Annotated in this window: 57 protein-coding genes and 1 pseudogene (1 of these 58 only partly in view); 35 read left to right on the top strand and 23 right to left on the bottom strand. The window is 71.3% G+C overall.

Annotated elements, in window-relative coordinates:
- Positions 1-316, top strand: partial view of a PaaX family transcriptional regulator C-terminal domain-containing protein gene (locus ACFYWX_RS19345; RefSeq protein ID WP_389425435.1) — the 3' portion only. The gene continues 428 nt to the left of window position 1, outside the view; the window shows 316 of its 744 coding nt (coding positions 429-744); its start codon lies off the left edge, out of view; its stop codon occupies positions 314-316.
- Positions 317-415: 99 nt separating this feature from the next.
- Here ACFYWX_RS19345 and ACFYWX_RS19340 read toward each other — a convergent pair whose 3' ends face one another.
- Both ACFYWX_RS19340 and ACFYWX_RS19335 read right to left on the bottom strand, forming a co-directional pair.
- Positions 416-1,225, bottom strand: a complete 810-nt coding sequence (locus ACFYWX_RS19340; protein ID WP_389425258.1) for a pectate lyase — start codon at positions 1,223-1,225, stop codon at positions 416-418.
- A 37-nt stretch (positions 1,226-1,262) separates the two neighbouring features.
- Positions 1,263-2,240, bottom strand: a complete 978-nt coding sequence (locus ACFYWX_RS19335; protein WP_389425257.1) for a polysaccharide lyase family 1 protein — start codon at positions 2,238-2,240, stop codon at positions 1,263-1,265.
- A gap of 351 nt (positions 2,241-2,591) precedes the next feature.
- On the opposite strand from ACFYWX_RS19335, the gene ACFYWX_RS19330 reads away from it, so the two are divergent.
- The 3 genes from ACFYWX_RS19330 (at position 2,592) to ACFYWX_RS19320 (ending at position 5,768) form a co-directional block, all read left to right on the top strand.
- Positions 2,592-3,689, top strand: coding sequence for a non-reducing end alpha-L-arabinofuranosidase family hydrolase (locus tag ACFYWX_RS19330; RefSeq protein WP_389425256.1), 1,098 nt, complete (start codon positions 2,592-2,594; stop codon positions 3,687-3,689).
- Positions 3,690-3,792: 103 nt separating this feature from the next.
- Positions 3,793-5,061 carry a PHB depolymerase family esterase gene (locus tag ACFYWX_RS19325; protein ID WP_389425434.1) on the top strand — a complete coding sequence of 423 codons (1,269 nt, stop codon included), beginning with the start codon at positions 3,793-3,795 and terminating at the stop codon, positions 5,059-5,061.
- 149 nt (positions 5,062-5,210) lie between these two features.
- Positions 5,211-5,768 carry a DUF2087 domain-containing protein gene (locus ACFYWX_RS19320; protein WP_389425255.1) on the top strand — a complete coding sequence of 186 codons (558 nt, stop codon included), beginning with the start codon at positions 5,211-5,213 and terminating at the stop codon, positions 5,766-5,768.
- Between the two features lie 113 nt (positions 5,769-5,881).
- Here the strand turns inward: ACFYWX_RS19320 and ACFYWX_RS19315 are convergent.
- Positions 5,882-6,266: pseudogene (locus ACFYWX_RS19315) on the bottom strand (tRNA-dihydrouridine synthase); the annotation flags it as partial.
- 147 nt (positions 6,267-6,413) lie between these two features.
- A complete protein-coding gene (locus tag ACFYWX_RS19310; RefSeq protein ID WP_389425254.1) occupies positions 6,414-7,757 on the bottom strand; it encodes an FAD-dependent oxidoreductase in 1,344 nt (447 codons plus the stop codon).
- A gap of 219 nt (positions 7,758-7,976) precedes the next feature.
- Here ACFYWX_RS19310 and ACFYWX_RS19305 point away from each other — a divergent pair, with 219 nt between their 5' ends.
- Positions 7,977-8,459, top strand: a complete 483-nt coding sequence (locus ACFYWX_RS19305; protein WP_389425253.1) for a DUF6214 family protein — start codon at positions 7,977-7,979, stop codon at positions 8,457-8,459.
- A 14-nt stretch (positions 8,460-8,473) separates the two neighbouring features.
- Here the strand turns inward: ACFYWX_RS19305 and ACFYWX_RS19300 are convergent, their stop codons facing one another.
- On the bottom strand, positions 8,474-9,133 hold the full coding sequence (locus ACFYWX_RS19300; protein WP_389425252.1) for a DUF305 domain-containing protein: 660 nt from the start codon (positions 9,131-9,133) through the stop codon (positions 8,474-8,476).
- 151 nt (positions 9,134-9,284) lie between these two features.
- Here ACFYWX_RS19300 and ACFYWX_RS19295 point away from each other — a divergent pair, with 151 nt between their 5' ends.
- The gene (locus ACFYWX_RS19295; RefSeq protein ID WP_389425251.1) at positions 9,285-10,712 is read left to right on the top strand and encodes an LVIVD repeat-containing protein; all 1,428 of its coding nucleotides are present in this window, start codon (positions 9,285-9,287) and stop codon (positions 10,710-10,712) included.
- Here ACFYWX_RS19295 and ACFYWX_RS19290 read toward each other — a convergent pair.
- From ACFYWX_RS19290 to ACFYWX_RS19270, 5 genes are all read right to left on the bottom strand, one after another.
- Positions 10,700-11,377 carry a TetR/AcrR family transcriptional regulator gene (locus tag ACFYWX_RS19290; RefSeq protein WP_389425250.1) on the bottom strand — a complete coding sequence of 226 codons (678 nt, stop codon included), beginning with the start codon at positions 11,375-11,377 and terminating at the stop codon, positions 10,700-10,702. The two genes, ACFYWX_RS19295 and ACFYWX_RS19290, sit on opposite strands and share 13 nt — an antisense overlap.
- 124 nt (positions 11,378-11,501) lie before the next feature.
- Complete coding sequence (locus tag ACFYWX_RS19285; RefSeq protein WP_389425249.1) at positions 11,502-12,212, bottom strand: HAD family hydrolase; 711 nt, start codon at positions 12,210-12,212, stop codon at positions 11,502-11,504.
- Between the two features lie 74 nt (positions 12,213-12,286).
- Positions 12,287-13,015 carry a phosphatase PAP2 family protein gene (locus ACFYWX_RS19280; protein WP_389425248.1) on the bottom strand — a complete coding sequence of 243 codons (729 nt, stop codon included), beginning with the start codon at positions 13,013-13,015 and terminating at the stop codon, positions 12,287-12,289.
- Between the two features lie 55 nt (positions 13,016-13,070).
- On the bottom strand, positions 13,071-14,006 hold the full coding sequence (locus ACFYWX_RS19275) for a M56 family metallopeptidase (RefSeq protein WP_389425247.1): 936 nt from the start codon (positions 14,004-14,006) through the stop codon (positions 13,071-13,073).
- Between the two features lie 97 nt (positions 14,007-14,103).
- Positions 14,104-14,658, bottom strand: a complete 555-nt coding sequence (locus ACFYWX_RS19270; protein ID WP_389425246.1) for a DUF5134 domain-containing protein — start codon at positions 14,656-14,658, stop codon at positions 14,104-14,106.
- 155 nt (positions 14,659-14,813) lie between these two features.
- Between ACFYWX_RS19270 and ACFYWX_RS19265 the strand changes: the two genes are divergently transcribed.
- Positions 14,814-16,646 carry an FUSC family protein gene (locus ACFYWX_RS19265; RefSeq protein WP_389425245.1) on the top strand — a complete coding sequence of 611 codons (1,833 nt, stop codon included), beginning with the start codon at positions 14,814-14,816 and terminating at the stop codon, positions 16,644-16,646.
- Positions 16,643-17,176 carry a MarR family winged helix-turn-helix transcriptional regulator gene (locus ACFYWX_RS19260; protein WP_389425244.1) on the top strand — a complete coding sequence of 178 codons (534 nt, stop codon included), beginning with the start codon at positions 16,643-16,645 and terminating at the stop codon, positions 17,174-17,176. Before ACFYWX_RS19265 ends, ACFYWX_RS19260 begins: the two co-directional genes overlap by 4 nt.
- A gap of 23 nt (positions 17,177-17,199) precedes the next feature.
- Here ACFYWX_RS19260 and ACFYWX_RS19255 read toward each other — a convergent pair whose 3' ends face one another.
- Complete coding sequence (locus tag ACFYWX_RS19255; RefSeq protein WP_389425243.1) at positions 17,200-17,964, bottom strand: VOC family protein; 765 nt, start codon at positions 17,962-17,964, stop codon at positions 17,200-17,202.
- Between the two features lie 176 nt (positions 17,965-18,140).
- Here ACFYWX_RS19255 and ACFYWX_RS19250 point away from each other — a divergent pair, with 176 nt between their 5' ends.
- On the top strand, positions 18,141-19,049 hold the full coding sequence (locus tag ACFYWX_RS19250) for a GNAT family N-acetyltransferase (RefSeq protein ID WP_389425242.1): 909 nt from the start codon (positions 18,141-18,143) through the stop codon (positions 19,047-19,049).
- A gap of 11 nt (positions 19,050-19,060) precedes the next feature.
- On the opposite strand, the gene ACFYWX_RS19245 is transcribed toward ACFYWX_RS19250, so the two are convergent.
- Positions 19,061-19,453: a VOC family protein gene (locus ACFYWX_RS19245; protein ID WP_389425241.1), complete on the bottom strand. Its 393-nt coding sequence runs from the start codon at positions 19,451-19,453 to the stop codon at positions 19,061-19,063.
- 71 nt (positions 19,454-19,524) lie between these two features.
- On the opposite strand from ACFYWX_RS19245, the gene ACFYWX_RS19240 reads away from it, so the two are divergent.
- A complete protein-coding gene (locus ACFYWX_RS19240) occupies positions 19,525-20,085 on the top strand; it encodes a GNAT family N-acetyltransferase (protein ID WP_389425240.1) in 561 nt (186 codons plus the stop codon).
- A gap of 3 nt (positions 20,086-20,088) precedes the next feature.
- Here the strand turns inward: ACFYWX_RS19240 and ACFYWX_RS19235 are convergent, their stop codons facing one another.
- Positions 20,089-20,772, bottom strand: a complete 684-nt coding sequence (locus ACFYWX_RS19235) for a glycerophosphodiester phosphodiesterase (RefSeq protein ID WP_389425239.1) — start codon at positions 20,770-20,772, stop codon at positions 20,089-20,091.
- 369 nt (positions 20,773-21,141) lie between these two features.
- Between ACFYWX_RS19235 and ACFYWX_RS19230 the strand changes: the two genes are divergently transcribed.
- The 7 genes from ACFYWX_RS19230 to ACFYWX_RS19200 all read left to right on the top strand — a co-directional run bounded on the left by ACFYWX_RS19230 (position 21,142) and on the right by ACFYWX_RS19200 (position 27,106).
- On the top strand, positions 21,142-22,539 hold the full coding sequence (locus tag ACFYWX_RS19230; protein ID WP_389425238.1) for a DUF6421 family protein: 1,398 nt from the start codon (positions 21,142-21,144) through the stop codon (positions 22,537-22,539).
- A 38-nt stretch (positions 22,540-22,577) separates the two neighbouring features.
- Positions 22,578-23,327: an SDR family NAD(P)-dependent oxidoreductase gene (locus ACFYWX_RS19225; RefSeq protein WP_389425237.1), complete on the top strand. Its 750-nt coding sequence runs from the start codon at positions 22,578-22,580 to the stop codon at positions 23,325-23,327.
- Entirely contained in the window at positions 23,324-24,394 is a 1,071-nt protein-coding gene (locus tag ACFYWX_RS19220) for a threonine aldolase family protein (RefSeq protein WP_389425236.1), read from the top strand. The genes ACFYWX_RS19225 and ACFYWX_RS19220 overlap by 4 nt, the downstream gene beginning before the upstream one ends.
- A 75-nt stretch (positions 24,395-24,469) precedes the next feature.
- Positions 24,470-25,042, top strand: a complete 573-nt coding sequence (locus ACFYWX_RS19215) for a transglutaminase domain-containing protein (RefSeq protein WP_389425235.1) — start codon at positions 24,470-24,472, stop codon at positions 25,040-25,042.
- A gap of 8 nt (positions 25,043-25,050) precedes the next feature.
- Complete coding sequence (locus ACFYWX_RS19210) at positions 25,051-25,746, top strand: B3/4 domain-containing protein (RefSeq protein ID WP_389425234.1); 696 nt, start codon at positions 25,051-25,053, stop codon at positions 25,744-25,746.
- 128 nt (positions 25,747-25,874) lie between these two features.
- Positions 25,875-26,147 carry a hypothetical protein gene (locus ACFYWX_RS19205; protein ID WP_389425233.1) on the top strand — a complete coding sequence of 91 codons (273 nt, stop codon included), beginning with the start codon at positions 25,875-25,877 and terminating at the stop codon, positions 26,145-26,147.
- A complete protein-coding gene (locus ACFYWX_RS19200) occupies positions 26,147-27,106 on the top strand; it encodes a RimK family alpha-L-glutamate ligase (RefSeq protein WP_389425232.1) in 960 nt (319 codons plus the stop codon). The genes ACFYWX_RS19205 and ACFYWX_RS19200 overlap by 1 nt, the downstream gene beginning before the upstream one ends.
- Positions 27,107-27,111: 5 nt before the next feature.
- On the opposite strand, the gene ACFYWX_RS19195 is transcribed toward ACFYWX_RS19200, so the two are convergent.
- Both ACFYWX_RS19195 and ACFYWX_RS19190 read right to left on the bottom strand, forming a co-directional pair.
- The gene (locus ACFYWX_RS19195; RefSeq protein WP_389425231.1) at positions 27,112-27,840 is read right to left on the bottom strand and encodes a lysophospholipid acyltransferase family protein; all 729 of its coding nucleotides are present in this window, start codon (positions 27,838-27,840) and stop codon (positions 27,112-27,114) included.
- Positions 27,841-28,031: 191 nt separating this feature from the next.
- Positions 28,032-28,448 carry a DUF4395 domain-containing protein gene (locus ACFYWX_RS19190; RefSeq protein ID WP_389425230.1) on the bottom strand — a complete coding sequence of 139 codons (417 nt, stop codon included), beginning with the start codon at positions 28,446-28,448 and terminating at the stop codon, positions 28,032-28,034.
- 74 nt (positions 28,449-28,522) lie between these two features.
- Between ACFYWX_RS19190 and ACFYWX_RS19185 the strand changes: the two genes are divergently transcribed.
- The 4 genes from ACFYWX_RS19185 to ACFYWX_RS19170 all read left to right on the top strand — a co-directional run bounded on the left by ACFYWX_RS19185 (position 28,523) and on the right by ACFYWX_RS19170 (position 31,683).
- A complete protein-coding gene (locus ACFYWX_RS19185; protein ID WP_389425433.1) occupies positions 28,523-28,936 on the top strand; it encodes a TlpA family protein disulfide reductase in 414 nt (137 codons plus the stop codon).
- A 217-nt stretch (positions 28,937-29,153) separates the two neighbouring features.
- Positions 29,154-29,663 carry a flavin reductase family protein gene (locus ACFYWX_RS19180; RefSeq protein ID WP_389425229.1) on the top strand — a complete coding sequence of 170 codons (510 nt, stop codon included), beginning with the start codon at positions 29,154-29,156 and terminating at the stop codon, positions 29,661-29,663.
- Between the two features lie 219 nt (positions 29,664-29,882).
- On the top strand, positions 29,883-30,671 hold the full coding sequence (locus tag ACFYWX_RS19175) for an electron transfer flavoprotein subunit beta/FixA family protein (protein WP_389425228.1): 789 nt from the start codon (positions 29,883-29,885) through the stop codon (positions 30,669-30,671).
- Between the two features lie 49 nt (positions 30,672-30,720).
- Positions 30,721-31,683, top strand: coding sequence for an electron transfer flavoprotein subunit alpha/FixB family protein (locus ACFYWX_RS19170; protein WP_389425227.1), 963 nt, complete (start codon positions 30,721-30,723; stop codon positions 31,681-31,683).
- Positions 31,684-31,738: 55 nt separating this feature from the next.
- Here ACFYWX_RS19170 and ACFYWX_RS19165 read toward each other — a convergent pair whose 3' ends face one another.
- Positions 31,739-32,632: an endonuclease/exonuclease/phosphatase family protein gene (locus ACFYWX_RS19165; protein ID WP_389425432.1), complete on the bottom strand. Its 894-nt coding sequence runs from the start codon at positions 32,630-32,632 to the stop codon at positions 31,739-31,741.
- A 196-nt stretch (positions 32,633-32,828) separates the two neighbouring features.
- On the opposite strand from ACFYWX_RS19165, the gene ACFYWX_RS19160 reads away from it, so the two are divergent.
- The gene (locus ACFYWX_RS19160; RefSeq protein WP_389425226.1) at positions 32,829-34,139 is read left to right on the top strand and encodes a DUF6986 family protein; all 1,311 of its coding nucleotides are present in this window, start codon (positions 32,829-32,831) and stop codon (positions 34,137-34,139) included.
- Between the two features lie 41 nt (positions 34,140-34,180).
- Here the strand turns inward: ACFYWX_RS19160 and ACFYWX_RS19155 are convergent, their stop codons facing one another.
- Together ACFYWX_RS19155 and ACFYWX_RS19150 are read right to left on the bottom strand one after the other, a co-directional pair.
- Positions 34,181-34,951, bottom strand: coding sequence for a hypothetical protein (locus tag ACFYWX_RS19155; RefSeq protein ID WP_389425225.1), 771 nt, complete (start codon positions 34,949-34,951; stop codon positions 34,181-34,183).
- Between the two features lie 7 nt (positions 34,952-34,958).
- The gene (locus tag ACFYWX_RS19150) at positions 34,959-36,059 is read right to left on the bottom strand and encodes a LacI family DNA-binding transcriptional regulator (protein WP_389425224.1); all 1,101 of its coding nucleotides are present in this window, start codon (positions 36,057-36,059) and stop codon (positions 34,959-34,961) included.
- A 172-nt stretch (positions 36,060-36,231) separates the two neighbouring features.
- On the opposite strand from ACFYWX_RS19150, the gene ACFYWX_RS19145 reads away from it, so the two are divergent.
- The 9 genes from ACFYWX_RS19145 (at position 36,232) to ACFYWX_RS19105 (ending at position 46,076) form a co-directional block, all read left to right on the top strand.
- On the top strand, positions 36,232-37,188 hold the full coding sequence (locus tag ACFYWX_RS19145) for an ROK family protein (protein WP_389425223.1): 957 nt from the start codon (positions 36,232-36,234) through the stop codon (positions 37,186-37,188).
- A gap of 159 nt (positions 37,189-37,347) precedes the next feature.
- Positions 37,348-38,328, top strand: a complete 981-nt coding sequence (locus tag ACFYWX_RS19140) for a DUF1731 domain-containing protein (RefSeq protein ID WP_389425222.1) — start codon at positions 37,348-37,350, stop codon at positions 38,326-38,328.
- Positions 38,325-38,522: a hypothetical protein gene (locus ACFYWX_RS19135; protein WP_389425221.1), complete on the top strand. Its 198-nt coding sequence runs from the start codon at positions 38,325-38,327 to the stop codon at positions 38,520-38,522. The genes ACFYWX_RS19140 and ACFYWX_RS19135 overlap by 4 nt, the downstream gene beginning before the upstream one ends.
- A 140-nt stretch (positions 38,523-38,662) precedes the next feature.
- Positions 38,663-39,706, top strand: coding sequence for an NUDIX domain-containing protein (locus ACFYWX_RS19130; RefSeq protein WP_389425220.1), 1,044 nt, complete (start codon positions 38,663-38,665; stop codon positions 39,704-39,706).
- Positions 39,707-40,110: 404 nt separating this feature from the next.
- Complete coding sequence (locus tag ACFYWX_RS19125; protein WP_389425219.1) at positions 40,111-41,100, top strand: ABC transporter permease; 990 nt, start codon at positions 40,111-40,113, stop codon at positions 41,098-41,100.
- Positions 41,101-41,170: 70 nt separating this feature from the next.
- Positions 41,171-42,847, top strand: coding sequence for an ABC transporter substrate-binding protein (locus ACFYWX_RS19120; RefSeq protein WP_389425218.1), 1,677 nt, complete (start codon positions 41,171-41,173; stop codon positions 42,845-42,847).
- 84 nt (positions 42,848-42,931) lie between these two features.
- Positions 42,932-43,924 carry an ABC transporter permease gene (locus tag ACFYWX_RS19115; protein WP_389425217.1) on the top strand — a complete coding sequence of 331 codons (993 nt, stop codon included), beginning with the start codon at positions 42,932-42,934 and terminating at the stop codon, positions 43,922-43,924.
- A gap of 11 nt (positions 43,925-43,935) precedes the next feature.
- Positions 43,936-45,018 (top strand): ABC transporter ATP-binding protein, encoded by a 1,083-nt coding sequence (locus ACFYWX_RS19110; protein ID WP_389425216.1) that lies wholly within the window; start codon positions 43,936-43,938, stop codon positions 45,016-45,018.
- The gene (locus tag ACFYWX_RS19105; protein WP_389425215.1) at positions 45,015-46,076 is read left to right on the top strand and encodes an ABC transporter ATP-binding protein; all 1,062 of its coding nucleotides are present in this window, start codon (positions 45,015-45,017) and stop codon (positions 46,074-46,076) included. Before ACFYWX_RS19110 ends, ACFYWX_RS19105 begins: the two co-directional genes overlap by 4 nt.
- Here the strand turns inward: ACFYWX_RS19105 and ACFYWX_RS19100 are convergent.
- The 3 genes from ACFYWX_RS19100 to ACFYWX_RS19090 are packed head-to-tail and all read right to left on the bottom strand — an operon-like array spanning position 46,049 to position 49,244.
- Entirely contained in the window at positions 46,049-47,101 is a 1,053-nt protein-coding gene (locus ACFYWX_RS19100; protein ID WP_389425214.1) for a protein kinase family protein, read from the bottom strand. The two genes, ACFYWX_RS19105 and ACFYWX_RS19100, sit on opposite strands and share 28 nt — an antisense overlap.
- A 10-nt stretch (positions 47,102-47,111) precedes the next feature.
- The gene (locus ACFYWX_RS19095) at positions 47,112-47,828 is read right to left on the bottom strand and encodes an MBL fold metallo-hydrolase (RefSeq protein ID WP_389425213.1); all 717 of its coding nucleotides are present in this window, start codon (positions 47,826-47,828) and stop codon (positions 47,112-47,114) included.
- A 60-nt stretch (positions 47,829-47,888) separates the two neighbouring features.
- On the bottom strand, positions 47,889-49,244 hold the full coding sequence (locus ACFYWX_RS19090; protein WP_389425212.1) for a dipeptidase: 1,356 nt from the start codon (positions 49,242-49,244) through the stop codon (positions 47,889-47,891).
- A gap of 189 nt (positions 49,245-49,433) precedes the next feature.
- Between ACFYWX_RS19090 and ACFYWX_RS19085 the strand changes: the two genes are divergently transcribed.
- Positions 49,434-50,675, top strand: coding sequence for a geranylgeranyl reductase family protein (locus ACFYWX_RS19085; protein WP_389425211.1), 1,242 nt, complete (start codon positions 49,434-49,436; stop codon positions 50,673-50,675).
- Here ACFYWX_RS19085 and ACFYWX_RS19080 read toward each other — a convergent pair.
- Entirely contained in the window at positions 50,665-51,117 is a 453-nt protein-coding gene (locus tag ACFYWX_RS19080; RefSeq protein WP_389425210.1) for a nitroreductase family deazaflavin-dependent oxidoreductase, read from the bottom strand. The genes ACFYWX_RS19085 and ACFYWX_RS19080 overlap by 11 nt on opposite strands.
- Positions 51,118-51,246: 129 nt before the next feature.
- On the opposite strand from ACFYWX_RS19080, the gene ACFYWX_RS19075 reads away from it, so the two are divergent.
- The 3 genes from ACFYWX_RS19075 to ACFYWX_RS19065 all read left to right on the top strand — a co-directional run bounded on the left by ACFYWX_RS19075 (position 51,247) and on the right by ACFYWX_RS19065 (position 53,925).
- Positions 51,247-51,942 carry a TetR/AcrR family transcriptional regulator gene (locus ACFYWX_RS19075; protein ID WP_389425209.1) on the top strand — a complete coding sequence of 232 codons (696 nt, stop codon included), beginning with the start codon at positions 51,247-51,249 and terminating at the stop codon, positions 51,940-51,942.
- A 94-nt stretch (positions 51,943-52,036) separates the two neighbouring features.
- Entirely contained in the window at positions 52,037-53,263 is a 1,227-nt protein-coding gene (locus ACFYWX_RS19070; RefSeq protein ID WP_389425208.1) for a sensor histidine kinase, read from the top strand.
- Entirely contained in the window at positions 53,260-53,925 is a 666-nt protein-coding gene (locus ACFYWX_RS19065) for a response regulator (RefSeq protein ID WP_389425207.1), read from the top strand. Before ACFYWX_RS19070 ends, ACFYWX_RS19065 begins: the two co-directional genes overlap by 4 nt.
- Here the strand turns inward: ACFYWX_RS19065 and ACFYWX_RS19060 are convergent.
- Complete coding sequence (locus ACFYWX_RS19060; protein WP_389425206.1) at positions 53,886-54,170, bottom strand: DUF6332 family protein; 285 nt, start codon at positions 54,168-54,170, stop codon at positions 53,886-53,888. The two genes, ACFYWX_RS19065 and ACFYWX_RS19060, sit on opposite strands and share 40 nt — an antisense overlap.
- Between the last annotated feature and the right edge of the window lie 136 nt (positions 54,171-54,306).

Genomic DNA, 54,306 nt, shown 5'->3' with positions numbered 1-54,306 from the left:
CAGCCGGGTCCTGCCGGAGAACCTCAACGAGGTGGCCCAGCACTACACCGCCCGCCCCGGCCTGCCCGAGCGTGAACTGGCGGCCGCACTGTGGCCGTTGGACGCCTGGGTGGCGACGTCCCGTGCCCTGCTCGCACACATCGGCCGGGCCCACGGCCCCGCCGACCGCTTCACCGCCTACGCGGCCGTCGTACGCCACCTGCTCGCCGACCCCGTGCTCCCTCCCCGGCTCCTCCCCGAGGGCTGGCCGGGCGCCGACCTGAGGGCCGCCTACGCGGACTATCAGCGGGAAGTGATCGAGGCGGTGCGGGCGTGATGCGGCGGCCATGACGCGCCGCCGTGGCGCGGGACGGGCAGCGGCCGTACGGAGCGCCGTGCGGGGACGCTCCGTACGGCCGCCTTCACCGTGGGGGGTCTACCTGTAGGTGATGTCGGACGCCGTGTAGTTGCAGTACGTGCCGTCGGCGCTGGTGCCGTCCTTGGGCGGCTCCGCACCCGTGTTGTTCCCGATGTACTTCTGGCAGGGGATGATCTTCTTGCTGCTGTCACCGACGACGGTGATGGCGCGCAGCGCCACGCTGTCGCCGTAGTTGGTGTTGATGCCGGCGATCCGGCCGCCCGGGGCGGTCACCTCGATGGTGTTCAGGATGATCGTCCGCTTGTGCTGTGTCTTGCAGTTGCCGCAGGACCGGACGAAGGTGCCGAAGTTCTGCACGGCGAACTTGGAGACGACCAGCTTGCCCGCGCCGTTGAACTGGAACACCTTGTCGCTGGCGGCCTTCGCGCCCCCGCCGTAGACGGTGTAGACGCTCGACGAGGAGGAGCCCTTGAAGGTGGCGGCGTCCTCGCCGACGTCCTCCCACCACACGTTCTGCAGCGTGCAGCTGCCCTTGCAGTGGACGCCGTCCGCGGCCGGGGCGCCGATGATGACGTTCTTCAGGGTGGCGCCGTCGGCCAGTTCCAGGATCGGGCCCTGGTCCTCGTCCTGGCTGCCGCTGCCCAGGTCGCCGGTGCCGTACAGGCGCTTCATCCCGTAGTCCTTGGTGCCGGAGACGGGGATGGTGGAGGAGACCCCCTGGCTGCCGTTGGCGGATGGCCAGGTGGCGGCGTTCGCCTGGGTGGACAGACCACTGTCTGTCATGATCATGCCAACCGACAGGCCGAGAGCGGCCAGCACGCCGGTCAGTGCGCGCACGCGGGTGCGCGAACGTAACGAAGAAGTCATGTCCCGATTCCTTCTTCCTGCTGGGGGACGGGGATGGTCAGAGCTTCCCGGCGCCCGCACCGGACGTCACCGAGGCGACGACGGAGGAGGCCGGCTCGGCGGTGTAGCTGTACGGAGGACTGGTGAACGTGCCGGTCCGGGAGATCTCGGTCGCGGCTCCACCGAGATCGTTGCCGCGGAGGTTGGCGTATCCGTCGACGTCGCTGCTGCGGTTCGTGGTGACCGCGACCTTCGTCGAGCGGAAGACGTTGTTCTCGACCAGCATCTGCGCGCCCATGCGGGAGTGGACCGCGGTCTCGGCGCCGACGACGTAGTTGTCGTAGAAGTGCCCGGTGCCGAAGCGCAGGCTGGGGATGCGCGAGTAGACGTTGCTGAAGTAGTTGTGGTGGTACGTCACCTTCAGGTGCCCGGTGTCCTGGCTCGCGTTGTTGTCGCTGTGGCCGACGAGCGAGCCCTTGAAGTGGTCCTTGAAGGTGTTCCAGGACACGGTGACGTTGTCGGAGCCGTGGTTGATGTCCAGCAGCCCGTCGTAGTGGTCCTTGTCGTGGTCGCGGTCGGCCGAGAAGGAGTTGTGGTCGATCCACACCTTCGTGGACGACTCGACGGTGACGCCGTCGGACGGCGCGAGCGGCTTGCTGATGTTCAGGTTGCGGATGACGACGTTGGTGACCTTCTTCAGCCGCAGACCGCCGCCGGTGAACCCGGACGACGAACCCACGCCCAGTACCGTCGTGTTGGACCCGACGTCGACCTGACCGCTCAGCGTGATCAGACCGTTGACCTTCACGACCTTCGCCGAGTTGCCCGTCACCGCGGTCTTGAAGGCGGAGAGCGTCGAGACGGTGACCGACGAGGCGCTCCCGCCGCCGGTCGTCCCGGCGCCGAACCCGACCGGCGAGCTCTCGGCCGCCCCGGCCGACTGGGGGACGGCGAGAACGGTCACCGTGGCGAGAGCGGCGACGGCGGCGCCGAGAGCGGATCTTTGCGCGTGTGTACGTGGGGGGCATGTACGCATGCGGGTGCGTCCCTTCAGAGGACTTTCTGGCTATGTATGTGAATGTCGTACGCCATTCTGATCACCGCGCGCGGGCAGTGTGACGGTGGCGGATTCTCGCTACGGCCTGAGGAGTGCACTTCCCCGGGCCGCGGGGGCTCTGCTGCGCGACTCGCTGTGTGGGGGTGGGTCACACTGCTGAACGGAACGTAGGGGGCAAGCGCTTTCTAGTCAACGCTTTGCGCAGAACACATTCGGCCGGCCCTGGTGACGGCAAGCGGCTTCCCTCGGTAGCGTGGGAGCGCTTCCATGGCAGTCGTGTCCATGCCACCATGCGGTGCTGACGCTTCCCTTTCCGAGAAGGGCGAGTCGATGCCGACTCCGCGCACGCGCACTTTCGTCAGCGGCCTGGTGCTGCTTCTGCTGGCCGTCGCCGGCCTGGCCCTGTCACCGGGGCCGGCGGCCGCCGGGGACGCGGGCACCGGTCGGTCCGGGCCGCTCCCCGGGGCCTTCACCTGGACCTCGAGCGGCCCGCTGATCAGCCCCAAGCCGGACGCGACCCACCCGGTCGTATCGGTCAAGGACCCGACGATCATCCGGTACAAGAACCGTTGGCACGTCTACTACACGACCGCCGACACCGCCGGGGCGTGGAGCCTGGGACACACCAGCTTCCGAGACTTCTCGCAGGCCGCCGCCGCACCGCAGACCTTCCTCGACGCCAACCCGAACATCGGCAACCGCTACGCCGCGGCCCCGCAGGTGTTCTACTTCGCGCCGCAGAAGAAGTGGTACATGGTCTACCAGACCGGTCCGCCGTCGTACTCCACCACCGACGACCCCTCCAAGCCCGGCAGTTGGAGCGCGCCGAAGTACTTCTTCGACAGTGAGCCGCCCGTGGTCACGCAGAACAAGGGCACCGGCGGATGGCTCGACTTCTGGACCATCTGCGACAAGACCGACTGCTACCTGTTCTTCTCCGACGACAACGGCCACCAGTACCGCTCCCGCACCACGGTCGCCGAGTTCCCGAACGGTTTCCGCGACACCACGATCGTGCTGTCCGAACCCAACCGCTTCGACCTCTTCGAGGCGAGCAACGTCTACCGCCTGGGCAACAGCGGCAAGTACCTGATGCTCGTCGAGGCCCTGGCCACCAAGTCCGACTGGCGACGCTACTTCCGCGCCTGGACGGCCGACAGCCTGGGCGGCACCTGGACCCCCCTGGCGGACACCGAGGCCAACCCGTTCCTGCGCTCCACCAACGTGACCTTCGCGGCGGGCCGGTCCGCCTGGACGACGGACCTCAGCCACGGCGAGCTCATCCGGGACGGCGTCGACCAGACCCTCACGATCAACCCGTGCCGGCTCCGCTTCCTCTACCAGGGGATGGACCCCGGCGCGAGTGGCGACTACTCGCAACTGCCCTGGCGTCTTGGCCTGGTGACCCAGACCAACTCCGCCTGCTGAACCCACGCACGACGTCCCCCGAGCCGCTGACCAGAAGGGACAGAACGTGTCCACCACCCCCCGCATCACCAACTGGGCGAGGCGATCGCCGCGTTCGGTGCTCATGGCGCTCTTCGCCGCCCTGGTGCCGTTACTCGCGGCCACCGTCCTCACCGCACCCGCCGCCTCGGCCCGCACGGAGGCCGCCACCGCGGTCCCCGCCGCGACGCTCACCGAGGTCACCAACTTCGGTACGAACCCCAGCAACCTCCAGATGTACATCTACGTGCCGGCGAACGTCACGGCGCGCCCGGCGGTCGTGGTGGCCGTGCACTACTGCACGGGCTCCGGCCCCGCCATGTACAACGGCACCGAGTACGCCCAACTGGCCGACCGCTACGGGTTCATCGTGGTCTACCCGTCCGTCACCCGCAGCAGCAAGTGCTTCGACGTCGCCTCGCCGCAGGCGCTGAAGCGCGGCGGCGGCAGCGACCCCGTCGGCATCAAGTCGATGATCGACTGGACCACCCGCACCTACTCCGCCGACACCAGCCGGATCTTCGCCGTGGGCATCTCCTCCGGCGCCATGATGACCAACGTCCTGCTCGGCGACTACCCCGACGTGTTCGCGGCCGGCGCCGCCTTCTCGGGCGTCCCCTTCGGCTGTTTCGCCACCACCGACGGCTCCGAGTGGAACAGCACCTGCTCCGGTGGCAGCATCACCCACACCCCCCAGGAGTGGGGCGACATCGCCCGCAACGCCTACCCCGGCTACACCGGCGCCCGGCCGAGGATGCAGCTGTGGCACGGCACCGAGGACGACGTGCTGCGCTTCCACAACTACGGGGAGGAGGTCAAGCAGTGGACGAACGTACAGGGCGTCAGCCAGACCCCGTCCGTGACCGACTCGCCCCAGTCGGGCTGGTCCCGTTCCCGCTACGGCGGCACCGGTGACCGGGCTCCGGTCGAAGCCGTCGCCCTCCAGGGCGTCGGCCACGACCTGTACAAGTGGGGCATGGGAGAACGCGTCCTCACGTTCTTCGGCCTGAATGGTTCCGGCCCGGCGCCCCAGCCCGAGCCGGGCGGCTGCAAGGTGACGGCGTCCACCAACGCCTGGAGCACCGGTCTGACCGGATCCGTGACCCTCACCAACACCGGCACCACCGCGATCAACGGCTGGAAACTGGGCTTCACCCTGCCCTCCGGCCAGAGCATCACCAACGGCTGGGGTGCCACCTACAGCCCGGCCTCCGGCGCGGTGACGGCCGCCAACGTGTCGTACAACGGCACGATCGCGCCGAACGCGAGCGTCACCATCGGCTACCAGGCGAACCACACCGGCAACAGCGCGGCACCCGGCGCCTTCACCCTCAACGGGGCTGCCTGCACATAGAACTGACGGTGCATCAATCCGCGTGCGGCCCGCCTGGCCGCACGCGGAAATTCCCGAGCGGGGGAGCGGTCGGAGGGGTAGCGTCCCGGGGATCGGGTGTGCGGGGCCCTGTCGCCCGCCCCGCTCTGCGAGGACGGAGAGTGTCGAGGATGACGTCCGACGACGTGGTCAGGCTGCTGGCCGACGAGAACCGTGCGCGGGCCTTCGCCGCCGTGGCGCTGGGCGCCACGAGTGCCGAGGAGGTCGCCGAGCGGGCCGGGCTCACCTCCAAGGGCGCCCTCGTCGCGCTGCGCCGGCTCCAGGACGGCCGGATCGTCACGGCGGCCGACGGCGGCCTCACGGTGTCGTACGACCGACTGCGCGAACTCGCACGCGACGCGGCCGAGCCCCGTCCGGCGCAGGACCACGGCACCGGCGACGAGCGAGCCGAGATGGTGCTGCGCACCTTCGTGCGCGACGGGCGCCTGGTGCGGCTGCCGGCCCAGTGGAACCGCAAGACACTCGTGCTGCGCCACCTCGCGGAGCGCACCTTCGAGCCAGGCCGGGCGTACACGGAGCGCGAGGTCAACGACCGGCTCCGGGTCTGGTGCGAGGGCGGGCAGGTCGACCACGTGACCCTGCGCCGCTACCTGGTCGACCTGCACCACCTGCACCGGCACGCCGGCGTCTACCGACGCCCGGCCGAGGACTCGGCGCAGGCCGGCTGAGGTCGTACGGAGCGCGGGTGAGGCGCAGGCCGGCTGAGGTCACGCAGAGCGGTGGTGAGGCGCGAACCCGGTGACGTCACACAGTCCGGTGGTGAGGCGCAAGCCCGGTGAGGTCACACGGAGCGGTGGTACTGCTCCGGCACCCGCACCTCGCCCCCGAGCTCCCGTGCCGCGCCCCGCGCCCAGGACGGATCGCGCAGCAGCTCGCGGCCGAGCAGCACCGCGTCGGCCTCGCCGTTCTCCACGATCTTCGCGGCCTGTTCGACCTCGGTGATCAGACCGACCGCGGCGACAGGCATCGGCGTCATTGCCCTCACCCGGGCGGCGAACGGCTACCTGGTAGCCCGCGCAGGTCGGGATGCGTACGCCCGAGGCGTTGCCGCCGGTGGAGACGTCGAGCAGGTCGACGCCGTGGGCGTGCAGCTCGCCCGCGAAGCGGACCGTGTCGTCCTCCGTCCAGCCGCCCTCCTCCAGCCAGTCGGTCGCGGAGATGCGGAACGGGACCTCGTCGACGGGATGCACGGGTGCGGTCGTGGGCATGGGGCACTCCAGGGCGGGGGGTCGAGTGGGGACAGCTGTGACTGCACGAGACCGTAGGCGACGTGAACAGTTTGTCGATTTCCGTGGAGTTGCCCCCGTGTGTCGCTACGAAACCGCTCCCCGCGCCGCCGCCAGCAGCGACTCCCAGTCCGGCAGCTTGACCACGCCACGCCCGAGCGAGGCCCCGAGTTCCACCTCGGCCCGCTCGATGGCGAGCCACCCCGCCCACTCGACGGGTTCGATCCCCTCGGCGCACAGCACCGCCACCGGATCTCCCGGCAGCTCCCTGCGGACGAGCGCGGGGGCGTCCGCCAGCAGGGACGTCACCGTCTCCTTGGCACACGGCCGGTTGGTGCCGATGACACCCGTCGGGCCCCGCTTGATCCAGCCCGCCACGTACTCGCCCGGCGCCACTCCTCCGTCGCGCAGCACCCGCCCGGCCAGGTTCGGCACGACCCCGCGCCCCGCGTCGAACGGCAGCCCCTCCGGCGCAACCCCGCGATAGCCCACCGAACGCAGCACCAGCTGCGCCGCGACCTCCTCGTACCGCCCCGTGCCCGTCACCCCGCCGTGTCCGTCCGGCGCCGTCCGCTCGAAGCGCACCGCGGCCACCCGGCCCCCGGCGGCGAGGAGTTCGACCGGGCGCAGGAAGAACCGCAGCCGGATCCGGCGCGGGGCGCCCGTCCGCGGTCGCTCCGCCCAGCCGCGCAGCACCTCCACGTTGCGGCGCTGCGGAGCGGGCAGGGCGGAGGGGTCGGCGTACGCGGGGTCGAGGGCCAGCTCCGCCGGGTCCACGATCACGTCGGTGTCCGGGAGGGCGCCCAGCTCGCGCAGCTCCTTGGTGGTGAAGCGGGCCTGGGACGGTCCGCGTCGCCCCGCCATCTGGATCTCGGTCACCCGGCTCGCGGCCAGCGCGGTGAGCGCCTCCTGCGGCATGTCGGTGGGGCTCAGCTCCGTCGCGCCCCGGGCCAGCATGCGGGTGACGTCGACCGCGACGTTGCCCACGCCGACGACCACGGCCGAGCGCGCCTCCAGCACGAAACGGCCGGCCCCGGCGTCCGGGTGCGCGCTGTACCAGGACACGAACTCCGTGGCCGAGAAGCTGCCCGGCAGCTCCTCACCCGGGATCCCGAGGTGCCGGTCCGTCGCGGCGCCGACGCAGTACACGACGGCGTGGTACAGCTCCCGCAGCCGCTCGGCCGGTACTCCGTCGGCGCCGACCCGGACACCGCCGAGGAACCGCACCCGCTCGTGCTCCAGGACCGTGCGCAGGGTGTTCTGCAGCGACTTGATCTTCTCGTGGTCCGGTGCCACGCCGTAGCGCACCAGTCCGTACGGGCACGGCAGCCGGTCCAGGACGTCGACGAGCACCCCGGAGTCCTGCTCCACGAGGCCCTGGGCGGTGTAGACCCCGCTCGGCCCGGAGCCGACGACGGCGACACGCAGCACGGCGTAACTCCTTTTCTCGAGGGGCCCAGGGGCCCCGAGGAATCAGAGGAGATCGCTCACGCGTCCAGCATCGCACCGTGGACGCTCGGCTGACAGGGTGCCGCGCCGCACGCGCGCGTGCGTGTTCTTTCGTATGGAATGTGATCACACGGTTACGTTGCGTGTGTGCTGGAAGCAACTTTTCTTGATCTTTCCGACCGATCTCCGGCGGACGGTGCGGTGTCCGTGTGGCCCGCGTGGGAAGTGCGGGAGGACGCGAAGGCGACGCGGTGGTACGGCGTCCGCCTGGACTTCACCGACGGTGCCCGGGTCGAGGCGCTGGCCGTCGTGGCCGAGGGGCGCGTCTCCGTCGAGGACGTCCGGGCCCAGCCGGCGCTGTCCTTCGCCGACCTGACCGAGCTCGCCGACTGGATCGAGGGGCCGCTGTTCGAGGCGTGCGGGCTCGAGGCCGAGGCGGGGGACCCTGACGGCGCCGACGAGGTGGGCACCGTCGCCGGGCCGAGGCGCGCCCGCCCCGCCTGGCCGCGCGGCATCGAGGGGCGGTGGCTGGTCGCCCAGGAGTACCGGGCGGCCCAGGAGGACGGCGTCGACCCGGTCCTCGCGGTGATGTGCGCGACCGGGCGCAGCAGGCGCGGCTCCCTCAGGCTCATCTCCCGGGCGCGTGACGCCGGTTTTCTGACCCCGCGTCACGCCCGGCACTGAGTGGGGGCCGTTGCTCACTCCATGGCCCGCATCCGGGTGATCTCGCTCGTCTGCTCGGCGACCACGTCGTCGGCCATCTCCTCGATCCGGATGTTGTTGCCGTCCGTCTTGACGTCGACGGCCATGGTGATCGCCCCCTCGTGATGGCTGATCATCAGGGTGAGGAAGAGCTGGTCGAACGCCTTCCCCCGCGCCGCGCGCAACTTCTCCAGCTGTGCCTGGGTCGCCATCCCCGGCATCGCGGCGTGCTCGTGGCCGCCGCTCGTCGCGTCGGCCTTGGCCCCGTTGGTTTTGAGCCAGCTCTTCATGACCTCGATCTCCGGTCCCTGCGCGGCGGCGATCCGCGAGGCGAGCCGGCGGACGCTTTGCGACTCGGCGTGATCCGGAACGAGTTCGGTCATCTCCAGAGCCTGGGTGTGGTGCTCGATCATCCGGCGCGCGTAGGCGAGGTCCGCCGCGTTGGGGGTGTCGTCGTCCACGCGCCGGCCTGCGGCTTCCCGGGCGGACAGGGTGCGGTTCGCCTCGCCGGGTCTGCCGGGCACGAGGACCGAGGGCCCGCTCCGGGTGTCCGGCGCGGCGTGTGAACCGGAGTCGCAGGCCGTGATCCCGACGGCGGTCAGCGCGGCGAGCGAGACCGTGGCGAGGGCGACGCGTAACCCACGGCGAAAGAGCACAACGGCCTCCTGGGAAAGGCGGGTTGAGGGCGTCTCGTGCTTGGTCGAGGCGTATCGGACGCCATGCCCTCTGTTGGTCTGTGCATGACCAAGACGATACTGCGGAGGACCGTGAGCCGCTCCCGTATGAGCGGCAACTAGGGAGGACGCAGTGACCCTGTTGAACCACCCCCGAACGCGGCGCAGATCCTGGGGAGTCCTCGCCACCGCGGCGGGACTCCTGGCCGCCCTGCTCAGCGCGGGCCCGGCGGGGGCGACGCCGGACGACGAGTTACCCGGCCAGGACGAGATCGTCCACTCGGCCAACGTCGAGCACCTCGCCAACATCCCCAAGGACGCCCTCGCCGGCACCAACTCGGACCTGGCCTTCCAGGGCAAGTACGCCTTCGCCGGCAACTACGACGGCTTCCGCATCTTCGACATCAGCAACCCGAAGGCACCGCGGACGGTCGCCCAGGTGCTGTGCCCCGGCTCGCAGAACGACATCTCCGTCTCCGGTGACCTGCTGTTCCTGTCCACCGACTCCTCGCGCAGCGACAGCAGTTGCAACAGCACCTCGCAGCCCGCGACCGAGAAGTCCTCGTGGGAGGGCATGAAGGTCTTCGACATCAGCGACAAGGCGAACCCGAAGTACGTCGCCGCCGTCGAGACCGCCTGCGGCTCGCACACCCACACCCTGGTGCCCGAGCGCAGGAACGTCTACATCTACGTCTCCTCGTACGCCCCCAACGCCGCATACCCCGACTGCCAACCGCCGCACGACGGCATCTCGGTCATCAAGGTGCCGCGCAAGGCCCCCGAGAAGGCGGCGGTCGTCGGCTTCCCGGTGCTGTTCCCGGGCGAGGGTCCCGACGGCGGCGGCAACCCGGGTGGGCCCACCAACCCCGGTGTCTCCAAGACCACCGGCTGCCACGACATCACAGTCCTGCCCTCGAAGGACCTCGCCGCGGGCGCCTGCATGGGCGACGGCATCCTGTTCTCCCTCAAGGACCCCGAGCGTCCGAAGGTCATCGACCGGGTGCAGGACAACGTCAACTTCTCGTTCTGGCACTCGGCGACCTTCAACCAGAAGGCCGACAAGGTGGTGTTCACGGACGAGCTCGGCGGCGGAGGTGCGGCGACCTGCAACGAGGTGACGGGTCCGAACCGGGGCGCCGACGGCATCTACGACATCGTCGGCCGGGGCGACCACCGCAAGCTGGTCTTCCGCAGCTACTACAAGATCCCTCGCCATCAGGCGGACACCGAGAACTGCGTGGCCCACAACGCCTCGCTGATCCCGGTCAAGGGCAGGGACATCGCCGTCCAGGCCTGGTACCAGGGCGGTGTCTCCGTGTGGGACTTCACCGACTCCAGCCACCCGAAGGAGATCGCCTACTTCGAGCGGGGCCCGCTGTCGACCGACCGGCTCACGGGCGGCGGGTCGTGGTCGGCGTACTACTACAACGGGTACGTCTACTCGAACGACATGGTCAAGGGTCTCGACGTGCTGAAGATCCATGACCGCCGGACGGACCCCGCACAGCGGGTCCGGCTCAGGGAGCTCAACGTGCAGACCCAGCCGGACTACTTCGACTGAGCGTCCGGTTCGCGGCCCGTCGCGAAGAACCGCGACAGATCCATCCCGCACGCCTCGCCGGAGACCGCCGTGGTCTCCGGCGGGGCGCCGAGTTCCCGGTCGAGGCGGTAGCGCGCGAACAGCTCGGCGCGCAGCGTCGTGATCGGCATGGGCGCCTTCGGCAGCACCATCGCGAAGACGGCGCCCATGAGCAGGCTGCGCAGCATCGGATAGTCGGTGTCGACGTCCCGCGAGCCGTGCCGGACGACGGTGTCCCGCAGCAGCTCGGCGAGGCGCTGCTGCTCCGGGCACTGCACGAAGCCCTCCGCCTGGAGCAGCCCCGCCATGTGCTGGCGCATCAGCACCGTCTGGTCCCGGGCCAGCCCCAGGACCGCGTCGATGGCCCGCGCCATCCGCTCCCGGCCGTCCTCGGTGCGCGGCTCCCGCTCCAGCGCCTCCTCCAGCGTGCGGTGCATCAGCCGGTGCACCGCCGACTGCACGAGCTGGCGCTTGCCGGGAAAGTAGTACGACACCAGTCCGCGCGCCGAGCCGGCCCGGTCCGCGATGTCACCGAGCGTCGTCGCCTCGTAGCCGCGCTCGCTGACCAGTTCGACGGCGGCCTGGAGCAGCCGCTCGCGGGAACGCCGTCGCAATTCTTCATTGACCGAGGCGCTGCGCGGGGACATCCTGTAACTCCTGCGTTGACTGGCTGCCAGCCAACTATACTCAGCGCGTCCCGGTCCACCCCCCGTGCGGGGTTTGTCCGGGCTGCCGTCCGTCCTGGGCGACGCGGGGGATCGTCCAGGACGGTCAGGCCTGGCCTCCGACGGGGCGGCCGACCAGGTCGAGCACCGGCCGCAGCCCGTCCGGCCGCTGTGCGACCGGCAGATGGTCCACGAAGTGCACCCCGCAGCCGAGCGCCGCCGCACCGCCGTCCGCCCGCCGGTCGTCGCCGACCATGAGCACCTGCCGCGGATCGACGTCGAGCGCCGTGCACGCGGCCGCGAACAGGCGGGCGTCGGGCTTGCGGATGCCGTGCTCGTACGACAGGACGTAGGTGTCGACGTAGGCGTCGAGGCCGTGCTCGCGGAAGACCGGGCGCAGGTCCCAGCCGATGTTGCTGACCACGCCGACACCGATCCCGCGCTCCCGCAGTGTCCGCAGCACCTCCACGGCGTCGGGGTACGGGGACCAGGCGGTCGGCCTCATGTGGCGGTCGTAGAGCGTGTCGTGCAGTCCGGGTTCGGGCAGCGGCACCTGCCGGGAGAGGCCGGTGTACGCGGCGCGGTGCAGCTCCGCGCTCTCGTCCCGGATCTCCCAGACGCGGGCGAGATCCTCGGACAGCCGAACGGGGTTCGGCCCGCCCGGCAGCGCGCCCGCGGCCTCCAGCGCGCGCACCGTCTCGGCCAACTCCCCCTCGGGCAGCACGATCGCGGCCTCGGCCAGACCGGCACGCAGCCAGGACTCGGTGGACTCGACACGGAAGAGGGTTCCGGAGAAATCGAACAATACGGCGGTCATGGTGGTGATCCTAGGGAGTCGCGTTCCACTCCGCAGGAAGATCGCCGCCGCGGAACACGCGGCCGAAGCAGCTCTCACGCACCCTGTTGATCCCGGGTTCCACGCCGGGGAAGGGGTGGCTGCGCATCGACGGCCGGGCGCCAGCGGGCGTGGGCCACCACCGCCGCGGCCACCAGCATCGTCCCGAGCAGCCAGCCGCCGACGACGTCCGAGGGCCAGTGCACGCCCAGCCACACGCGGGTCAGGCCCACGCCGACCACGGAGACGATCGCGACGGCCAGGGCCGTACCCCACAGGGCGCGGGCGGCGCCGTGGCGGTGGAGCAGCCAGACGAGGAGGCCGCACACCACCGTGGCGGTCAGGGCGTGGCCGGAGGGGTAGGCGGCGTAGTGGGCGGAGTCGACGGGGTCGGGCCAGACCGGGCGCGGGCGGTCGACGGCGGCCTTGAGCCCCTGCTGGATCACCGTGCCCAGCGCGGCCGTGACCAGCAGCCACACGCCCGTCCACCAGTCCCGCCGGCGCCAGATCAGCCACACCGCGACGACCGCGACGAGGGCACGCATCGTCACCGGGTCCCAGACCCAGTCGGTGAGGATGCGGAACGCCTGGGTGGTGTCCGGATCGTCGACCGCCCAGCGGTGGGTCGTGCGGGAGATGTCGCCGTCGGTGGAGATCAGAGGGTGCCACTTGGCCGCGACGAGGGTGAGCAGCAGCACCGAGCAGACCGCCAGGACGATCGCCGAGCGGACGGCGGTGCGGGGGACGGGCGGGCGGGGCGGGGTGTCGACGGACGGGGAGTGCATGGTTCGATCCTCGCCGAACCGGGGGCCGGGAGGCCAACTCCGGGCCACGGCGGCCTCAGCCCAGCGCCCGCAGCCCCGGCACGAACGCCACGAGCACCGGGACCACCGGCACCAGCGCAGCGGCCGCGGTCAGCCGCAGCCGCCGCGCCGCGGTGAGCCGGTCCGGGGGAGTGAGCAGCCGGTGCACCCGCTGCGGGACATGGGCGTGCGGGGCGGGTGCGGGGCCGAACACCCCGCGGTCCTCGTTGAGTTCCACCAGCGCCAGCGCGGTCGTCAGCCGGCCGAAGCGGCGGGAGGCCATGTCGTCGGCGGCGAGTTCGACCAGGCGGTGCATCTCGTCACGGAACGCGGCGAACACCGGAACCTGCGGGAAACCCGTGGCCAGGGCGGCCGAGCAGTGCAGCAGCCAGTCGTGCCGGGCCTGCGCGTGCCCCTGCTCGTGGGCGACGACCGCATCCAGCTGACGGCCCTTCAGCCGACGCAACGCGGCCGTGGTGACGACGAGTCGGGGCGCCGCACCCGACAGCCACCAGGCGTCCGGCCGCTCGCCCTCCAGCACGACCAGCCGACCGGTACCGGGCTCCTCGCCCGGCAACAGCGGGGCACGCAGGAGCACTTCGTCCCGCCGCTGCCGATGCCGGGCCCGCGCCCGCACGATCTCGCGGAGCAGCATCGCCGCGCTCCACACCCCGCCGCACGCGAGCGCCACGGCGGTGGCCGCCGCCCAGGGCCCGGTCGTACCGAACGCGTAGGCCTCCACGACCCCTTGCGGTGCCGGGGCGAACACATGGCCGCGCACCGCCTGCCAGGCCGCCGCCGCGCTGAGCGTCATCGACAGCGCGCAGCACAGCAGTACCGCCGCCACCACGCACTGCCAGACCCACAGCGCGACCACCGGTTCACGGTCCGGCCAGTCGGCCCGGGCGAGCAGGCGGGGAGAGACGACGGCGGTCACGGCGCCGAGCAGCAGCAGGAGCGCGGGGACCATCATGGTCAGCACCCTATGAGCGGCGGGCTACCGCCAGGTACGGCTTGGCACGGCAAAGTGACGCAGGCCACGTTTCGTGCCGCAGGGGGCCGGTCCGTCCCTACAGCGTCAACAGCATCGCCAGCATCCCGATCCCCATCGACAGCCGGCACGCCCGCGCCAGCTCAGGCCGATCGCCCCAGCCGGCCGCCCGGCCGCCCCCGGCCACGGCCGCCACGGGCAGCAGCCGGACGCCGGAGAGCAGGACGTACCCGGAGAAGTACAGCAGCAACATCCCATTCAGCAGCGGCACTCCGGCGCCGCCGTGCCCGTGGCCGTGTCCCGGCGCGGGGGAGCCCGCCATCACGACCGCCATGTAGACCATGGCCGCCGCCCCCACCAGGTGATGCAGATGGTGGGATCCCGTCCGCACCGCCCACAGGGCACGCAGCGCGGCGCCGCCGAACACGGCCGCGTAGAAGGGCCAGGTCCACGGCGGGGGCGTGAACGCCGTCCCGGGGACGGACATCACGGCCATGCCGAAGCCCATCAGTGCCTCGCCGCCCGCGGCCCGGCGCTGCTCCTCGACGCCGCTGCGCATCCGCAGCAGGCAGTAGGCGCCGGTCGCCGCGCACAGCGCGACCAGCAGCCAGCCGGGCGAAGCCGGTCCGGACACGCGCACCTCCCTGCTCGACGGTCGGTCACCCGATGCGATGCCCAGGTCACGAGGCGCGCACCCGAGCGCATGGATGTACTCGGGGAGCATTCGAGGGAGCACGGCAGGTAGGCGTATATCTTTCACGAGTAAAACACCTGCTAAGCTAATGCCCCATGAGCAGTGCACCCTCCCGACGCCTCCCGCTCGCCGGCGTGCTGCGCCTCGGCCGGCCCTCCGACATCTGGTTCAAGCCGGCCCTGAGCGTCGTCGCCGCGGTCGCGCCCGCGAACGTGATCCTGCTGGCGCTCGGGCGCCTGGACCTGGCGATGTACACGATGTCCGGGTCCCTGAGCGCGTTGTACGCCCACAACCGCCCGTACGCCGCCCGGGCGCGCGCCCTCGCGTGGGTGGTGCTCGGCATGACCGCGGGCCTGGCCGTCGCCCTGGTAGCGGCCGCGCTCACCACGAACGCCGTCGTGCTCGTCAGCGTCGGCGCGCTCCTGGCCGCCGCGCAGAAGACGCTCTGCGACGCCACTCGCGTGGGCCCGCCGGGCAACGTGGTCCTGACCTTCGTCACCTCCGCCGCGCTGTTCGCCCCGCAGACCCTCGCCCAGGTCCCCGCCCACGTCGGACTGGCCCTCGCCACCGGCGCCTGGGCCTGGCTCGTCGGCATGGCACCCGGGCTCCTGCGCCCGCACGGTCCCGAACGCCGCGCCACCGCACACGCCCTGAACGCGGCCGCCGCGTACGCGGAGACGCGCGGCACGGGGGAGGGCGACGGGCGGGGCCGTACCGGCGGTGAGGGGCACCCCGGGACTCGTGCGGCCGACGGGGGCCACGACAGGGCCCGCACCGCGGACGACGGTCACGCCAAGGCCCGCGCCGCCGCGGCCGCCGCCGTGCAGGCCGCGTGGCAGACGCTGCTGTCGACCGGTGCGCATGCGGCCACCCGGCGCTCCCACCCGGCCACTCGGCGCTCCCGCTCGGTTGGCTGGCGCTTGCGCTCCGCCGTCGGACGCTCCCGTCCCGCCACCCGCCGTGCCCTCGAACGGCTCGTCGTCCGTGCCGAGGTGGCGCTCGCCGCACCCGCGGAGTCGGACCCGGCGCGGTTGCGGGCATGGGCGCGTGAGCTGCGGGGCACGGGGCGCGTCCCGAGGGTGGACGATCTGCCGGGGGAGGCGGACGAACTCCTCGGCGTGGACGCCGAACTCGCCCTTCCCGCCCGCCCGTTGTGGAGCCGGCTCGGCCCGCTCACCCCGATCGCCCTGCGCACCGCGCTCGGCTGTGCCCTCGCCGGATACGCCTCCCTCGCGCTCGGCGTCGGCCGCCCCTCCTGGGCGCTGGTCACCGCGGCCTCCCTCTACCAGGCCAACCTGGCCCTGACGTGGAGTCGGGCCGTCCAGCGCGTCGTCGGCAACGTCGTCGGCGTCCTCGTCTTCGCCGCCGTGACCCCGCTCGCCCACCTCCACCAGGGGGCGCTCGTCCTGTGCTGCCTCGCCTTCAACTTCGGCACCGAGGCACTGATCAGCCGCAACTACTGGCTCGGCAGCGTCTGCGTGACTCCCATGGCCCTCCTGGTCACCGAGTTCGCCCGGTTCCAGGACTCCGGGCAGCTGATCACCGAGCGGATCGTGGACACCCTCGTCGGCGCCCTCGTGGGCTTCGTCGCCGCCGTCGCCGTCACCAACCGGCGTGCGGGCGACCGCCTCGAACAGGCCCTGACCGCCGTGGAGCGGGCCCGCGAGCACGCCGCCCGGCTGCTGAAGGAGCGGCGGCCGGCGCCCGGAGCCCTGGACCGTGCCCGCCGCGGTCTCGCCGCCGCCCTGGTCGACCTGCGCGCCACCGCCGACGCGGCCTCCGGGGAGTGGTGGCAGCGTGCCCTGCCCCACGAGGGGGTCGTGGCGGCCGAGCGTCGCGGACACCGTACGCTCGCCGCGACGGTACGCCGCCAGGGCCTGCTCCCGGACCGGCGGACGAACACGACGACGGAGGGTGTACGGCCATGACGGCACCGAACGCGGAAACGACGACCGGGCACGACACCGTCGCCGCCGTCGTCCGGCAGTGGCAGACCGTCCACCCCGGCCTCGACACCGGACCCATGGAGATCATCGGCCGCGTCAACCGCTGCGCCGCCCTGCTCCAGCAGGCCGAGGACGCCCCGCTGCGCCGGGCCGGACTCACCCGCGCCGAGTTCGACCTGCTCGGCGCGCTGCGTCGCACCGGCCACGAGCTGACCCCCGGCGAACTGGCCCGCGAAACCTTCTCCTCCGGTGCCGCCGTCACCAAGCGCCTGAAGCAGCTGACCGAGCGCGGTTTGGTGGAGCGCCGCGGCGACACCCGCGACCGCCGCGTCGCCCACGTCCGCCTCACCGACGCCGGACGCGACCTCGTCGACGCGATCCTGCCCGAGCAACTCGCCTACGAGACCGCCGTACTGTCCGGCCTCGACCAGGACCGACAGCACGAACTCGCCGGACTGCTCGGCGGCTTGCTCGGCCAGCTGGAAGGGCGCCTGGGCGGCCTGCGCGCCTGAGGAGGCGGGCGCCGGCCGTCCGCTCAGCCCTCGTCCCCCGCCCGGTACACGCCGAACACCGCCCCCTGCGGATCCCGCAGCACCGCGATCCTGGGCCCGTCCGGTACCGAGGTGGGCTCCATGAGGGCGGTGCCGCCCGCGCCGGTCGCGGTGGCCGTCGTGGCGTCGACGTCCTCCGCGGCGAAGTACGGCAGCCAGTGCGGCGGCACCTCGGGCGGGAACTCGTCGTCCATCGTGACCATCCCGCCGAAGTCGGCGCCCTCCAGGCCCCACTGCGTGTAGTGCTCCGAGGCGTTCACCGTCCAGCCGAACACCGTCGTGTAGAAGTCCTGCGCCCGTGCGGGGTCACGCGTCAGCAGTTCCACCCAGCCCAGCGAGCCGGGCGCGTTGAGCAGCCCGGCGCCGCGGAAGGCGCGGGCCTGCCACAGCTGGAAGGCGGCGCCGCCGGGATCGGTGGCGACGACGAAACGCCCCACGTCGAACACGTCCAGCGGGCCGACCAGGACCTTCCCGCCGGCCTCCACGACCAGCCGCGCGGTGGCGTCCGCGTCGGCCACGGCGAACGACACGTTCCACGCCACGGGCTGGGACTCCTGGTACAGCGGCGTGAGCGCGGCGACCGCCGCGTCCCCGAGGTGCGCGATCGTGTAGCCGCCCGCCTCCTGCCGCGGATCCCGCAGCGGCCGCCAGCCGAACAACTCGGTGTAGAACCGCCCCGCCGCTTCCAGGTCGGTGGTCCCCAGCTCGGTCCAGCAGGGTCCACCGGTCACCGGCTCGTCGAGCTTCATGGCACTCCTTCGGACAGGGTGTGCCCCCTTCAGCACGCTAGCCCCGGCCGCCGGTGGCGGCCATCCGCGGCCATCCGGAAACCCCCTCGCGCGCGGCGCCGCCACCGACGTACGCTCGGCGCCGTACCGCATCGCGTGGCGGCCTCCCGACAACGTTCTTCGACCGGAGGTCCCGCATGCCCGAGGTGCGCCCGTTCCGCCGCGACGACCGCGACCCGCTCACCGAACTGGTCAACCTGCACGTCGCCGCGGTCGTCCCCGGCGTCTCCGTCTCCGTGAACACCGTGCTCAGCGCGCTGGAGCGGCAGCCCGACGAGTTCATCGTCGACCCGTGGGTGAGCGAGCGGGCGACGCTCGTCGCCGAGCAGCGCGGCCATGTCGTCGCCGCGGCCCACCTGCTCCGCTACCGCGCCGACGGCGACGTGGGCGCGAACCACCGGGACGCGGGGGCGATCGACTGGTTCGTGTACCGTCCGCCCGCCTCCTTCTGGCCGGACTCCGAGCAGGCCGCCGACCTGCTGATGAGCGCCTGTCTGGCCCGGCTCGCCCGCTGGCGGGTGCGGGTCCGCTACGCCGACGGGGCGCTGCCCGCGCCGGGTGTGTACGGGCTGCCCCGGCCGTGGCCGCACATCCGCGCCGTCTACGAACGCGCCGGCTTTCGGCACACCGGGGACACGGAGGTCCTGCTGATCGCCCGGGTCGAGGATCTGCCGGTGCCGGAGCCCCGGCCGGGCGTCACGATCGAGCGCACGCTGGGGGAGTGCGGGACGCGCTTCACCGCGTACGACGACGGCCGGGCCGTCGGTTTCGCCGAGGTCGACACGGCCCTGGCCCGTCCCGAGCGCCACACCCGCGCCGCCGGCCTCGCCGACCTCGGCAACCTGCACGTCGACCCGGCCCACCACGGCCGGGGCTGGGAGCACCGACTGCTCGCCCACGCCGCCGACTGGCTCCGCCTGTGCGACGCGGACCGCCTCCTCGCCTACGAGGCCCCGGCCGACACCACGGCGATCGCCCACCTGACCGCCGCGGGCTTTCGAGAACTGACCCGCACGGACCGCGGCTGGGAGCACCGGCCCTCCTGAACTCGTCGGCGTCAGATCCCCGGCCGGTACCGCAGCGGATGGTCGGTCGGTACCTCCACCAGCACGATCCGTGTCCCGTCCGGGTCGGTGATCCACATCTCGACCAGCCCCCACGGCTCCTTCACCGGCGGCCGCACGATCTCGACCCCCTTGGCCCGCAGCTCGTCGTGGGCCGCGTTCACGTCCGCGACCTGGAGCCACAGCCGCACCGCAGCGGAGGGCGGTGTCTCCGAGCGCCCCGCGATCTCCAGGAACCCCCCGCCGAGGAAGTAGACGGTGCCCCGATCCGCTCCCGTCCCGAACTCGCGGTAGACAGCGAGGCCCAACTGCTCGCCGTAGAACACACGGGACCGCTCGGGGTCGGTGGGGCGGATCAAGGTCCGGCTGTTCAGTACGTGCACCATGCACCCGGAGCCTACTGGCGGCGCTACGCTCATCGTTGCCCGCGACGTGCCCGAGAACCGGAGATTCGCTCATGGAGACCCCCGAGACCGCCGCTGCCGAACCGACGCCCGGACTGACGTTCCGGGATGCCACCGACGCCGACGTGGACGCGATCGTCGCGTTGATCGAGTCGGCGTACCGGGGCGACGCCAGCAGGGTGGGATGGACGACCGAGGCGGACATCCTGGAGGGGCAGCGGACGGATCCGGAGGGCGTGCTGGCCGTCGTCAAGGCACCCGACAGCCGGTTGTTGACGGTCGAGCGGGAGGGGCGGGTCGTCGCCTGCTGCCAGCTCGAACACCGCGGCGTCCACGCCTACTTCGGCATGTTCGCGGTCAGCCCCACCCAGCAGGGCGCCGGCCTCGGCAAGGTGATCATCGCGGAGGCGGAGCGGCAGGCGCGCGAGACCTGGGGCGCCGCGGAGATGCACATGACGGTGATCTCGGTCCGCGACGACCTCATCGCCTGGTACGAGCGGCGCGGCTACCGCCGTACGGGACGGATGACCCCGTTCCCGTACGGCGACGAGCGCTTCGGCGTCCCGCGCCGCGACGACCTGCAGTTCGAGCTGCTGGTCAAGGAACTCGCCTGAGCGTCACGCCGTGAAGCGGCCCGTACGTTTGATCTCCGGGTAGTCGGTCGTCGCGCCGTCCAGCTCCAGGGCCCGTACGAGCCGCAGGTGGTCCTGGGTGTTCACCACCCAGCCGATGATCCTCAGGTTCTCCTTGTGGGCCTTCTCGACGACCTCCAGGGTGAGCCGGCGGATGTTGAGGCAGACGGTGGCGGCGCCGACGGCCACGGCCCGGTCCACGATGTCGGTGCCGAAGCGGCTGCCGATCAGCGCGGTCCGTACCCCGGGCACCAGGCGGGCGATCTCGGCGATCGCCTCGTCGTGGAACGAGGACACCTCGACCCGGCCGACCAGGTCCCGCCCGGTCATGACCTCCGCCAGTGCCCGCGCCGCCTGCACGTCCTTGATCTCGGCCTGAAGGGGCGCCCGCACCGCGTCCAGCACCTCCTCGAAGACCGGGACGCGCTCACCCTGACCCGCGTCCAGCGCGCGCAGCTCTGCGAGGGTCTTCTCGGCGATCGGCCCGGTGCCGTCGGTCGTGCGGTCCACGTCGGTGTCGTGCATGACGACGAGAGCGCCGTCCTTGCTCAGATGGAGATCGAGTTCGATGGCGTCGAGGCCCGCCTGCTGGGCGGCGACGAAGGAACGGAGGGTGTTCTCGGGCTCGACACCCATGACTCCGCGGTGACCGATGGTAAAGAGATTCAAGGTTCGACTCGCTTTCCGTCGACGGCGGCTCGGCGCGCGCGGGGGACGGGGCCGGAGCGGACGGCACCGTTCGCGCGACAGAGCCGCAGCCTAATGGCCCCGCCCCGTGATGAACCCGTGCCTGCGCGGGGCATCCGTGTGGCGCCCGGAGCGGGCCTGGCCGGTACCCGTCGCAGCGGTCACCCTGGCGTGGGCGAGTCCCGGCCGAGTTGACCGTCGGCGGATCAAACCGCTGACGCCATGGCGGACAGGAAAAAGTGCGGTGAAGATGGGGGGAGTGCAGGATAATTTCCCGGATCTCCCCTTGCTGAAAGGAACCTCGTATGCATACGGTGTCTTGACGCTAGGTTCTCCTGTGGAGGATGGGACATGACGGAAATTCTTGTGCAGGTGGGTTCGGAGGGGCACGTTCCTCCCGCGACCAGGGCCGTTGAGCACCCTGCGTGGCCCGTGCTCAAGGATGCCGTGGAGCAGATCCGGCCATGGCAGTCGAAGGACGGGTCGATCGACTTCGAGGCCGAGGGCGCCCCCGACCCGGCGGACGCCGAGCTCGCCGTCCGGCGTGTCGTGCACGCCGTCGAGGAGCTGTCCCCGCTGCTCCCGCACGACGCCGACTACCACGCGGCGCTCGTGAAGGACCTGCACCGCTGGGTCGACGGCGGCTTCCGGGTGCCCGACTTCCTCGACTCGCTGCTGGCCTTCCAGCCCGCCGCCGACCGCCGGGACGGCCTGACGCATCTGGTCGTCTTCCCGATGTACACGCAGAACGGCAACCCCGACCGCAACCTCGAGGCGGTCGTCCTGCGCATGGTCTGGCCGGACTGGCTGGCCGAGCTGGAGCGCACCCGCTACGACAACCCGCTGTTCTGCGGCATCACGTTCGAGGACTTCACGGCTGGCTACGACACCAACTCGGCCGTCCTGTTCCCCGAGACCATCGCCGTGCGCGAGGCCCCCGAGCGCTTCACCTGGGGCGGCATCTTCTGCGACCGCGAGGCCGCCCGCTTCCGCCGCGTCACCGACGCCGCCGTCGAGATCCTGGGCATGGAGCTGCCCGAGGACATCGCCACGATGGTCCACGACCAGAAGCGCTGCGAGGAGGCCTTCGTCCTGTGGGACATGGTCCACGACCGCACCCACAGCCACGGCGACCTGCCCTTCGACCCGTTCATGATCAAGCAGCGCCAGCCGTTCTGGATGTACGGCCTGGAGGAGCTGCGCTGCGACCTCACCGCCTTCAGGGAGGCCGTGAAGCTGGAGGCCGACGGCGTCCCGCAGGCCCGTGACGTGCAGTACGCGGTGCTCTTCGACCGCATGTTCCGCTTCCCGGTCACCGGCGAGCGCGTGCGCAACTACGACGGCCTCGGCGGTCAGCTCCTCTTCGCGTACCTGCACAAGCACGACGTCGTGCGCTGGACCGACAACAAGCTGTTCATCGACTGGCAGCGCGCCCCGCAGGTCACCAACGAGCTGTGCGCCGAGATCGAGAAGCTCTACCGCGACGGCATCGACCGCCCCAAGCTCGTCCACTGGTTCGCCGGGTACGAACTCGTCTCCACCTACCTCGCCCCGCACCCGGGCTCCACGTGGGCCAAGGGCCCGGACGCCCTGGACTTGAGCCAGCCGCCGCGCAAGCTCGTCGACGACGTGCTTCCGGACGAGTTTCCGCTGAGCATGTTCTATGAGGCACTGTCCAAGAAGCTGAAGAACGTGATCGCCTCCACCAGGGGCATCACCGCGGACGGCGCCGAGCGGATCGCCGCGTGAGCGACCGCGCACACAACACTGCTCAGGAGGCGAGGAACATGGTGGGGAACGGGGCTCTCAGCGGTGCGGTGATCGCGGTGGCCGGCGCGGGCGGACCGGCGGGCCGGGCCGCGCTGCTGCGCCTGGCCGAGGCCGGAGCGACCGTCGTCGGGGCGGACAACGACCCCGAGCGGCTCGCGGAGGCCGTGGACGCGGCCCGCTACGCATCCGGCGGCGCCAGCGTCACCGGCGAACCGGTCGACCTGCTCGACCTGCAGTCCACCCGCGACTGGGCCACACACATCGAGAAGGACTTCGGCCGCATCGACGGCCTCGTCCACCTCGTCGGCGGCTGGCGCGGCAGTGAGACCTTCATCAAGACCAGCCTCGACGACTGGGACTTCCTCGAGCTGCTGCTCATCCGCACCGTGCAGCACACCTCGCTGGCCTTCTTCGACGCGCTCCAGCGCAGCGACCGCGGGCGGTACGTGCTGATCAGCGCCGCTGGGGCGACGAACCCGACCGCGGGCAACGCCTCGTACGCCGCGGCGAAGGCCGCCTCCGAGGCCTGGACGCTCGCGCTGGCCGACGCCTTCCGCAAGGCCGGGGGCGCCCAGGGGCCGACGTCCGCCGCTGCCATCCTGGTGGTGAAGGCGCTGGTGCACGACGCGATGCGCGCCGAGCGACCCAACGCGAAGTTCGCGGGTTTCACGGACGTCAAGGACCTGGCCGAGGCCATCGCCGGCGTCTGGGAGCAGCCCGCCGCCGAAGTGAACGGAAACCGTCTGTGGCTGACCGAGAAGCCGTGAACCCACCGAAGACCGACGCGCGTCGCCATCACGACCCGGAGGTCCGCGGTTTCGCCAGTGACAACTACGCCGGGGCCCACCCGGAGGTGCTCGCCGCCCTGGCCCTGGCCAACGGCGGGCATCAGGTCGCGTACGGCGAGGACGACTACACCGAGAATTTGCAGCGGATCATCCGCAGCCACTTCGGGTCCACGGCGGAGGCGTTCCCGGTCTTCAACGGCACCGGCGCCAACGTCGTCGCGCTCCAAGCGGTCACCGACCGCTGGGGCGCGGTGATCTGCGCCGAGAGTGCGCACATCCACGTCGACGAGGGCGGCGCTCCGGAGCGCATGGGCGGCCTGAAGCTGCTCACCGTGCCCACCCCGGACGGCAAGCTCACCCCCGAGCTGATCGACCGGCAGGCCTGGGGCTGGGAGGACGAGCACCGCGCGATGCCGCAGGTCGTCTCGATCACGCAGAGCACGGAACTCGGCACCCTCTACACGCCCGACGAGATCCGCGCCATTTGCGAGCACGCCCACGCGCACGGCATGAAGGTCCACCTCGACGGCTCCCGGATAGCCAACGCGGCGGCCTCGCTGAACGTCCCCATGCGGACGTTCACCAACGCCGTCGGCGTCGACATCCTCTCCCTGGGCGGGACGAAGAACGGCGCGCTGTTCGGCGAGGCCGTCGTCGTCATCAACCAGGACGCCGTCCGCCACATGAAGCACCTGCGCAAGCTGTCCATGCAGCTCGCCTCCAAGATGCGCTTCGTGTCGGTGCAGCTGGAGGCCCTGCTCGCCAAGGACCTGTGGCTGCGCAACGCCCGCCACTCCAACGAGATGGCACAGCGGCTGGCCGAGGGCGTACGCGCGGTGCACGGCGTGGAGGTCCTCTACCCGGTGCAGGCCAACGGCGTCTTCGCCCGGCTCCCGCACGACGTGAGCGTGCGCCTTCAGAAGCGGTTCCGGTTCTACTTCTGGGACGAGGGGGCCGGTGTCGTGCGCTGGATGTGCGCCTTCGACACGACGGAGGAGGACGTGGACGCGTTCGTCGCGGCGCTGAAGGAGGAGATGGCCCACTAGCCTTCTCTGCATAGATATGCGGTCACCCGAAAAGTCATTGACGGTCGGGTGATCGCGTTTCTATGCTCTGCGGGCATGGAGCTGATCCAGAACACCCCAGACCTGTCCGCTTATTTGGCTGCCGATGAGGTCATCGACCACCATCATCCACGGGTGCGGGAGACCGCCGCGCGACTCGCCAAGGGGGCGGAGGACTCGTATGCCTATGCGCGCCTGGCGTTCGAGTTCGTGCGTGACACCATCCCGCACTCGCAGGACTCCGGCGACCCGCGCGTCACCTGGCGGGCCTCCGACGTGCTGGAGCAGGGCACCGGCATCTGCTACGCCAAGGCGCACGCGCTGGCCGCGTTGCTGCGGGCCGAGGGCATCCCGACGGCGCTGTGCTACCAGAAGTTCGACGTCGTGCACGGACTGATCGCCGTACGCTTCAACGGGGCCTGGCATCGGCAGGATCCGCGGGGCAACAAACCGGGCGTGGACGCCCGGTTCTCCCTCGACGGCGAACGGCTGGCCTTCCCGGTGGACCCGGAGTCCAATGAGGTGGACTATCCGGTGCTGTACGCTGAACCACACCCGGCCGTCCTGAGCGTCCTCAAGGCCGCCCCCGACCGGCCGTACCTCTGGCAGACCCTCCCCACCGCACTCTGAGGCAGACGATGACTCTCCCCCTGACCGTGTCCGACGAGGTGCGTGCCCTCGCCCCCGGCTTCACGCATGTCGTCGTCGAGGGGCACGGGCTGGTCAACGGACCCAGTACCGACGCCGGTTCGGCGCTCCTCGACGACGCCGCCCACCGGCTCGCCGTACGCCTGGACGGACGCGCTCCGCACGAGGACCCGCACATGGCGGCCTGGCGCGAGGTCTACACGGCGTTCGGTGCCAAGCCGTCCCGCACCCGCAACTCGGCCGAGGCGCTGGCCAAGCGGGCCCTGTCGGAGGGTGGGCTGCCGCGCATCAACCTCCTCGTCGACCTCTACAACGCCATCAGCGTCGCCCACCTGATCCCCGTCGGCGGCGAGGACACCGACCGCATCCGCGGCGGCATGCGGCTCGTGCGCGCGGCCGGCGACGAGGACTTCGTGACCGTCGCCGGCGGCGAGGAGGTCGTCGAACACCCCGAGGCGGGCGAGGTGGTGTGGTGCGACGAGGTGGGCGTGACCTGCCGGCGCTGGAACTGGCGGCAGGGCCCGCGCACCCGGCTCACCGAGGAGAGCGTCTCGGCCGTCTTCCTGCTGGAGAGCATGGCGCCGATGCCGGTCGCCGACCTCCGGACGGCCGCCGGCGAACTCGCCGAACTCCTGGAGAAGTTCAGCCCCGGAGCGCGTGTCGAGGTCCGGGAGCCCGCCTCGTGAGCCCCGCTCGATCCCGCACCGCGCAAGGAAGTTGAACGCGCACTCAGTTCCGCATGCGGTGACCGGACCACCGTGTTGTGATGGGGGGAGAGCAACCGCCCCCCCATGAACTCGCGGAGATGGTCGCGATGGCCGCATTCACGCTGGGCGAAGAAGTGTCGAAGGAGCAGAAGGGCCTGACGAAGTTCTCCTCCGTGGCGTCGGTGGCGCCCCCGGTGGTCCTCCGGGTCCAGCCCGATTCCTACATCCGGCTGGAAACCCCGGAAGAGCTGAAGTCGTGGGAAGAGGCGGTCCGCGCCACCACGGGGCTCAGGATCGACGGGAGCAACCTCGCCGGCTCGGCCTCCGAGTCCTGCTCGTGCGGCTGCTCCGACGACTGCTGCGTGGACTGCCCCGAGTAATGATCCTCACGGTGTCGGTCGAGGACGACCTCCATGCCCGCGCCGTCCGGGAGGCCGCCGCCCGCCGCCGGTACCACCCCTTCCACATCGTGGAGTGCGACCGGATCGGCGGACGGGCCGGCCTGACCTGGAGCTCGCACGAGGACGTACCCGCCACCGTCCTGACGTCGGAGGGGCTCAGAGTGCCCCTGGAGGACGTCTCGGTGCTGTGGTGGCGCCGGATGCGGGCGAAGCAGCAGACGGCCGCCCGGGCCGCGAGCGACCATGAGCGCCGACTGGTCGACAACGACTGCCGGGGCGCCCTCGGCGGCATCCTGGCGGCGGCCTTCGCGGGCCGCTGGGTGTCGTCCCCGGAGGCGACCGACCGCGCGGCGGACAAGCTGTACCAACTCGCCGTGGCCCGCGCGGAGGGCTTCCGGGTGCCGCGCACCCTGGTCTCGCAATCGCGCCAGGAGGTCGTCGAGTTCGCCCACCGGACCGGACGCATCATCGTCAAACCGGTGGTGGGTGCCAGCGGCCCGCTGATGTTCACCCAGTACGTCGACGACCCGTCCGCGATCCCCGAGCCGTCCTTCCACGCCTGCCCCGCCGTGTACCAGGAGTACATCCCCGGGCGGCGCCACGTCAGGCTCAACTGCTTCGGCGAGGAGATGTACGCGGCGCTCATCGAGACGGACCGCCTGGACTGGCGGCCCGACCTGAACGTCCCCATCTCCCGCTGGCCCGTCCCCGACGACCTGGCCCGGCGCGTCACAGCCGTACTGCGACGACTCGGCCTGCGCATGGGGGTCGTCGACATCAAGCTGACGCCGCAGGACGAACCCGTGTGGCTGGAGGTGAACCCCCAGGGGCAGTTCCTCTTCCTGGAGCCGCTGTTGGGCGAACCGCTGGCCGACCGTTTCCTGGACTTCCTGATCTCGCAGTCAGCAGGCCCCGTCGACGGAGGAGACGGAGGATGACGCGGTCAGCGCGCCTCGGCCGCGCGCACCTGTTCCGGCGTCGGCGCCGTGCCGCCCAGGTGGGCCGGCATCCACCACGTGTCGTTCGCGTCCTTGGGGCGCACCGGGTACGCGCGCTGGGCGGCCTCCAGCAACTCCTGGACACGCTCGCGCACCTGCCGGGTGATCGCGCCCGCGTACTTGTCCTTCGACGCCTCGATCGCCTCACCGACCCGGATGGTGATCGGGGTGTGGCTGCGCCTGAAGTTGCGCGGGTGCCCCTTGGTCCACAGCCGCTGGGTGCCCCACACGGCCATCGGGATCAGCGGGACGCCCGCCTCCTGGGCCATCCGCGCCGCACCCGACTTGAAGCTCTTCAGCGTGAACGACTGCGAGATCGTGGCCTCCGGGAAGACCCCGACGATCTCGCCCGAGCGCAGCGAATCCAGCGCGTGCTGGTAGGCCGTCTCGCCCTGCTTGCGGTCCACGGGGATGTGCTTCATCCCGCGCATCAGCGGACCGGAGACCTTGTGCCGGAAGACGGACTCCTTCGCCATGAAGCGAACGAGACGTTTCTGCGGGAGTGCGGCCAGGCCGTTGAAGATGAAGTCCAGGTAGCTGATGTGATTGCTCACCAGCACGGCGCCGCCCGAGCGCGGGATGTTCTCCGACCCCCTGCAGTCGATCTTGAGGTCCCACGCCTTGAACAGAGTGACGGCGAGACCGACGACGGGGCGGTAGACGAGTTCTGCCATGGGCGGGAGTGGACCCTTCCTTCTCTCCGTCAGGAGAGGTGACTCCTGGCGAGAAAGTTACGCAGCCGTAGGTTTACGGCATCTCGCAGATCGTGCCCGAAGAACGGCCCGGTAGCCAGTCCTGGTGCCCGCGCGGCGCGAGATCCTCGTCACGTCGGCCCCTTGATCCACCTCGGTCTTTTCCACCGTCTTTACTCCGCGCGTACCGTTGCTCGCCGGACGAGCAGGTACATCTCGCACCCCAGGCAGTATGCGAACGCGGCGTTCAGGAACGCGGCCGCCAACGCCGCCCCGGTAGCGGCGAGTCCCAGCCACTCGGGCCCCACGGTGAAGCCCACGAGGCCCACTCCCGCGAAGAGAAGCCCCACCGCCTGCGCGAATCGCGGCGGTTCGGGCGCCTCGAACTCGGTCGGCGGCCCGATCCGGGGACGCAGAAGCTTCTTGAAGAGCAGGCCGTACGGCGAACGCCCTGGTCCGCCCGCTGCGCCGAGCGCGAACGCGAGCGTCTGCCAGGCGAGGAGCCAGGCGCTCCCGGTGATCAATACGACCGCGAGGACCACGGTCGTCACGGCCGCGCCGAAGCGCGGCCCCCTCACATCGATGTCCATGAACCAAGCATCGCGTGGCGGAAACTGTTCGGGGAGTCGGGAATCTTTGCAGTCTCGTGAATGCTGACCGGATGATGACCGGACTTGTGGTGTGCGTGGCGGTGCTCGCGGCGGCGAGCGTCTACGGAGTGCTGCAACGGCGGCGGAGCGGGAGGGTGCGGGTGCGCGGGCGCGACGACGGGAAGCGGCTCCAGGCGGCCGCGTGGGGCGGGGAACTCGGCGAGCGCGCCACGCTGGTGCAGTTCTCCAGCGCCTTCTGCGCGCCCTGCCGGGCCACCCGGCGGATCCTCGGCGAGGTGGCGGGTCTCGTTCCGGGCGTGACCCACGTCGAGATCGACGCCGAGGCGCACCTGGATCTCGTCCGCGAACTCGAGATCCTCAAGACGCCCACCGTGCTGGTCCTGGACGCCGAGGGCCGGGTGGTGCGTCGCGCCACCGGCCAGCCCCGCAAGGCCGATGTGATCGCGGCGCTCGGGGAGGCGGTTTGAGGCCCGTGATACGGACGGTGAGGGATCTCCCAGATGCCGGGACGTACTTGACTGTGCGTGCCCCCTGTCATCAGCCTGGCCGTATGCCTACGGAACTCCTTCTCCTCGGGCGGGTCCGCGGTCGCCAGGCGCCCTCCGTCCGCCGCGCGACCGGGCGCTGTCCGGGCTGTTGAGCAGCCACGGACCCCGACGCCCCCTCACGCAGAAGGACAACTCCATGACGGCCACGCCCGCCCTCGGAACCTTTCAGCTCGCCTCTCCCGACCTCCTGCGCTCCGCCTTTCGGCGGCATGCGGCCGGAGTCGCCGTGATCACAGCGCGCGGCGAGAACGGCCCGGTCGGCTTCACCGCCACCTCCCTCACCTCCGTCTCGGCCGAGCCCCCGCTGATCTCGTTCGGTATCAGTACGGGTGCCTCCAGCTGGCCGGCGATATCCGGGGCCGACCATGTCGGCGTGCATGTGCTCGGTGAGCACCAACAGGAACTGGCCACCACGTTCGCCAGGAGCGGTGCGGACCGCTTCGGTGCGCCCACCGCCTGGAGCGAGGGCCCCGAGGGGGTGCCGGTCCTCGACGACGTCCTCGCCTGGCTGGTGTGCCGGGTCGTCGCGCGTGTGCCCGCCGGGGACCATCGCGTCGTACTGGCCGAGGTCGTCCTCGGCGATCCCACGGGTGTGGGGCGTCCGCTTGTGTACCACCAGGGCCGGTTCACCGCGCTGCGGGATTGATCACGCGTCCGCTCTCCTGCGCGCCGGTCGAGTTCCGGTTACGCTGCGTTGCAAAGGTCACAGTTCAAAGCGCTTGCTTAGCGGGAACGAACTAGGTGTACTGGCGAGTAATATTTCGTGTCGGAGCGCGGGCCGCCCCGACCGGGATCGGCCGCTTGAGGCGCCTATGCTGCCTGCAAGCAGGCAGCCGAAACAAGACGATGCAGTAGGAGAGCCGGCGTGAGCTTGAGGATCGTTGTCACTGTGAAGTACGTGCCCGACGCCACTGGCGACCGGCACTTCGCCGATGACCTGACCGTCGACCGGGACGACGTGGACGGTCTGCTCTCCGAGCTCGACGAGTACGCGGTCGAGCAGGCGCTGCAGATCTCCGAGAACTCCGACGACGACGTGGAGATCACCGTTCTCACGGTGGGTCCCGAGGACGCCAAGGACGCCCTGCGCAAGGCGCTGTCCATGGGCGCCGACAAGGCGATCCACGTCGAGGACGACGACCTGCACGGCACGGACGCCATCGGCACCTCCCTGGTCCTGGCCAAGGCGATCGAGAAGGCCGGCTACGACCTGGTCATCTCCGGCATGGCCTCCACCGACGGCACCATGGGCGTCCTGCCCGCGCTGGTCGCCGAGCGCCTGGGCGTGCCGCAGGTGACCCTGCTGTCCGAGGTCTCCGTGGAGGACGGCACGGTCAAGGGCCGCCGCGACGGCGACGCCGCCTCGGAGCAGCTGGAGGCGTCCCTGCCGGCCGTCGTGTCGGTCACCGACCAGTCGGGCGAGGCGCGTTACCCGTCCTTCAAGGGCATCATGGCCGCCAAGAAGAAGCCGGTGGAGTCCTGGGACCTCGAGGACCTGGAGATCGACGCCGAGGAGGTCGGCCTCGACGGCGCCCTCACCAAGGTCGAGACCGCTGCCGCGCGCCCGGCCCGCACCGCCGGCACGATCGTCAAGGACGAGGGCGAGGGCGGCAAGCAGCTCGCTGAGTTCCTCGCGGGCCAGAAGTTCATCTGACGGCCCCAGCTGACCGCCCCTCAACTTCGTTTCGCAGGAGAGCAATCCCATGGCTGAAGTCCTCGTCTACGTCGACCACGTGGACGGTGCCGTCCGCAAGCCCACCCTGGAGCTGCTGACGCTCGCCCGCCGCATCGGCGAGCCCGTCGCCGTCGCCCTCGGTGCCGGCGCGGAGAACACCGCCGCCGCGCTCGCCGAGCACGGCGCCGTGAAGGTGCTGACCCACGACGCCGCCGAGTACGCCGACTACCTGGTCGTACCGAAGGTGGACGCGCTGCAGGCCGCCGTCGAGGCCGTCTCCCCGGCCGCCGTGCTGGTCCCGTCCTCCGCGGAGGGCAAGGAGATCGCCGCCCGTCTGGCGCTGCGCATCGGCTCCGGCATCATCACCGACGCCGTCGACATCGAGGCCGGCGACGAGGGCCCGGTGGCCACCCAGTCGGTGTTCGCCGCGTCCTTCACCACCAAGTCCCGTGTCATCAAGGGCACCCCGGTCATCACGGTCAAGCCGAACTCGGCCGCCGTGGAGGCCGCCCCGGCCGCCGGTGCGGTCGAGGCGCTGAGCGTGTCCTTCTCCGCGCTCGCCACCGGCACCAAGGTCACCGGCCGCACCGCCCGTGAGTCGACGGGCCGTCCGGAGCTGACCGAGGCCGCGATCGTGGTCTCCGGTGGCCGTGGCGTCAACGGCGCGGAGAACTTCGCGGTCATCGAGTCCCTCGCCGACTCCCTCGGCGCGGCCGTCGGTGCCTCGCGTGCCGCGGTGGACGCGGGCTGGTACCCGCACACCAACCAGGTCGGCCAGACCGGCAAGAGCGTGTCCCCGCAGCTGTACATCGCCTCCGGCATCTCCGGCGCGATCCAGCACCGCGCCGGCATGCAGACGTCCAAGACGATCGTCGCGATCAACAAGGACGCCGAGGCCCCGATCTTCGACCTGGTCGACTACGGCGTCGTCGGCGACCTCTTCGACGTCGTCCCGCAGCTCACCGAGGAGATCAACACCCGCAAGGGCTGATCACCGGCTGTACGAGGCCCCCGTGACCGCGCCGGTCACGGGGGCCTCGGTCGTCTCATCCCAGGCTCAGTGAGGCCCGCACCGGCAGGTGGTCGCTCGGGAACTGGCCGTCGCGGGAGAAGGTGTCGACCGACGCCAGGTGCGCGGTCACCCCGCGGGTCGCCAGGATCCAGTCGATGCGCTCACCGCCGGGCGTCAGCGGCTTGTACGCGTGGAACGTCCCGTACGGCGTGCCGCGCTCCTCTGCCGCGTCCCACGTGTCGACGAGACCGGCGCCCAGCAGCGTGTCGTAGACCGCGTCCCCGTGGGCGGGGACGTTGAAGTCGCCGGTCACCACGACGGGCAGGGAGCGGTCGAGGCCGCTGATCCGTTCGGCGATCAGGGTGGCGCCGCGCCTGCGTGCGTACGCGCTCGCGTTGTCGAGGTGCGTGTTGAGGACGTAGAACTGCTGTCCGTCGGCGCGCAGATCGCGGAAGCGGACCCAGGTGACCATGCGGGAATGGGCCCCGCCCCAGGTGTTGGAGCCGATGACCTCCGGGGTGTCGGAGAGCCAGAAGTGGTCGTACTCGGCCGGGGCGAGGCGGCGCGTGTCGAAGAAGACCGCCATGGACTCGTCGTGGCTGCCCCGGATGCGGCCGGTGCCGATCCAGTCGTAGTGCGGCCCGAGGTCGGAGGCGACGTCCCGCAGCTGCTGGTAGACCCCCTCCTGGGTGCCGATGACGTGCGGGGCCGCCCGCCGCAGCAGCGTCCGCATCACCGGGCGGCGGACCGTCCAGCTGTTGGGCTCGGCGGTGCTCGCGAAACGGAGGTTGAACGTCATGACCTCCAGAGGTGCGTCCTCGTGCCGGGAGGCCGCGGCCCGTACCGATCCGACCAGGGGTAACGCGATCGCGGCGGCCGCCACGGTTCTCAGCCCGGTCCTTCGCGTCACTCTCCCGGAGTCCCTCATGTGCTCCCCCATGTGCTCCCCCTCCCCTCGCGAGTCAGGATGAGGGGTGGGAGCCGCTGTGCGAAAGAGGGCCTCGGGGCGGGAGTGACGGTGTGGGCCCATGTCGTGGACAGGGTGTTGACCTGCTGGAAGCGACGAAGATAACTTCGCTCTACGGATTGTTGATTCCGTACAGCGGAAAACAGGAGGGTATGGGATGGGTCAGGGCCAGCAGGAGCAGGTGGCGACGAGCCTCGCGGGCGCCGTCAGCGAGGAGATCAGCGCCTCCCTCGCGCCGGTCGACGCCGAACTGGAGCGCCGCTACCCCGGAGACCCCGGCACCCGCCAGCCCGTCCACACCGTCTACGTCCCCGGTGACGTCTTCGCCGCCGACACCCTCCGCGCCTGGGGCGACCGGGCCCTGGCCGCCCTCGACGAACACGCCCCGGACGCCGCGTCCTTCGCCGCCGTCCTCGGCCTGGCCGACGACCTTGCCGAGCCGGTGTACTCCCGCGTGCGCGCCAAGCTGGAACGTGAGCCGATCGAGGACCTGCGCGTCGACTTCGAGGACGGCTACGGGCCCCGCCCGGACGCCGAGGAGGACGAGGCGGCCGCCCGGGCGGCCCGGCTGATCGCCCAGGCGTACGAGAACGGCTCGGCGGCCCCGTACATGGGCATCCGCATGAAGTGCATGGAGGCGCCCGTCCGCGACCGGGGCATCCGCACCCTCGACGTCTTCCTCACCGGCCTCATCGAGGCGGGCGGCCTGCCCGAGGGGCTGGTCCTCACGCTGCCGAAGGTGACGTACCCCGAGCAGGTCACCGCCATGGTCCGGCTCCTGGAGGCCTTCGAGAAGGCGCGCGGTCTCGACGCCGGCCGGATCGGCTTCGAGATCCAGATCGAGACCAGCCAGTCCATCCTCGCCGCCGACGGCACCGCCACCGTCGCCCGCATGATCCAGGCCGCCGAGGGCCGTGCCACGGGCCTGCACTACGGCACCTTCGACTACAGCGCCTGCCTCGGTGTCTCCGCCGCCTACCAAGCCAGCGACCACCCGGCCGCCGACCACGCCAAGGCGATCATGCAGGTCGCTGCCGCGGGCACCGGCGTACGCGTCTCGGACGGCTCGACGAACGTCCTCCCGGTCGGCCCGACCGAGAAGGTCCACGACGCCTGGCGGCTGCACTACGGCCTCACCCGCCGCGCCCTGTCCCGCGCCTACTACCAGGGCTGGGACATGCACCCCTGCCACATTCCGACCCGTTACGCCGCCGTCTTCGCCTTCTACCGCGAGGGCTTCCGACAGGCGGCGGCCCGTCTCGCCCGCTACGCCAACCGGACCGGCGGCGACGTCATGGACGAGCCCGCCACCGCCAAGGCCCTCAGCGGCTACCTCCTGCGCGGCCTGGACTGCGGCGCCCTCGACCTCGCGGAGGTGACGGAGGCGACGGGACTCACCCGAACGGACCTGGAGGGCTTCGCGGCACCGAGGCGGGGGGATCTGACGGTTTCGGCGAAGCGGAAGTAGCCGGCCCCCGTCTTGCGTTGGGCCGGGGGTCCGAGGGCACTTCAACACATCGGTGGCGACAACGGCTGAGGGCGCCCCACGTACCGCTCCAGTCCTGAAGCCGTCACCAGCTTCTCCTCGGCGAACAATCGCGTACCCCGCTCGCACAACCGCACGTCCGCCCGGGCCCGCGCGCAGAACTCCTCCGGTGTGACACCGAACAGCTCCCGCAGGCGGGCCGACCCCAGCAGGAGCTCGGCGATCAGCGGCCGCTGCCCCGGATGCGAGCGCGGCTCCGGGGTGCCGTTGTGCAGGACGCCCCGCCGGTTGACGTACACGTACGCCCCCGGCAGCGTCTCGCCGTTCTCCAGCACGAACCCCACGTCGGGGGAGGGCAGCCACGCACGGCGGAAGTTGCCGTTCGGCAGCGGTACGCCCTCGCTGGCGTCCACGACGGCGAGCTGCTCGGCGTCCAGCCAGGTGAGGAACAACTCCCGTACGGCACCCGGGGCGTCGAAGGGGGACGCGGAGACGTATCCCAGGCGGCTGACGTGCGCGGAGACGCCGACACCGATGCCGGTGACGCGTACCTTCACCATCGGGATCGGTGAGGTGATCCCGAACCCGTCCATCTTGTGGCGCAGTTGGCCGGGGCAGGCGTTGGAGCCGACGGCGAGAACCGGAGTGCGGTCGGGGTGGACGAGCCGGTCCAGGGGCAGCAGCCGGTCACCGTCGAGGAGCCCGGACTCCCGCGGCCAGGCACCCGGGTAGCTCAGGGGCCGGTTGTGCGGGGCCTCCGCCAGGCCCAGTGCCGCCAGGGAGCGCTCGTCCATGGGCCGCTCAGTCCGCCGGCGGCAGCTCGCCGGAGCCGCGCGTGATCAGTCGGGTCGGCACCTCGATGCGCTCCGGGGCGACGAGAGTGCCGTCCAGCTGGCGGAAGAGGCGGTCGGCGGCGGTGCTGCCGATGGCGGCCGCGTCCTGGGCGACGACGGTGATGCCCGGCCGGAGCAGGTCGGCGAGCTCGATGTCGTCGAAGCCGACGAGGGCGACCGGGCGCGTGTGCTCGGCGAGGACGCGGATCACGGTGACCGTCACCCGGTTGTTGCCCGCGAAGATCGCGGTGACGGGGTCGGGCGCGGAGAGCATCTCCTCGGCGGCCCGGCGCACCCGCTCGGGGTCGGTGGCACCCAGGGACGTCCAGGCGTCCGCCACGGGTATCCCGGCGTCCTCCATGGCCGCCCGGTAGCCGCGCAGGCGCTCGGCGGCGGTGTGGATCCGGGGCATGTCACCGATGAAGCCGATCCGACGGTGACCGTGGGCGATCAGGTGGGCGACACCGCCGAGGGCACCGCCGTAGTTGTCCGACAGGACGCAGTCGGCGTCGATCCTCCCGGCCGGGCGGTCGACGAAGACCGTGGCCACGCCCGCCCTGAGCTCCGGCTCCAGATAGCGGTGGTCGTCACCGGCGGGGATGATCACGAGTCCGTCCACCCGCCGCGCACACAGCGCCAGCGCCAGTTCTTGCTCCCGGTCCGGGTCCTCGGCGCTGGAGCCGTTGATGAGCAGCGCGCCGTGGGCGCGGGCCACCTCCTCGACCGCGCGGCTGAGGGGGCCGTAGAACGGGTCGGCGAGGTCTTCCAGGACGAGGCCGATGCTCGCGGTGCGGCCCTTGCGCAGAACCCGCGCGCTGTCGTTGCGGCGGAAGCCGAGGGCCTCGATCGCGTCCTGGACGCGGCGCTCCGTCTCCGGGGTCACGCCCGGCTCGCCGTTGACGACGCGGGAGACCGTCTTCAGCCCGACGCCCGCGCGGGCGGCGACATCCTTCATGGTGGGACGGTTGCCGTAGCGGGTCCCGGAAAGGCTGTCGGCTCGGCGGATGGTCTCGGGCACGATGCGGTGTCCTGTCCTGTCGTCCACGAAGACGCGTCTGTCCCGTGTCATCCACGGGGATGCGTCCGTCCATGGTTTGTATGAGGATGTGGCGTCGAGCATAGAGCCTGGACAACGTTGTCAGATGCGGGAGACACTGTCCATCGCATGCACTCCGGACCGCGTCCCCCACCGCCGGACCGGCCTGCCCTATTCCATGGTTTGACGGGGAGATCCGACACTGATGCAGACCGACCTCGTGGCAGCCCTCGACATCGGCGGTACGAAGATCGCCGGTGCGCTGGTCGACGGCCACGGCAGGATCCTGGTGCGCGCGCAGCGCGCGACACCCGCGCGGGAGGACGGCGACACCGTGATGCGGGCCGTCGAGGAGGTGCTCGGCGAGCTCACCGCCTCGCCGCTGTGGGGGCGGGCGCAGATGGTCGGGATCGGCAGCGCGGGCCCGGTGGACGCCTCCGCGGGCACGGTGAGCCCCGTGAACGTGCCCGGCTGGCGTGACTTCCCGCTCGTCGGGCGGGTCCGGGCCGCCGTCGGCGGGCGGCCCGTCGAGCTGATCGGCGACGGTGTCGCGATCACGGCGGCCGAACACTGGCAGGGCGCCGCCCGTGGGCACGACAACGCGCTGTGCATGGTGGTCTCGACGGGAGTCGGCGGTGGTCTCGTCCTGAACGGCCGGCTCCATCCCGGCCCCACCGGCAACGCGGGCCACATCGGCCACATCAGCGTCGACCTCGACGGGGACCCGTGCCCGTGCGGTGCGCGCGGCTGCGTGGAGCGCATCGCGAGCGGCCCCAACATCGCCCGCCGCGCCCTGGAGAACGGCTGGCGTCCCGGCCCCGACGGCGACACCTCCGCCGTCGCGGTGGCGGCCGCCGCCCGGGCCGGCGATCCGGTCGCCGTGGCCTCCTTCGAGCGCGCCGCGCAGGCTCTGGCGGCGGGCATCGCGGCCACCGCGACGCTCGTCGAGATCGACATCGCCGTCATCGGCGGGGGAGTGGGCAAGGCGGGCGACATCCTCTTCACACCCCTGCGCAAGGCCCTCCGCGACTACGCGACCCTCTCCTTCGTGCAGCGCCTGACGGTGACGCCGGCGCTGATGGGGACGGACGCGGGGCTGGTGGGAGCGGCCGCGGCGGCGCTCGCGGGCAGGCCCGCGGGGGCGGAAGCGGCGGGGGTCTGACGAGGACACCTGCAGGGACGTTCATGCGGACGGCGGCCGGACTCGGCCGCCGTTCGCGTCTCCATGCGCCGACACGCTCCCCTGGTACCTGCCGCGCCTCTCTTTTTGAACGTGTTCAACTTTCTGCGCTAAGCTCCCTCCCGACAGAGGGGGAGCCTCATGAAGTTCGTGTTGCCCGGGGGAACCGGGCAGGTCGGAACCATCCTGGACCGCGCGCTGACCGCCGCCGGTCATGACGTCGTGATCCTCACCAGGCGGCCCACGCGTGCTCGGGAGATCCCCTGGGACGGGGAGACCCTCGGCGTCTGGGCCGAGGAGATCGACGGCAGTGACGTCGTGGTCACCCTGGCGGGACGCAGCGTCAGCTGTCGGTACACCCCGGCCAACCTGCGGGCGATGATGGACTCCCGGGTCAACTCCGCCCGGGTCGTCGGAGAGGCGATCGAGGCCGCCGTACGGCCGCCGCGCGTCTGGATGCAGATGAGCACCGCCACCGTCTACGCCCACCGCTTCGACGCCCCCAATGACGAGGCGACCGGCGTGATCGGCGGTTCGGAAGCAGGCGTTCCGGACTACTGGGCCTACAGCGTGAAGATCGCCCAGAACTGGGAGCGGGAGCAGGAGCGGGCCGCGACCCCGCACACCCGCAAGGTCGCCCTGCGCTCCGCCATGGTGATGAGCCCGGACCGCGGCGGTGTCTTCGACGTCCTCTCGTGGCTCGCTCGGCTCGGCCTCGGCGGCCCGGTCGCGGGCGGCGCGCAGTACGTGTCCTGGATCCACGGGCACGACTTCGTCCGGGCCGTGGAGTTCCTGGCCGACCGGGACGACCTCGCCGGGCCGGTGAACCTGGCCGCTCCCGAGCCGCTGCCGCAGCGGGCGTTCATGCGGGACCTGCGGGCCGCTCGGGGGGTACCCGTGGGGCTGCCCGCCACCAGGTGGATGGCCGAGATCGGCGCCTTCGCGCTGCGCTCGGACACGGAACTGCTGCTGAAGAGCCGCCGTGTCGTCCCCGGCCGACTGCTCGACGCGGGTTTCTCCTTCACCCACCCTCGGTGGCCGGGGGCGGCCGCGGACCTCGTGCGCGCCGGATCCGGGTGGGGGCGTGACTCCCGGCCGGTTCACCAGTTGAACCGGCCATGAAGAAGCGCAGCATGCTCGCCATCGCCTCCCTCGCCACCGGATTCGTCGTCGCGGCGATCACCCCCTCCCACGGGCTGGGCAGTGAGGACCTCAACGGTCTGAAGGTGGGCGACGCCCTCAGCGGCATCGCCCCCACGATCGGCCAGGACAACAGCCTGGACATCGACGAGGGCCCGCTGGGGTTGGGCGACTGACGGCGGGAAGGGCGGACACCCCGGCGCCGGGCCCCGACAAGGGGTACCGGCGCTTCCGTTTGCGCGCCCTCTACGGGGGCTGGTTTCCGTGGCAGGGTGGAGCGGGCAAGCCACAGGGGGCCAACAGAAGAGGGGGAACCGTGACCGTCGTCTGGATCAACGGCGCTTTCGGTGCGGGGAAGACCACCACCGCACGGGAACTGATCGACCTGATCCCGAACAGCACGCTCTTCGACCCCGAGGTCATCGGCGGAGCGCTCCCGTACCTGCTCCCGCCCAAACGCCTCGCCGAGGTCGGCGACTTCCAGGACCTGCCGATCTGGCGGCGGCTCGTGATCGACACGGCCGCCGCGATGCTCGCCGAGCTCGGCGGCACCCTCGTGGTGCCCATGACCCTGCTGCGCCAGGACTACCGCGACGAGATCTTCGGCGGCCTCGCCGCCCGCCGGATCCCGGTACGGCACATTCTCCTCACCCCGGCCGAAACGATCCTGCGTGAGCGAATAGCGGGGCGGGAGGTTCCGCCGGACCTCCCCGACGGCGACATGCGGATACGGCAGTGGTCGTACGACCACATCGAGCCCTACCGTGCCGCCCTCGCCTCCTGGCTCACCGCGGACGCCCACCCCGTCGACACCGGCACCCTCACCTCGTACGAGGCCGCCGCCCGCATCGCCGAGGCCGTCGGCACGGGCGCCGTCCCGGAGTGCGAGATCGTGCAGACGCCCGAGCCGACCGCCGAGACGGTCGCCGCCGGGGTCCTCCTCTTCGACGAGCAGGACCGGGTGCTGCTGGTCGACCCCACCTACAAGGCCGGCTGGGAGTTCCCCGGCGGCGTCGTCGAACCCGGCGAGGCGCCCGCGCGCGCGGGCATCCGCGAGGTCGCCGAGGAGACAGGGATACAGCTGGACGACGTACCGCGGCTGCTCGTCGTGGACTGGGAGCGGCCCTCGCCGCCCGGTTACGGCGGTCTGCGTCTCCTCTTCGACGGCGGCCGGCTGGACGCCGCGCGGACCGCGGGGCTGCTGCTGCCGGGGCCCGAACTGCGGGGCTGGCGGTTCGTCACCGAGGAGGAGGCGGCCGATCTGCTGCCGCCGGTCCGCTACGAACGGCTGCGCTGGGCGCTACGGGCGCGCGAGCGCGGCGCGGCGCTCTATCTGGAAGCCGGTATCCCAGTCGGCTGACGCGCCGTGAAATGACCGGCCGGTTCCGTTCCGTTGTCGCCAGGAATTCTTTGGCTTTTCTGTGCGCGGCGGAACGGCTTTGCCCGGCGCGGAGAATTCCGGGAGAAAAGCGAGGGCGGGCCGTCATCGTTCCGAAACCCGGCCGGTGCCGGCTCCGGGTCATCGGTCTCGGGGGGCCATGTTAAGCAATGGCCAAGGAGGCGTCGTCCCCCCTTCACGCTCCGGCTAATCACACACCCCGCTCTCGTCAACACTTCTCCACGAGCGCAAACAATCCCTTTTCTGCTCCTGGTGCGCCTTGACCGGACTCACGACGCATTGCGAAAGTCCGCATTGTCTCGTGGAGCCGGTCACGGCCGCCACCCATTTCTTTCAGCCAGGGGTAGATCCGGGATGTCCGTACGATGACCACGCAACTCCAGCCGGTCGAACTCGGCAGCGTGATCGCGCCGACCGTCGCCGGCCGTTCACCGGCCCGCATGGCCTGGAAGCGCATCACGCGGGACAAGGTCACCATGGCCGCGCTGGTGGTGACCGTCCTGTTCCTCGCGGTCGCGCTGCTGGCCCCCGTGCTCACCGCGCTCACCGGCTGGGGGCCGATCACCCCGGACGGCCGGGCGATCGACCCGGACACCGGCAACTTCCCCCGCGGGGCGCTCGGCGGCATCAGCCTCACCCACCTGCTGGGCGTCGAGCCGGGCACCGGTTACGACCTGTTCGCCCGGATCGTGTACGGACTGCGCACCTCGCTCCTGGTGGGCTTCGCCTCGGCCGTGCTGTCCACCGTGGCCGGCGTCGTGGCGGGCCTGGCGGCCGGCTACTTCGGCGGCTGGGTCGATTCCGTGCTGTCGCGGATCATGGACGTGATGCTGGCCTTCCCCCAGTTGCTGTTCATCATCGCGCTCACCCCGGTGATCCAGAACGCGCTCCAGACCAACAGCCACGGCGGCACCGACGAGAACCTCCGGCTGCTGGTCCTCGTCGTCAACATCGCGATCTTCGCCTGGGCCTACACCGCCCGCCTGGTGCGCGGACAGGTGCTGTCCCTGCGCGAGCGGGAGTTCGTCGACGCCGCCCGGCTCATGAGCGCGGGCCGGCGCCACATCCTCTTCCGGCAGCTGCTGCCCAACCTGTGGGCGCCGATCCTGATCTCCTTCGCCCTCGCCGTCCCGCAGAACATCACCACCGAGGCGGCCCTGTCGTACCTGGGCGTCGGCGTCATCCCGCCCAACCCGGACTGGGGCTCCCTGCTGTCGGACGCCTCCCAGTTCTTCCTCCAGGACCCCGCGTACCTGTTCGTCCCCGGCGTCCTGCTCCTCGTCCTCGTCCTGGCCCTCAACCTCCTCGGGGACGGCGTGCGGGACGCCCTCGACCCGCACGCCCGTCGCGGCTGACGCGCTGCCCCCGAGTCCGGGCCCCTCGGTACCCCGAGGCCGGCCCCGCACAAGAACGGAGTGTTTCCTCATGACGCGCAGAACGCGCAGAACGCGCACGATCGCGCTCACGGCGTCCGCCGCGGCGATCGCCCTGGGGGCCACCGCCTGCGGAGGTTCCGCGAGCGGCAGCTCCAGTGGTTCCCCGACCAAGGGCGGCACCCTGACCATCCTCAACAACGCCGACTACGACCACCTCGACCCGCAGCGCGTCTACACGACGCAGGGGTCGAGCATGGACGAGGAGTTCGTGCGCACCCTCACCGGCTGGAACGAGTCGGGCTCCACGCCGAAGCTGGTCGGGGACCTGGCCACCGACACGGGAACACCCAGCAGCGGGGACACGGTGTGGACCTTCCATCTGCGCCACGGCGTCAAGTGGCAGGACGGCAGTGAGGTCACCGCGCAGGACGTCAAGTACGGCGTCGAGCGGACCTTCTCGCCCGACATCAACGGCGGCCCGCCGTACGCGAGTCAGTGGCTCGTGGGCGGCGCCGACTACAAGGGGCCGTACAAGGGCAAGGACCTCGCCTCCATCGAGACGCCGGACCAGTACACCATCGCCTTCCACCTGAACCAGCCGGTCGCCGACTTCAACGAGACCACCGCCATGCCCGGTTGGTCGGCGGTGCCCAAGGCCCACGACACCGGGGCGACGTACGACACGCACGTCTGGTCGGACGGCCCGTACATGATCAAGTCGTACACCAAGAACAAGGAGCTCGTGCTCGTCAAGAACACGCACTGGAGCCAGTCGAACGACCCGATACGCGAGCAGAACGTCGACGAGATCGACGTCAAGCTCGGCCAGGAGCAGGCCGCGATCGACCAGCAGATCAAGTCCGACGCCGGGGTCGCCCAGACCTCGATCATGCAGGACCCGATCGCCGGCTCCGACCTGACGACCATCGCCAACAACCCGTCGCTGAAGTCGCGTTACTACAAGATCCCCGCACCCGGCATCAACTACCTGGCGATCAACACGACCCGCGTCAAGGACATCAAGGTCCGCCAGGCGATCGAGGACGCCATCGACAAGACCACGGTGCGGGGCGCCTTCGGCGGTTCGGCGTACGGCGACTACGCGAGCACCATGCTGAGCCCCGGCATCGGCGGCTACCAGAAGTTCAACCTGTACAGCACCGCCCCGGCCGGTGACCTCACCAAGGCCAAGGCGCTGATGAAGGCGGCCGGCAGCCCGAAGCCCACCATGTCGCTCGCGGTGGAGAACACCACCACCGAGGAGCACTTCGCCGACGCGGTGAAGACCTCCCTCGGCAAGATCGGCGTCACGGTGAACATCACCCCGATCGACGCGGCCAACTACTTCAGCACCATCGACAACGTGAAGAACCAGTACGACATGGTCTGGGGCGACTGGATCGCGGACTGGCCCAACGCCTCCACCGTGCTGCCCGTCCTGTTCGACGGACGGCAGATCAAGAAGCTGCCGCAGTCCAACCAGGACCTGTCGTACCTGAACGACCCGGCCGTGAACGCGCAGATCGACAAGATCTCCAAGATGACCGACATCAAGCAGCGCGACACCGCCTACGGCGCCCTGGACGAGCAGATCATGAAGGACGCGGCCGTGATCCCGCTGATGTACATGAACTTCAGCGAGCTCTCCGGTTCCAAGGTCGGCGGCGTCATCCCCGACCCGATCCTCGCCGAGCCGAGCCTGGTGCACGTCTACGTCAAGCACTGACGCACCCCGTCCGACACCCCGCCGGCGGGACGCCCGCCGGCGGGGGCACCCCAGCACCCCACTCACGTCAGGTCCCAGGACGCCATGCTCCGTTACCTCATCCGACGCCTGCTGGCGGCGGCCGTGATCCTGCTGGTGATCACCATGATCACCTTCTTCATCTTCTACGCGCTGCCGTCCGACCCCGCCCTGCTGGCCTGCGGAAAGACCTGCTCACCCTCCCGGCTCACGGAGATCAGGCACTCGCTGGGCCTCGACCAGAGCTTCATGAAGCAGTTCTGGGAGTTCTTCAAGGGCCTCTTCGTCGGCCGTGACTTCGGCGACCAGAGCGTGGCCATCCACTGCTCCGCGCCATGCCTCGGGGTGTCCTTCCAGACCGACACCCCCGTCCTCACCACGCTCCTCGACGACTTCCCCGCCGACCTGTCCCTCGGCCTCGGCGCCGCGGTGGTCTTCCTCGTCCTGGGCGTCGGCCTCGGCACGGTGGCCGCCGTGCGCAGGGGCAAGGCAGCCGACAAGGCCGCGGTCGGACTCGCGCTGGTCGGCGTCTCCGTGCAGATCTACTTCGTCGGACTGCTGCTGCTCTTCCTGTTCGTCGACAAGTGGCAGTTGCTGCCCGCCGCCGGCTACACCCCCTTCACCGAGGACCCGGCCGGCTGGCTCCAGGGCCTCATCCTGCCCTGGGCGACCCTGGTCTTCGTCTACCTCGCGCTGTACACCCGGCTCACGCGCTCCTCCATGCTGGAGGTCTTCGCCGAGGACTACATGCGCACCGCGCGGGCCAAGGGGCTGCCGACCGCCAGGATCGTCCTCAAGCACGGGCTGCGGGCCGCGATCACCCCGATCATCACCATCTTCGGCATGGACGTCGGCTCGCTCATCGGCGGCTCCGCCGTCATCACCGAGTCCGTGTTCGGCATCAACGGCATCGGCAAGCTCGCCGTGGACTCGGTCCAGAACTCCGACCTGCCCGTCATCCTCGGCACCACCCTCTTCGCCGCCACGTTCGTCGTCCTCGCCAACGTCGTCGTCGACCTCGTCTACGGCCTCGTCGACCCCCGCGTACGCCTCGCGTGAAGGAAAGACCAGTGACCCTGCCCCTCTCCGCGCAGCCCGCGGACGTCCTGCCCGCGACCGGCTCCTTCCTCGACGTACGGGACCTGCGGGTGAGCTTCCCGACCGAGGACGGCCTCGTGAAGTCCGTCGACGGGGTCTCCTTCACCCTGGAGAAGGGCCGCACCCTCGGCATCGTCGGCGAGTCCGGCTCCGGCAAGTCGGTGACCTCGCTGGCCCTCCTCGGGCTGCACAAGGGCACGCGCGCCCAGGTGTCCGGCGAGATATGGCTGGAGGGCCGGGAGCTCGTCGCCCTGCCCGAGCACGAGATGCGCGCGCTGCGCGGCACCACCGTCTCCATGATCTTCCAGGACCCGCTCTCGGCGCTGCACCCCTTCTTCACCGTCGGCTCCCAGATCGCCGAGGCCTACCGGGTGCACCACAGGGTCTCCAAGAAGGAGGCCATGGAGCGTGCCGTGGAGATGCTGAAGCGGGTCGGCATCCCGCAGCCCGAGCGGCGGGCGAAGGACTACCCGCACCAGTTCTCCGGCGGCATGCGGCAGCGCGCCATGATCGCCATGTCCCTGGTCTGCGACCCCGCCCTGCTCATCGCCGACGAGCCGACGACCGCCCTCGACGTCACCGTGCAGGCGCAGATCCTCGACCTCATCCGCGACCTCCAGGAGGAGTTCGGCTCCGCGGTGATCATCATCACCCACGACCTCGGTGTGGTCGCCGACGTCGCCGACCACATCCTGGTGATGTACGGCGGCCGCCGCATCGAGTACGGCACCGTCCGCGACGTCCTCAAGCAGCCCGAACACCCCTACACCTGGGGCCTGTTGCAGTCGATGCCGGACATCGCCGACGACGTGGGCCGCCGGCTCAACCCGATCCCGGGCTCCCCGCCGAGCCTGATCAACCTTCCGTCCGGCTGCGCCTTCCACCCCCGGTGCGCCTACAAGGGCTGGGTGTCGGAGGGGAGTTGCACGGTCGAGCGGCCCGAACTGCGGCCGGTTGCCGGCACGGCCGCGCATATCGCCGCCTGCCATCTCACCGCACGGGCCAAGCAGGAGATCCGGGGCGCCGACACGCACGACCACAGGAGCACGCCGTGAGCACCACCCAGCCCATCCGCGAACCGCAGGCCGCCGCCGCCCCGGGCGGGAAGCTCCTCGAGGTCACGGGCCTGACGAAGCACTTCCCCCTGCGGACCGGCATCGTCTTCCGGCGGCAGATCGGGGCCGTGCGCGCCGTCGACGGCATCGACTTCTCGGTCGGTGCCGGGGAGTCGCTCGGCCTGGTCGGCGAGTCCGGCTGCGGCAAGTCGACCACGGGCCGGCTCATCACTCGCCTCCTCGAACCCACGGCCGGCTCCATCGTGTTCGACGGCGAGGACATCACCCACAAGCCGCCGACGAAGCTGCGACAGGCGCGCAAGAACCTCCAGATGATCTTCCAGGACCCGTACTCCTCGCTGAACCCCCGGCACACGGTCGGCACGATCATCGAGACGCCGATGCGGCTCAACGGCATCGAACCGCCGCAGGGCCTCAAGAAGCGCGCGCAGGAACTCCTGGAGACGGTGGGCCTCAACCCCGAGCACTACAACCGCTACCCGAACGAGTTCTCCGGCGGCCAGCGCCAGCGCATCGGCATCGCCCGCGCCCTCGCCCTGCGCCCGAAGCTCATCGTGGCCGACGAACCGGTGTCGGCGCTGGACGTCTCCATCCAGGCCCAGGTCGTCAACCTGCTCCAGGACCTGCAACGGGAGTTCGGCATCGCGTTCGTCTTCATCGCCCACGACCTCGCCGTCGTGCGGCACTTCTCCGAACGCGTCGCGGTGATGTACCTCGGCAAGGTCGTCGAGGTCGCCGACCGGGAGACCCTCTACGCCCGTCCCCGGCACCCCTACACGCGCGCGTTGCTGTCCGCCGTCCCCGAGGCCGACCCGGACGCCGCCGAGCGGCGTGAACGCATCCGACTGAGCGGGGACGTGCCCTCGCCGATCGATCCGCCCTCCGGCTGCCGGTTCCGCACCCGCTGCCCCAAGTTCGCGCGGGCCCTCGGCGAGAGTGAACGCGTGGCCTGTGTGGAGCAGGAGCCCGAGCTGACCGACCGGGGCGGCGGCAACCCGGTGGCCTGCCACTACCCGGAGACCGTGGAGCTGTCGTAGATCGCCCGCAGTTCGTCGTACGGAAAGGGGGTCTGCCTGCTCTTCTCCTCGAACCGCCGCAGGAAGTCGTTCATCACGGTGGCGAGCGGTGCGTGCCGGGCGATGATGTCGGCGGCCGCTGCCGGGATCCCCTCGGGCGATGCGCCGTAGGCGCACGCGCGGATGTAGGCCTCGCGGGTGTCGCGGTCGTAGCCGTGGAGGGCGACGACGAGCCAGGTCACGAAGAAGGAGGTCGAGTAGGCGCGGTCGTAGTCGCGGTGGCGGTCGAGGAAGTCGCGTTCCGCCGGGGTGAGGCGGAAGCGGGAGGACAGTGCGAGGCCGTAGTCCGCGAGGTAGAGCCGCCGGCCGTCGGTGAGGATGTTTTGGAAGTGGGCGTCGAAGTGCAGCAGCCCGTGCGCGCGGAGGAAGTCGGTGGCTTCCGCGAGGCCCGACTCCACCAGTGCGCAGGCGGCGTCGGCGTCGTCCGTGCGGATGCGTGCGTCGAGCCAGTCGTGGAGCGTGTACGGGATGTACTCCAGGAACAGCGTCAGGCTCGCCGTGGCCGTGCGCCTGCCCTCGATGCGCTCGCGCGTCCCCGGGCCACCGCCCCAGTAGGCGACGGCCCGGTCCACGTCGGCGAGTTCGTCCGGCAACGGCTGGGGCTCGTCGGGCAGGACCCGCCAGTGGTGTGTCAGCGGGAACCCGGCGAAGTCGCCGGCCAGGACCCAGTGGGTCGTCATCGTGTGCACGGCGAGTTCCCGCCAGGCGCCGAGGCCGGGGCTGCCGACGCCGTAGTGGCAGAAGGCCGGCATGCCGAAGAGGTTCGCCGTGGACCGCACGTTGTCCGGGTGCAGCTCGGTGTCCGTCAGCCGCACCCGTTTGACGAAGACCCGCCTGCCGTCCACCTCCACGTGCAGGACCCGTCCGCCGATGCCGGTGCCGACGGGCACGCCCGTGGCGAGGAGATCGGCCAGTTCGGTGTCACTGAGCAGGGCGAGGGAGGTGGCGAGGGCGTGGTGGGAGGCGAGGCGTTCGGCAGGGATCATGCCCTCATCCTCAGCGCGCGGCCTCGTATCTGTCCGAGGTTTCCCGCAGCGTGGCCGCCGCCCGGCCGAGCACCGGATCGCCGTGGCCGAAACACGCCACGTCCGTGTCCAGCGCCGCCAACCGGTGGAACGAGGCGATTGCCCCCGTCCGGTCGAGGTTGAACACACCGAGCAGCACGCTGCCGTCGACCGGGGACGCGGCCACCGCGTCGCCCGTGAACAGCACGCCGTGCCGGGGAAGGTGCAGGGCGATGCTGCCGTGCGTGTGGCCGGGCACGTGGACGACGTGGGCGCCGTCGCCGAAGTCGAGTACGTCGCCGTCGGACAGCTCGGTCACCGTCTTCGGGCGGGCGAAGTCGCCCGGGGGCAGGTGTTTCGCCGCCTCGGCGTGCAGCGGGATCTCCCAGTCCTCGAACACCGGTGGTGGACCGGGGACTTCACCGCGAACCACGGGCGCGTCCAGACGATGGGCCAGCACCTCGGCACCGGTCGCCGCGGCCAACTCCTGTGCCCCGCCCACGTGATCGTCGTGGAAGTGGGTCAGCACGATCCGCCGTACGGCCTGCGGAGGATGCCCGAGGGCTCTGATCGCCTCGGTGACCCCCGCGCCCGAGCCCGCCGGGCCGGCGTCGATCAGCGTCAACTCGTCCGCGTCGCGCCAGAGATAGGCCTGGCCGACCGGGAAGCGCAGGAGACGCAGGCGGGGAAGGAGCTCGAGGACGTCCATGGAAGGACCGTAGAGAAGCCCCCGCCCGGCGGGCGAGGGCCTCTGCTGAGGGCAGAGCGGTCAGCTCGCCGCGAAGTTGCGCAGGAACAGGGCCTCGGCCACCGAGAGACGCTCCAGTTCCTCCGGCGACACACTCTCGTTGACGGCGTGGATCTGGGCCTCCGGCTCGCTCAGGCCGATGAGGAGGATCTCCGCGCGCGGGTAGAGGGCCGCGAGGGTGTTGCACAGCGGGATGGAGCCGCCCTGACCGGCGTACTGCATCTCCTGGCCCGGGTAGGCCACCGCCATCGCCTCCGCCATCGCCGCGTACGCGGGGCTGGTGGTGTCGGCGCGGAAGGCCTGGCCCTGGCCGATCTGCTCGGTGCGCACCCGGGCGCCCCACGGCGTGTGCGCCTCCAGGTGCGCCTGGAGCAGCTTGGTGGCCTCGACGGCGTCGACACCCGGCGGCACCCTGAGGCTCACCAGCGCGCGGGCGCCGGCCTGCACCGACGGGGTGGCCCCGACGACCGGCGGGCAGTCGATGCCGAGGACGGTCACCGCCGGGCGCGCCCAGATGCGGTCGGCGACCGTGCCGGAGCCGATCAGGCCGACGCCGTCCAGCACCTTGGCGTCCTTGCGGAACTGCTCGTCGTCGTACTGCAGCCCCTCCCACGCGGAGCTGCCGGTGAGCCCGTCGACGGTCGTCGAGCCGTCCTCGGCGCGCAGCGAGTCCAGGACGCGGATCAGCGCGCCCAGCGCGTCGGGGGCGGCGCCGCCGAACTGGCCGGAGTGCAGGTTGCCTTCGAGGGTGTCGATCTGCACGCGGACCAGGGTCATGCCGCGCAGCGTGGAGGTGACCGTGGGCAGACCGACGCGGAAGTTGCCCGCGTCGCCGATGACGATGGTGTCGGCCTCCAGGAGCTCCGGGTGCTCCTCCGCGTACCGTTCGAGGCCGCCGGTGCCCTGCTCCTCCGAGCCCTCGGCGATCACCTTCACGTGCACCGGCACGCCGCCGTTGGCCTTCAGTGCGCGCAGGGCGAGCAGGTGCATGATGACGCCGCCCTTGCAGTCGGCGGCGCCGCGCCCGTACCAGCGGCCGTCGCGCTCGGTGAGCTCGAAGGGCGGGGTGGTCCAGGCGGCCTCGTCGAGCGGCGGCTGCACGTCGTAGTGGGCGTAGAGGAGAATCGTTTTCGCGTCGGCCGGTCCGGGGAGGTACCCGTACACCGACTGCGTGCCGTCCGGGGTGTCGAGCAGGGCGACGTCCTCGAAGCCCTCCGCGCGCAGCGCGTCGGCGACCCACCCAGCGGCGGCGTCGCTCTCGCTCTTCGGGAACTGGTCGAAGTCCGCCACCGACTTGAAGGCCACCAGCTCGGTGAGCTCCGCCTTCGCCCTGGGCATCAGCGAGGCGACGGTCTCGGCGACCGGATTCGACGACATGGGCACGCTCCTCGTGGGTGCGACGTTGTACGGGTGGGCACCCGCGTGTACGGGTGACCGTGCGAGCGTACGCCCGAGCTGGTGTGCGGCGCATACGGCGGCGATCCTCCCACAGCGGGCTGTGGCGATCTCCGCCGTAGGATGCGGATGACAGGTGCGGCAGCGGCTTGATCGGAGCAGTAGACCATCGTGAGCAGCGAGAACTCTTCGGCGGACGACGTGCGGCGGGTGTGGGACGTCGTCGTGGTGGGCGCGGGACCCGCGGGGGCCTCGGCCGCCTACGCGGCCGCGGTCGCGGGACGGCGCGTGCTGTTGCTGGAGAAGGCGGAGCTGCCCCGCTACAAGACGTGCGGCGGCGGCATCATCGGCCCCTCGCGCGACGCGCTGCCGCCCGGCTTCGAGCTCCCCTTCCGTGACCGCGTGCACGCGGTCACGTTCTCGAACAACGGGCGCTTCACCCGCACCCGCCGCTCCAAGCAGATGCTGTTCGGGCTGATCAACCGCCCCGAGTTCGACCAGCAGCTGGTGGAGCACGCGCAGAAGGCGGGCGCCGAGCTGCGTACGGGCGTCACCGTGCAGCGCGTCGAGCAGCACGGCTCGGCGGTGCCGGACCGGCGCACGGTCGCCGTCGTCCTCCAGGGCGGCGAGACGCTGCTGGCCCACGCGGTCGTCGGCGCCGACGGCAGCGCCAGCCGGATAGGAGCCCACGTCGGGGTCAAGCTCGACCAGGTGGATCTCGGCCTGGAGGCGGAGATCCCGGTGCCGGAGACCGTCGCCGAGGACTGGAAGGGGCGGGTGCTCATCGACTGGGGGCCGATGCCCGGCAGTTACGGCTGGGTGTTCCCCAAGGGGGACACGCTGACGGTCGGGGTGATCTCCGCGCGCGGTGAAGGCGCCGCGACGAAGCGGTACTTGGAGGAGTTCATCGGGCGGCTCGGCCTCGCCGGCTTCGAGCCGAGCATCTCCTCCGGACATCTGACCCGCTGCCGGGCCGACGACTCCCCGCTGTCGCGCGGGCGGGTCCTCGTCTGCGGAGACGCGGCGGGGCTCCTCGAACCGTGGACCCGCGAGGGCATCTCGTTCGCGCTGCGCTCCGGCCGGCTCGCGGGGGAGTGGGCGGTACGGATCGCGGAGGCGCACGACGCGGTGGACGCCCGGCGCCAGGCCCTCAACTACGCGTTCGCGATCAAGGCAGGGCTCGGCGTGGAGATGAGCGTCGGCAAGGCACTGCTGATGGCCTTCGAGCGCCGCCCCGGGCTGTTCCACGCGGCGCTGACGAGCTTCAGGCCCGCCTGGAGGGCCTTCACCGACATCACCCGCGGCTCGACGTCACTGGGCGAGCTCGTCCGCTCCCACCCGCTCGCCCAGCGCGCCCTGACCGCGATGGACCGTCGGTCGGCGGAGCCCGCGGCCGGCGAGGTCACTGAGTGACCGTGATCCGGAAGACCGGGTGGTCACCGGCGGCCGCGACGATCTCCTCGTCGGAGGACTTGGCGGTGACCCCCTTGAAGTACTGGTTGACCTCCCAGCCCCACTTCTTCAGGTAGGCACGCAGGATCGGGAGCTTCTCCTCGTCGGGGAGCTCCACCGCGGTGAACGTGCGGGCCCTGCGGCCCACGCGCAGCTCCCCGCCGCCGGCGGCACGCATGTTGCGCACCCACTGGGAGTGGCCGCGGGCCGAGACCAGGTACTGCGTGCCCTCGAACGTGTGCGGGTTGACCGGGATGCGCTGCATCCTGCCGCTCTTGCGCCCCCGCACGGACATCTCCGCCGTGCCCAGGAGGCTGAAGCCGTGCCGGGCGAGCCAGCCGACGACGCCGTTGAGGCGGACGGTCAGCGGGCTGCCCTTGAGGTAGTACGGCGATGTCTGCATGGTGACCCCCAGAGAGTTTCGGAGAGCGGTGCTCTCGCTTGAGAGGAGTCTGCACGAGAACAGCGCTCCAATGCAAGAGCAGTGCTCTCTTGTGTGTGCACCGCTCCGGATTCATGGAACACTCCCTGCATGACGACGAGCAGAACCGCACAGGGCGCACGCGCCCGGGCAAGGATCGAAGTCACCGCCGCCATCAAGGACGAGGCGCGAAGGCAGCTCGCCGCCGACGGCGCGGCCAAGCTGTCGCTGCGGGCCGTGGCCCGGGAGCTGGGCATGGTCTCCTCCGCGCTGTACCGGTACTTCCCCAGCCGTGACGACCTGCTCACCGCTCTCATCATGGACGCCTACGACTCCCTCGGCGAGCGCGCGGAGGAGGCACACCGCGCGGTCGCGGACGCCGGCCCCGTGCGTCGCTGGACGGCGGTCTGCGAGGCGGTACGGGAATGGGCGCTCGCGCATCCGCACGAGTACGCGCTGATCTACGGCTCGCCGGTGCCCGGCTACTCCGCCCCCGAGACCACGGTCGCGGCCGCGGCCCGCGTCGGTCGCGTGCTGATCGACATCCTGCGCGACGCGCACCGGGAGCCCGGCATGGCCGAGCCGCCGCTGCCGGACGAGCTGCGTCCCGAGGCCGAGCGGATCGAAGCCGTCCTCGCCACCGACCTGCCGCCCGCGGTGACCGCGGCCCTTGTCGCGGCCTGGGCCCAGCTGTACGGGCTGGTCGGCTTCGAACTGTTCGGCCAGTTCGACCGGCTGGTGGAGGAGCGGGAGGTGTTCTTCCGGCATGCGGCGGAGGGACTCGCGCGGGGAGTGGGGCTGCGCTGAGAAGCCCGCCCGGGGATGTACTTCCCCGGGAGTACGTGTGATCACCTCGCCCGGCTGACGTCCGCGGCCGGGTGCGGCGTCTAGCGTGGCGGACATGGACGAGCAGCGCGTACGCGGCGATGGTCCGCCCTCCTGGCGGCGGTACGGGTCGCCGTGGCGCGGCCGCTGGGACGACGAGGAGCCCGGCGTCCGGTGGCCGTGGCGCTCCACCCTGCTGGTCACCGCCCTCGTGCTGGTCGGCTCGAACTTCGCGGCCCACATGCAGGAGGGGGAGCGGGCTCCGCTCGACGTCTTCGCGCGCGTGCTGCTGCTCGTGGCCTCGGCGCTGCTGCTGTGGCGGCAGCGGTACCCGGTGCCCGTCGTGTTCGGCACGGCGGCGGCCGCCATGGTCTACCTGGGCGCCGGCTACGCGTACGGACCCGTCTTCCTCACCGTCGCGCTGGCCTGCTTCAGCGCCGTGGTGGCCGGGCACCGCAGGGCCGCCTGGATCGCCCTGGGGATGCTCTGGGCCGGCCACGTCCTGGTGGCCCACTGGCTCTACCGGTGGCTGCCGCCCTCCCGCGACGCGGGCGCCTCCTGGGGGCAGGAACTGGTGATCGCCACCTGGGTCGTGGCGATCGTGGCGGTGTCGGAACTGGCCCGCACGAGGCGCGAACAGTGGGCCCGTGAGCGGGCCGAGCGCGCACAGGCGGCCCGGCGGCGCGCCGACGAGGAGCGGCTGCGCATCGCACGCGAACTGCACGACGTCCTCGCGCACAGCCTCTCCGTCATCAACGTCCAGGCGGGCGTCGGGCTCGCCCTCCTCGACTCCGACCCGGAGCAGGCACGCACGGCGCTCACCACCATCAAGTCCGCCAGCAAGGAGGCGCTCGGCGACGTACGCCAGGTGCTCGACACCCTGCGCACGCCCGGCGACGCCCCCCGCGCCCCGGCGCCCGGCCTCGACCGGCTGCCGGAACTGGTGGAACAGGCGGCCCGCGCGGGTCTCACGGTCGAGGTGGACGGCGAACCGCCCCGCCTGCCGCCCGGCACGGACCTCGCCGCCTTCCGCATCGTGCAGGAGGCGCTCACCAACGTCGTACGGCACTCCGGCTCACGGCACGCGCGCGTACGGCTCGATCACACGGGCGGCGCGCTGCGGCTGCGCGTCGACGACGACGGGCCCGCGACCGGTGCCGACGCGGGCGGCAGCGAGAACGGGCTGGCCGGAATGCGGGAGCGGGCCGCCGCGCTCGGTGGCACGATCGAGGCGGGGCCGCGCCCCGACGGGGGCTTCAGGGTCCTCGCCGTCCTGCCGTCGAGGGTCAAGGAGGACCGGTGATCCGCGTACTGCTCGCCGACGACCAGTCACTGGTGCGGGCCGGGTTCAGGGCGCTGCTCGACGCGCAGCCCGACATCGAGGTGGCCGGGGAGGCCGCCGACGGCGACGAGGCCGTGCGCGCGGTGCGCGAACTGCGCCCCGACGTCGTGCTGATGGACATCCGCATGCCGCTCCTCGACGGCCTGGCCGCGACCCGCAGCATCACCGAGGACGAGACGCTCACCCAGGTCAGGGTGGTCATGCTGACCACCTTCGAACTCGACGAGTACGTCTTCGAGGCCCTGCGTTCGGGAGCCTCCGGCTTCCTGGTGAAGGACACCGAACCGGACGAACTCCTGCGCGCGGTAAGGGCGGTGGTCGCCGGTGACGCGCTGCTCTCGCCGGGTGTGACGCGTCGGCTGATCGCCGAGTTCGCCGCCCGTTCCAAGGAGCCCGCGACCGCCGACGCCCTCGGTCGGCTCACCGAGCGGGAGCGGGAGGTCATGGCACTGGTCGGGATCGGCCTGTCCAACGAGGAGATCGCCCGCCGCCTGGTCGTCAGCCCGCTCACCGCGAAGACCCACGTCAGCCGCACGATGGTCAAGCTCGGAGCCCGCGACCGGGCCCAACTGGTCGTCCTGGCCTACGAGTCGGGGCTGGTCCGGCCGGGCTGGCTGGGCTGAGCCGCCCGCCGGAAGCGGAGCAGGACGCTGACGACGCGGGCCGCGAAGAGGACGGGCGCCAGCACCGTCCCGGTGCGCAGCAGCAGGCGGGACGGGGTGTCCGGCAGGTCGAGGAGGAGCGCCGGACCCGCGACGGCACCGAAGACGACGGCCGCCGCGAAGGCCGCGCTGAACAGCGCGTAACCGATCTCGACGGTGATCGCGTCCCGCTCGGCCTGACTGCGCCGTCCCCCGTAAGTGGTCATGCCCGTGAGTGAAACAGGCGTGGGGGGGGGGGGGGGCGGGGGGGGGCGGCCCGCCGGCGGGGGGGGGGGGGGGGGCTACCTGGCCCGGCGGGAGACCGTGATCGCGGGCCGGCCCGGGTGGCTCGCCCGGGGGGAG

Source organism: Streptomyces sp. NPDC002888, assembly GCF_042888465.1.
Taxonomy (GTDB): Bacteria; Actinomycetota; Actinomycetes; order Streptomycetales; family Streptomycetaceae; genus Streptomyces.
This window is presented reverse-complemented; position numbering and strand designations above follow the sequence as displayed.

Bases quoted from the DNA above. Each gene is read 5' to 3' on its own strand.
- ACFYWX_RS19340 (WP_389425258.1), bottom strand. From the start codon at position 1,225: ATGACTTCTTCGTTACGTTCGCGCACCCGCGTGCGCGCACTGACCGGC.
- ACFYWX_RS19335 (WP_389425257.1), bottom strand. From the start codon at position 2,240: ATGCGTACATGCCCCCCACGTACACACGCGCAAAGATCCGCTCTCGGC.
- ACFYWX_RS19330 (WP_389425256.1), top strand. From the start codon at position 2,592: ATGCCGACTCCGCGCACGCGCACTTTCGTCAGCGGCCTGGTGCTGCTT.
- ACFYWX_RS19325 (WP_389425434.1), top strand. From the start codon at position 3,793: ATGGCGCTCTTCGCCGCCCTGGTGCCGTTACTCGCGGCCACCGTCCTC.
- ACFYWX_RS19320 (WP_389425255.1), top strand. From the start codon at position 5,211: ATGACGTCCGACGACGTGGTCAGGCTGCTGGCCGACGAGAACCGTGCG.
- ACFYWX_RS19290 (WP_389425250.1), bottom strand. From the start codon at position 11,377: ATGTCCCCGCGCAGCGCCTCGGTCAATGAAGAATTGCGACGGCGTTCC.
- ACFYWX_RS19285 (WP_389425249.1), bottom strand. From the start codon at position 12,212: ATGACCGCCGTATTGTTCGATTTCTCCGGAACCCTCTTCCGTGTCGAG.
- ACFYWX_RS19280 (WP_389425248.1), bottom strand. From the start codon at position 13,015: ATGCACTCCCCGTCCGTCGACACCCCGCCCCGCCCGCCCGTCCCCCGC.
- ACFYWX_RS19275 (WP_389425247.1), bottom strand. From the start codon at position 14,006: ATGATGGTCCCCGCGCTCCTGCTGCTGCTCGGCGCCGTGACCGCCGTC.
- ACFYWX_RS19265 (WP_389425245.1), top strand. From the start codon at position 14,814: ATGAGCAGTGCACCCTCCCGACGCCTCCCGCTCGCCGGCGTGCTGCGC.
- ACFYWX_RS19260 (WP_389425244.1), top strand. From the start codon at position 16,643: ATGACGGCACCGAACGCGGAAACGACGACCGGGCACGACACCGTCGCC.
- ACFYWX_RS19255 (WP_389425243.1), bottom strand. From the start codon at position 17,964: ATGAAGCTCGACGAGCCGGTGACCGGTGGACCCTGCTGGACCGAGCTG.
- ACFYWX_RS19250 (WP_389425242.1), top strand. From the start codon at position 18,141: ATGCCCGAGGTGCGCCCGTTCCGCCGCGACGACCGCGACCCGCTCACC.
- ACFYWX_RS19245 (WP_389425241.1), bottom strand. From the start codon at position 19,453: ATGGTGCACGTACTGAACAGCCGGACCTTGATCCGCCCCACCGACCCC.
- ACFYWX_RS19240 (WP_389425240.1), top strand. From the start codon at position 19,525: ATGGAGACCCCCGAGACCGCCGCTGCCGAACCGACGCCCGGACTGACG.
- ACFYWX_RS19230 (WP_389425238.1), top strand. From the start codon at position 21,142: ATGACGGAAATTCTTGTGCAGGTGGGTTCGGAGGGGCACGTTCCTCCC.
- ACFYWX_RS19225 (WP_389425237.1), top strand. From the start codon at position 22,578: ATGGTGGGGAACGGGGCTCTCAGCGGTGCGGTGATCGCGGTGGCCGGC.
- ACFYWX_RS19215 (WP_389425235.1), top strand. From the start codon at position 24,470: ATGGAGCTGATCCAGAACACCCCAGACCTGTCCGCTTATTTGGCTGCC.
- ACFYWX_RS19210 (WP_389425234.1), top strand. From the start codon at position 25,051: ATGACTCTCCCCCTGACCGTGTCCGACGAGGTGCGTGCCCTCGCCCCC.
- ACFYWX_RS19205 (WP_389425233.1), top strand. From the start codon at position 25,875: ATGGCCGCATTCACGCTGGGCGAAGAAGTGTCGAAGGAGCAGAAGGGC.
- ACFYWX_RS19200 (WP_389425232.1), top strand. From the start codon at position 26,147: ATGATCCTCACGGTGTCGGTCGAGGACGACCTCCATGCCCGCGCCGTC.
- ACFYWX_RS19195 (WP_389425231.1), bottom strand. From the start codon at position 27,840: ATGGCAGAACTCGTCTACCGCCCCGTCGTCGGTCTCGCCGTCACTCTG.
- ACFYWX_RS19190 (WP_389425230.1), bottom strand. From the start codon at position 28,448: ATGGACATCGATGTGAGGGGGCCGCGCTTCGGCGCGGCCGTGACGACC.
- ACFYWX_RS19185 (WP_389425433.1), top strand. From the start codon at position 28,523: ATGACCGGACTTGTGGTGTGCGTGGCGGTGCTCGCGGCGGCGAGCGTC.
- ACFYWX_RS19180 (WP_389425229.1), top strand. From the start codon at position 29,154: ATGACGGCCACGCCCGCCCTCGGAACCTTTCAGCTCGCCTCTCCCGAC.
- ACFYWX_RS19170 (WP_389425227.1), top strand. From the start codon at position 30,721: ATGGCTGAAGTCCTCGTCTACGTCGACCACGTGGACGGTGCCGTCCGC.
- ACFYWX_RS19165 (WP_389425432.1), bottom strand. From the start codon at position 32,632: ATGAGGGACTCCGGGAGAGTGACGCGAAGGACCGGGCTGAGAACCGTG.
- ACFYWX_RS19160 (WP_389425226.1), top strand. From the start codon at position 32,829: ATGGGTCAGGGCCAGCAGGAGCAGGTGGCGACGAGCCTCGCGGGCGCC.
- ACFYWX_RS19155 (WP_389425225.1), bottom strand. From the start codon at position 34,951: ATGGACGAGCGCTCCCTGGCGGCACTGGGCCTGGCGGAGGCCCCGCAC.
- ACFYWX_RS19150 (WP_389425224.1), bottom strand. From the start codon at position 36,059: ATGACACGGGACAGACGCGTCTTCGTGGACGACAGGACAGGACACCGC.
- ACFYWX_RS19145 (WP_389425223.1), top strand. From the start codon at position 36,232: ATGCAGACCGACCTCGTGGCAGCCCTCGACATCGGCGGTACGAAGATC.
- ACFYWX_RS19140 (WP_389425222.1), top strand. From the start codon at position 37,348: ATGAAGTTCGTGTTGCCCGGGGGAACCGGGCAGGTCGGAACCATCCTG.
- ACFYWX_RS19135 (WP_389425221.1), top strand. From the start codon at position 38,325: ATGAAGAAGCGCAGCATGCTCGCCATCGCCTCCCTCGCCACCGGATTC.
- ACFYWX_RS19125 (WP_389425219.1), top strand. From the start codon at position 40,111: ATGACCACGCAACTCCAGCCGGTCGAACTCGGCAGCGTGATCGCGCCG.
- ACFYWX_RS19120 (WP_389425218.1), top strand. From the start codon at position 41,171: ATGACGCGCAGAACGCGCAGAACGCGCACGATCGCGCTCACGGCGTCC.
- ACFYWX_RS19115 (WP_389425217.1), top strand. From the start codon at position 42,932: ATGCTCCGTTACCTCATCCGACGCCTGCTGGCGGCGGCCGTGATCCTG.
- ACFYWX_RS19100 (WP_389425214.1), bottom strand. From the start codon at position 47,101: ATGATCCCTGCCGAACGCCTCGCCTCCCACCACGCCCTCGCCACCTCC.
- ACFYWX_RS19095 (WP_389425213.1), bottom strand. From the start codon at position 47,828: ATGGACGTCCTCGAGCTCCTTCCCCGCCTGCGTCTCCTGCGCTTCCCG.
- ACFYWX_RS19090 (WP_389425212.1), bottom strand. From the start codon at position 49,244: ATGTCGTCGAATCCGGTCGCCGAGACCGTCGCCTCGCTGATGCCCAGG.
- ACFYWX_RS19080 (WP_389425210.1), bottom strand. From the start codon at position 51,117: ATGCAGACATCGCCGTACTACCTCAAGGGCAGCCCGCTGACCGTCCGC.
- ACFYWX_RS19075 (WP_389425209.1), top strand. From the start codon at position 51,247: ATGACGACGAGCAGAACCGCACAGGGCGCACGCGCCCGGGCAAGGATC.
- ACFYWX_RS19070 (WP_389425208.1), top strand. From the start codon at position 52,037: ATGGACGAGCAGCGCGTACGCGGCGATGGTCCGCCCTCCTGGCGGCGG.
- ACFYWX_RS19060 (WP_389425206.1), bottom strand. From the start codon at position 54,170: ATGACCACTTACGGGGGACGGCGCAGTCAGGCCGAGCGGGACGCGATC.